We start from the raw sequence: 56,834 nt of genomic DNA, 5'->3' as shown, positions 1-56,834 counted from the left end.
GTGCATGTCCAGCATCGGGTACGGGATCCGCAGCTCCCAGAAGGCGAACACGCCGAGGACGAGTACGCCGACCGCTGCGGAGACCAGGACCTGAGCCGACGTCCAGCCGTGCTCGGGCCCGGAGATGATCGCGTAGACCACCGACGCCATGCCGATGGTGGAGAGCAGCGCGCCCAGGAGGTCGGGGCGTTCGCCCTCCGGGTTCTTGGACTCGGGCACCAGCTTGAGTACGGCGACCAGGCCGATCAGCGCCACGGGGATGTTGATCAGGAAGATCGAGCCCCACCAGAAGTGGTTGAGCATGAAGCCGCCGAGCAGCGGTCCCGCCGCGAAGCCCAGCGAGTTGATGGTCGCCCAGAGGCCGATCGCCCTCACGCGCTCGGTGTCGTCGAAGATCTGCACGACGACGGCGAGGGTCGTCGTCATCAGCAGCGCGCCGCCGATACCCATGCCCGCGCGGGCGGCGATGAGCTGGCCCGAGGACTGCGCGAGCCCCGCGCAGAGCGAACCTATGCCGAACAGGGCGAGGCCCGTCGCCAGCATCTTCTTGCGGCCCCAGCGGTCCGCGGAGCTGCCCGCGGTGAGCAGCAGTCCGGACTGGACGAGCGAGTACGCGTTGATCATCCACTGGATGTCCGACGTCGACGCGTCCAGTTCCCGGGTGAGGGAGGGGATCGCGACGCTCAGGACGGTGTTGTCGAGCAGCACGGTGAGCTGGGCGAGACAGATGACGCCGAGGATCAGCCAGCGCTGCGGGTGCCTGGGTGCGGCGGTCAGGGACTCGGCGGTCGGCGCCGTCATGCACGCTCCTTCTAACAGCTGAGATTGCTTCTACGGTGTACGAGGCGATTGCCCCGCACACCGTAGAGCAGCTCCCATACGGCGTACAAGACGGTTTCCGGCTGCCGCCCCCGCGCCCTACTCCTTCGGCTGCGTCAGGTCGTAGAAGGTCGCGCTGCCCACCGTCGCCTTCTCGAAGGTGTCCTCGACCCAGGACGTGATGCCGGACGAGCCGCCGGCGCCGCCCATCCCACCCGTGCCGCCCCCGATGAAGTAGTGGATCTCGCCGTCCGCCACGTACCGCTTGAACTGCGCGAGCGTCGGCGACGGATCGCTGCCGTTGAAGCCGCCGATGGCCATCACCGGGTCGCCGGTGGCCAGTTGGTAGCTCGCCGCGTTCTGCGAGCCGATGGCCGCGGCCGCCCAGGTGTAGTCCGCCGCGTCCGCCTCCAGGAGCTTCTTCGCCTTGGCGGAAACCTGCGCGCCGTCGAGCAGGCCGCCCATGCCACCGCCCCGCTTTCCGCCCGGTCCGCCCGGTCCGCCCGGTCCACCCGCGCCCGTCCCCTTGCCCGGTCCGGCGCCGTTTCCGGGGACCGTTCCCTTTCCAGGGACCGTTCCGTTTCCGGGACCCGCTCCGTTTCCGGTTCCGTTTCCGCCGGGGAACCCGCCCTGCTGGCCCGCGCCGCCCGGCGGCTGCCGCGTTCCGCCGTCGGCGCCGGGACGGCCGCCGCCGGGGAAGCCGCCCGGACCGCCCATCCGGCCCGCGGACGCGGGGCCCGCCGTCACGATCGAGCCCGTGTGCGCGCTGTCCACCGTCGACAGGGTGTACGCCACCGGGCCCGCCACGGACGCCGCGAGGCCGAGGCCCGCCGCCGTCAGGGCGAGGTGGCGGCCCGCGCGGCCCGCCAGCAGCAGGCCCACCGCCGCCGCGCCGCCCGCGACGAGCACGGCCCAGCGCAGCCACGGCAGGTAGTCCGGCGCCCGGCCCAGCAGGACGTACGACCAGACCGCGGTGCCCGCGACGGCCGCGCCGAGCACCCCGCGCGCCCGCCACTTGGCGCGCTCCTCCCACAGGACCGTGGCGCCCATGCCGACCAGCGCCGCGACGTAGGGGGCGAGCGCCACCGTGTAGTACTGGTGGAAGATCCCCGCCATGAAGCTGAAGACCGCCGCGGTCATCAGGAGCGAGCCGCCCCAGGCGACGAACGCCGCCCGCGCCGTGTCCGTCCTGCGGGCCCGCCAGGTGAGCGCGAGTCCGGCCGCGAGGAACAGCAGCGCGGCGGGCAGCAGCCAGGAGATCTGGCCGCCGATCTCGGAGTTGAACATCCGGCCGAGCCCGGTCTCGCCCCACTGACCGCCACCACCGCCGCCGGGTCCGCCGCCCCCGCCCACGCTGCCGGTCTCCTCGCCGTTGATGCGGCCGAGTCCGTTGTAGCCGAAGGTCAGTTCCAGGAAGGAGTTGTTCTGCGAGCCGCCGATGTAGGGGCGCGACGCCGCGGGCCACAGTTCCACGATCGCCACCCACCAGCCGCCCGCGACGGCCATCGCGCCCCCGGCGAGCGCGAGTTGACCGAAGCGCCTGCGCGGCCGCACCGGCGCGCACACCGCGTACAGGACCGCGAGCGGCGGCAGGATCAGGAACGCCTGGAGCGTCTTGGTGAGGAAGGCGAAGCCGACCGCGACGCCCGCCCACACCAGCCACTTGGTGCGGCCGTGCTCCAGGGCGCGAAGCACGCAGTACACGGTGACGGTCATCAGGAGCGCGAGCAGCGCGTCGGGGTTGTTGAAGCGGAACATCAGCGCGGCGACCGGGGTCAGCGCGAGCACCGCGCCCGCGATGAGTCCGGCCGCCGGGCTGAAGCGGCGGCGCACGGCCGCGTACAGCACGCCGACCGTCGCCACGCCCATCAGGACCTGGGGCACCAGGATCGCCCAGGAGTTGAGCCCGAAGAGGCGTACGGACAGGGCCATCGGCCAGAGCGACGCCGGCGGCTTGTCGACGGTGATCGCGTTGCCCGCGTCGAGCGAGCCGAAGAAGAGGGCCTGCCAGCTCCTGCTGCCCGCCTGGACGGCCGCCGAGTAGAAGGAGTTGGCGTAGCCGGACGCGCTGAGGTTCCACAGGTAGAGGGCCGCGGTGGCGAGCAGCAGGCCGAGCAGGGCGGGGCGCGCCCAGCGCGGGTCGTCGGCGCGGCCGCGCCACAGCCGGGCGAGCGGCGCCGACGCGCGCCCGCGGGCCCCCTCCGCCCGGGGCGTGTGAACTGCCGCCGGAGCGGCGGGTGTTGTCGTCATCGGGCGTTCCTCGGGTCGGGTGCGTGGGGGGCCATGTCGTACGAAGGCGGCACCGTCTCCGCCGCGCGGTCCGGGAACACCCAGGCCCGCAGGAGCAGGAAGCGCAGCACGGTCGCGGCGAGGTTCGCCGCGATCAGGACCGCGAGTTCGGTGGAGTGCGCGGGGTCGCCGGAGGCCGCGCCGAGTGCGGCGAGCGAGCCGCTGGTGAGGGCGAGGCCGATGCCGAAGACCACCAGGCCCTGCGCCTGGTGGCGCATCGCGCGGTCACGGCCGCGTACCCCGAAGGTGAGTCTCCGGTTGGCCGCGGTGTTGGCGACGGCGGAGACCAGGAGGGCGAGCGCGTTGGCCGCCTGGGAGCCGGTGAACGTACGGAAGCCGCTGTAGAGCAGCAGGTAGCAGAGGGTGGAGAGCGCGCCGACCACGCAGAAGCCGACCAGTTGGCGGGCCAGGCCGCCGGGGACGCCCGCGAGCTCCCTGTCGCGCGGGTCATCGCCGAAGGGGCGGGCGAGCCGGTCTAGGGGCAGCGCGCCGACCGCGAGCGCGCGGCCCACCCGCCAGACGCCCTTGAGGTCGTCCGTGGCCGTCCGCACCAGGTGCACGGTCGACTCGGGGTCGTCGACCCAGTCGACGGGCACCTCGTGGATGCGCAGCCCGGCCCGCTCGGCGAGGACGAGCAGCTCCGTGTCGAAGAACCACCCGGTGTCCTCGACCAGCGGCAGCAGCACGCGCGCCACATCGCCCCTGATCGCCTTGAAGCCGCACTGCGCGTCGGAGAAGCGGGCGTGCAGCGAGCCGCGCAGGACGAGGTTGTACGCCCGCGAGATGAACTCGCGCTTGGGCCCGCGCACCACCCGCGAACTGCGCGCGAGCCGCGAGCCGATGGCCAGGTCCGAGTGGCCCGAGATCAGCGGGGCGACAAGGGGGAGCAGCGCGTTGAGGTCGGTGGAGAGGTCGACGTCCATATACGCGAGGACCGGCGCGTCGGAGGCGGACCAGACGGCGCGGAGGGCCCGGCCCCGGCCCTTCTGGTCGAGCCTGACGTGCCGTACCTCCCGTACGGACGCGGCCAGTTCGGCGGCGATCTCGGGGGTGCGGTCCGTGGACGCGTTGTCGGCGACCGTGACGCGGAAGGGGTAGGGGAAGGTGCGGGCGAGGTGGTCGCGCAGCCGCTGGACGCACGGCCGCAGGTCCTTCTCCTCGTTGTATACCGGGATCACGACGTCCAGGACGGGCACTTCGCGCCATGCGGCGGGAAGGTGTTCCCGCAACGGGAGGACGCCCGGGGAAGTGTCGGTTCGCATGGGACCGACCGTCGCCGGGCGGACTGTCAGGGCTGTGTGGTGAGGCTGTGATCCGCCTGTGAGGGGGGCTTTCCGACGTCCTCGGGCCGTACGGGGGCGGCGGGCAGCGTCACCGTGAAGACCGTCCTGCCCGGCGCGCTCTCCACCGTCACCGCGCCTTCGTGCGCCGTCACGATGGCGCGCACGAGGGCGAGGCCCAGGCCCGTGGAGCCAGCGTGGCGCGAGCGGGAGGCGTCGCCGCGCGCGAAGCGTTCGAAGACGGCGGGCAGCAGGTCGGGCGGGATGCCGGGGCCGTCGTCCTGGACCTCCAGACGGGCCAGGTCACCTTCGCGCCGCACCCGGGCCGTGACGGTCGTGCCCGGCGGGGTGTGGCTGCGGGCGTTGGCGAGGAGGTTGACGACGACCTGGTGCAGGCGCGCGGGGTCGGCGCGGACGAGGGCCGGTGCCTCGGGCCCCGGGAGTTCGAGCCGCCACCGGTGGTCGCCGCCCGCGGCGCGCGCGTCGCCGACCGCGTCGACGACGAGCATGGCGAGATCACTGTTCTCGTACGAGAGCGGCTGTTCCGTGTCGAGCCGCGCGAGCAGCAGCAGATCCTCGACGAGCCCGGTCATCCGCTCGGCCTCGGACTCGATCCTGCCGAGCGCGTGCCGCGTGTCGGGGCCCGTGGACTCCCTTCCCCTGCGGGTCAGTTCGGCGTAGCCGCGGATCGAGGCGAGCGGGGTGCGCAGCTCGTGGCTGGCGTCCGCGACGAACTGCCGCACCCGCGTCTCGCTGCGCTGGCGCGCGTCGAGCGCCGAGTGGACGTGGTCGAGCATGCGGTTGAGCGCGGCGCCCACCTGCCCGACCTCGGTGCGCGGATCGGCGTCGGGGGCGCGCTCGTGCAGGGCCACCTCCCCGCTGTGCAGGGGGAGTTCGGAGACCCGGGTGGCGGTGGTGGCGATCCTGCGCAGCGGGCGCAGCGCGACGCCGACCATCGCGGCGCCGGCGAGCGAGGCGGCGACCAGACCCGCCGCGGTGACGCTGACCTCGACGACGATCAGCGTGTTGAGCGTGTTCTGGACCTTGGTGGTCGGGACGCCGACGAGGAAGTCGCCGGTCATGCCGGGCGTGTACGTCACGCGGTACTCGCCGAGCCCCGGGATGTCGACGTTGTGCGGGTCGCCGTCCCTCGGCACGGAGGCGAGCGCGGCGACCTGGCCGTCGTCCAGGCGGGTGGCGTCCGGCAGCGGACTGCCGCTGTCGCGGTCGGCCTCGGTGCTGACGAGCGCGCGCCCGACCGAGCCGTCCCGCACCTCGGCGCCGATCGTGCCGAGCTCCTGCGGACCCCGGGAGACGAACTCCAGCGGATCGCGCTCCCCGCCGGGCCCCGCGGGTCCCGCCGCGCGCTTGGCGATCCCGTCGAGCGCGCCGTCCAGCTGGTCGTACAGGTGCGACTTGAGCGCGATGGTGGTGACCGTCCCGATGACCGCGCAGACGACGGCGATCAGCGCGACGGCGGACAGGACGAGACGGGTGCGCAGGGTGCGGGGCGCACGAGGTTTGCGGGGCGTACGGGGTGCTCGGGGCGTGCGGGATGCACGGAGCGTGCGGAATGCGCGCGGCCCGGACCGGCGCGCCCCGGCCAGGCGTCTCACGAAGGCACGGGCACGGCGGCCTTGATCAGGTAACCCGCCCCGCGGCGCGTGTGGATCATCGGCTCGCGCCCCGCGTCGATCTTCCTGCGCAGATACGAGATGTAGAGCTCGACGACGTTGGCCTGGCCCCCGAAGTCGTAGTTCCAGACGCGGTCCAGGATCTGCGCCTTGCTGAGCACGCGGCGCGGATTGCGCATCAGATAGCGCAACAGCTCGAACTCGGTGGCGGTCAGGTGGATGCCGTCGCCGCCCCGCGTCACCTCGTGGCTGTCCTCGTCGAGGGTCAGATCGCCGACCACCAGGGTGGACTCGCTGCGCTTGCCCGCGGCGCCCGCCCGCCGGATCAGGCCGCGCAGGCGTGCCACGACCTCCTCCAGGCTGAACGGCTTGGTCACGTAGTCGTCGCCGCCCGCGGTGAGCCCGGCGATCCGGTCCTCCACCGCGTCCTTCGCGGTCAGGAACAGCACGGGCACGTCCGGCATCTCGCGGCGCAGCCTGCCGAGCAGCGAGAGGCCGTCCATGTCGGGCAGCATCATGTCGAGCACCACGGCGTCGGGCCGGAAGGCCCGCGCGGTGCGCACCGCGCCCGCGCCGTCGCCCGCGCTGCGGATCTCCAGGCCCTCGTAGCGCAGGGCCATCGAAAGGAGCTCGGTGAGCGACTCCTCGTCGTCCACCACGAGCACACGGACGGGGCTCCCGTCCGGCCTGAGCAGTTCGGTACGCGCCTGGGGCGAGGTCGTGGTCATGCTCGAAGACTGCTGGGCCGCTCTGAGAGCTCTCTTTTCTGAACCTGTGAATTCCCTGAGAAAGGGGAGCGCCGGGACCGTGCCCCGGGAATCACTCCAGCCCGAAGAGCCGCGCCCCGTTCCCGTACAGGACGCCCCGCAGCCAGTCGTCCCCCAGCCCGAGCCGCTCCAGCGACTCCAGCTGATGGGCGTACGGGTACGGGATGTTCGGGAAGTCCGAGCCGAGCAGCACCCGGTCGCCCAGGCCGGCGAGGCGCGCCGCCTCCTCGCGGGGGAACGGCATCAGCCGCTCGCTGAAGTCCGTGAACGCCATCGTCGTGTCGAGCCGCACCTCCTCGTACCGCTCGGCGAGCGCGAAGAACTCGGCGTACTCGGGCATGCCCATGTGCGCCACGACGAGCCGCAGCCGCGGATGGCGCGCGAGCAGCCGTGCCATCGGCTCGGGGCCGGTGTGCTTGCCGGGGTGGGGCCCGGTGCCGCAGTGGATGACGATCGGCACGCCGGCCTCGGCGAGCAGGCCCCAGACGCCGTCGATGAGCACGTCGTTCGGGTCGTAACCGCCCACCTGGATGTGCGACTTGAAGACGCGGGCCCCGGACTCGACGGCCTCCCGTACGTACGCCTCCACGCCAGGCTCCGGGTAGAACGTCGCGGTGTGCAGACAGTCGGGCGTGCGCCGCGCGAAGTCGTGGGACCAGCCGTTGAGCCACTGCGCCATGCCCGCCTTGTGCGGATAGAGCATCGAGGTGAACGCCAGCACCCCGAACTCCCGCAGCAGCGCGACCCTGCGCTCCTCCTCGTGCCGGTAGGTGATGTCCCAGTCGACGCCGTCGAAGAACGCCCACACCTTGTTGAGGACGCGTTCCGGCATGAAGTGCGTGTGCACGTCGATCAGTCCCGGGAGGCCGAGGCGCTCGGCGAAGCGCCGGACCTCCGCCGCCTCGGCCTCGGCGGCTTCGGCCCCGGCTTCGGGCTCGGCTTCGGCTGCCGCGAGCCCGGCCTCGGGTGCGGTACTGGACGCGGTCACCACCGATGGATCACACATGGCCACCACCCTCGGCCCCCGGAGACGATGTTGTCCACCCTTACGGCCCGCCCCCCTGGAGCTTGCCCTGAGGTGACGGGGCAGGCTTCGCCGGGGTGACGGGGCGGGCCTCCCGAGGTGACGGGGCAGGCCTCGCCGGGGTGACGGAGCGGGCCTCCCCGAGGCGACGAGGCAGGCCTCAGAACAGCCCCTCCTGTTCGGCCCCGGCCCCGCCACCGCTCCCGTCCCCGTCCGGCACCACCCGCACCGGCACCGTCACCCCCGCCCCCGCGTCGGCCCGCACCAGCTCCCACCCCACGAGCACCCGCGCGTCCACCACGAACACATCCCCGGCGCCCTCCGCACTCCCCGCACTCCCCGCGCTCCCCGAACCCTCCAGATACAGATCCGGCCCCGCCGCCGCGACGAGCCGCCCCGCCACCGTCCCGCCGTCCACCAGTTCCCGTACGACCCCGGTGGCGGCCCGCAGCCCCGGCAGGCCGAACGCCGCCGCGTGGTCGACCGCCTCGAACGCCACCCGTTCCAGCGTCTCCGCCCAGCCGTCGAGCGCGACCGCCCGGCCGTGCAGCTCCGCCAACTCCCGCGCCCGCTCGCCCCGTTCGGGCAGCGCCGTCCGTACCGAGCGCTTCTTGTCGTACGACACGCGGTCCGGCACGCCGAGCGCGGCCCGCAGCAGTTCCTCCGTGCGCCGCGCCGCCATCAGCGGCCCGCGCCCCAGCCAGCAGAACGCCACCGCCCCCTGCTCCAGGAGCCGCACGGCCCCCCGCTCCTCCGCCGTGATGCCCACCTTCAGCAGACCGGGACCGAACCACGCCAGGTACACCCGGTACGTACGCGGATCGTCGGGCACCCCGTCCGCCGCGACCGAGAACGCCCGGTCGAGCCGCGCGCACTCCGGGCAGCGCGCCTGCGTGGCACGCCCCGGCACCACGGCCCGGTGGGGGCACGGGTTGCCCCGCGCGCCCACGCAGCGCCGCTCACCGACGGCCCGGAAGCCGATCTCCTTGCCGTACGGCAGGTCGCTGCGCCTGCCCCCGGCCCACCGCAGCACGGGCCTGCCCTCCGGCCAGCCGAGCCCCGCGCAACGCCACTCCACCGTGCTGTTCCCCTCGTCCTCGTCCCGCCGTACTCCCGCGCCACCGGCGCAGCCCGTACGCCACGGTGACGGCCCCGAGGAGCGGTCCCCAGGCGAGCAGCGGCGCGTAGCAGAGCGTCATGACCCACCACAATGCTCCGTCGGGCGCATCGGGTGACCCCATGTTCTCCGAGTCCGTCCAGGTGGACGCGCCGAGGAACGTGACGAGGGTGACGGCGACCGCGCCCAGCGCGGCGGGCACGACGGCGGCCGCCGTGGGGATCCGCCGCCCGCCGAGCAGCGGCACCCGGCCGGGCAGCACCTCGCCCCACCGGTGCACGAGCCCCAGGGTGAGCAGCCCGAGCGCCTCGGCGAACAGGCTGAGGCCGATCAGATAGAGGGAACCGATGCCGGGGAAGTGGGCGGGGTCGAGGAACCCGCCGAACCCGGAGTCCCACCCGAAGGCGATGGCGATCCGCCACAGCCCGGACGGCAGGACGCTCAGCGCGGCACCGTGCGCCGCCCACCGGGCCCACCGCGGCACACCACCGACCGCCTCAGCCACGGCGCACCGCCCCGGGCCCCGGCAGCGGCGCGAGGTCCGCGTGCACGACCGTGAACCCGCCCTCGACGACCGGCGCGAACGGCGCGGGCGCCATGCAGGTGCCGACCTTCGACTCGACGGCCTTCCCCTTCTCGTCGGTCTCGCGCGGCTCGAAGTTCACGATGGCCCAGCCGAACCCGAGCCGGTCGGGCTCGCCGCCCCGCCCCTGCTGCACGCTGAGCCCGAACCGCTTGCCCACCTTCTCGACGTTCGACTTCGTGACGGTCGCGGTGAGCGTCGCCGTCCCGCCCCCGGTGACCATGCAGTCCACCCGCGCCCGCGACCAGCCGGTCTTCACGCCCTTCGAGGCGTGCGAGAACTTCACGGTGCCGCGGGCGTCGGTCGGCAGCCCCGGCAGCGGGAGCCCCGGCATGGGCCGGGTGAAGGGCACGGACTCGGCGTCGACGGTGAACTTGATCGTGTCGTCGGGGGAGTAGGCGTAGTGGATCCGCCCGGATCCCTGGACCCGGGCCTTCTCCGCGCCCACGTTCCCCGCGCTCGCCTTCTCCGCGCCCGCCTTCACCCCGTCCGTCCCCGCTCTCTTCCCCGCCGCGTACGAAGCGGTCGCGGCGGACGAGGAGTGCGCGGCCTCGTCCGCCGGGGCGGGCCCCGCCGCCACCACTCCGGCGAGCACGGCGACGGCCCCCGCCGCACCGATGACACGGACCCCGCGGGCACCCCGTACAGAACTGGTTCGCATGGTGAACTTCCCTTCCGTCACGGCTCCTTGCCGGACGAGAAGAAGCCTCACCCGTGACCCCCGCCCCGGCCCATCCGCCGATCAGCACAGAGATCCGCCCAGCTCCTCCGGCTCCTATGCCGTTCGGCAGAGGGCACCGGCCGATCTCCCCCTCGTACGCTGACCAGGCGCCCCACCAGGGCCACGGCGGGGGACACGGGGACGACGGGGGACGGCGATGACGGGGACGGCGACCGCGCAAGTGCTCGCGGAGGGCACAACATCCGTACAGGCATGGGTACTTGGGGGTGCCCCCACCCTCGCCGCGCTCTGCGTGCCGGCCGTGGCCCTGGCCCGTCGGCGCCTCGACCGGCTCGCGCCGCCCACCGCGGTCTGCGCGGTCCTCTCCCTGGTGGCCAGCTTCGGCTACCCGGCGGCGGGGCTGCGCACCGGATCGGCCTGGAAGCTCGCGGAGGCCGCGCTGCTGCTGCTCCTGCTGGCCGCCGTGGTCCGCTGGTCACCGTGGCGCGAGGTCAGGCTCGTCGCCCCGCTCACGGCGCTGGCGACCGCCGCGTGGCCGTTCCCGCTGGTCGACGGGTCGTTCCTGGAGCGGACGGGCGCAGCGGCGTTCTGGCTGCTGCCCGCCCTCGGCGCGGTCGCCGCGGGCGCCTACCCGCGCCGCGTGGAGCTGCGCCGCAGGGCCGACGTCACCGAGGCGCGGCGCGCCCAGCGGCTCCAACTCTCCCGGGATCTGCACGACTTCGTGGCGCACGACATCAGCGGCATCGTCGTCCAGGCGCAGGCGGCCAGGTTCGTCGCCGCCACCGATCCGGCGCAGGCGGTGCTCGCCCTGGAGCGCATCGAGAGGGCGGGCCTGAACGCCCTCGCGTCGATGGACCGCACGGTGGAGATGCTGCACGGCCCCGAACGCTCGCCCACCGTCGCACTGCCGGGAATCGACCATCTGCCGTCCCTGGTCGACGAGTTCACGGCGGCGGGGACGGTCGGGGCCGAGCTCCGGCTGCCCCCGGAGACCGCGGGCGTGCTCTCCCGCGAGGCGGGCGCGGCCGCGTACCGCATCGTCGTCGAGGCCCTGACGAACATCCGCAGGCACGCGCCTTCGGCCACGCTGGCCCGGATCACCCTGACCCCCACGCCCACGTCGGTGGAGCTCCAGGTGTCCAACGACGCCCCCGGCCCGCGCCGCGTACCGCTCCCCCGGCGACGCGCCACCCGCGGCGGCCTGGGCCTCCCCGCCCTGACGGAACACGCCGAGGCCCTCGGCGGCACGCTCACGGCGGGCCCGCACGGCCCGGCAGGCTGGCGCCTGACGGCGACACTCCCCCGCACCACCGACCCCACGCCCACCTCCGCTCCCACCTCCACACCCGGACCCGTCCCCGCACCCGCACCCACACCCGCCCAGGAGCCGCAGCAGTGACGACGACCGCCCCGGGGACCCGCATCGTCCTCGCCGACGACCAGGACGACGTCCGCAGCGGATTCCGCCTCATCCTCGACTCCCAGCCGGACATGACGGTGGTCGGCGAGGCCGCCGACGGACTCGCCGCGGTCGAGCTCGCCCGGCGCCTGCGCCCCGACCTGCTCATCGCGGACATCCGCATGCCGGGCCTCGACGGCCTGGAGGTCACCCGCCGCCTCGCGGGACCCGGCGTCGCGGAGCCGACCCGCGTCCTGGTCGTCACGACCTTCGACCACGACGACTACGTCCGCACGGCCCTGCGCGACGGCGCCTGCGGCTTCCTGCTCAAGCGCTCGGGCCCCGGGCTCCTCATCGAGGGCGTGCGCGCCGCGATGGCGGGCGACCTCCTGATCAGCCCGCAGATCACCCTGCGCCTGCTGCGTACGACCCCGGCCACCGGACCCGAACCGGACACCGCTCCTGCCCCGCTCTCCCCCCTCACCGCCCGCGAGGAGGAGATAGCCCGCCTGGTCGCGGACGGCCTCACGAACACCGAGATCGGCGCGGCGCTCTTCATCTCACCGGGCACGGCGAAGACCCATGTCGCCAACATCCAGGGCAAGTTGCGGGTCCGCAACCGGGTCGGCATCGCGGCCTGGGCCTGGGAGTCGGGCGTGGCGCGGCTCAACAGGTGAGGTGCCGCCCCGGCCGGACGCGCAGCACATCGGTGAACTCCCGGTACAGATCGACGCGGTGCCGCATCTGCCGGGGGTTGCCGCCGTCGCACTCGGCGGTCCCGTTCAGACTGCGGATGGTCTCGCCGAAGCCCGCGCCCTTCACCATCGCCGTGTGCCCGCTCATGGTCCCGGGGCCGCTCTGCGTGTTCCAGTACCAGAGCGCGGTCATCCAGGCGACCTTCGGATCGCGCTCGACCAGCCAGGGGTTGTTCAGCAGGTCGATGCCGAGGGCGTCGCCGGCCGCCTTGTAGTTGAAGTTCCAGCTCAGCATGATCGCGCCGCGCCCGTAGTAGGCGTCGTGCCCGGCCGGGCACCCGTAGGGCTGCGTCTCGTCGCAGAAGATCGGGTACGTGTCCGTGTTCTGCGCCACGACGTAGAAGAGCCCGCCGGTCTCGTGGCTGACGTTGGCCAGGAAGGCGGCGGCCTCGCGCTTGCGCAGGGCCTTGCTCCCGGTGCGCGCGAACTCCGGGTACGCGCGCGTGGCCTGCACCAGCCCTTCGTACGTGAAGAAGGAGTTCCGCTCCGGGAACATCCGCTCGAACTGCCGCTCGCTGACGACGAACCGCGGCGTGTGCGCCGCCCCGCCCTCGGCGGCGACCGCGACGGATCCCCCGCCGGGCCCCCCACCGGACACGAACCCGCCCCACACCAACAGCACGGCCAGCACGGCCGCCACACCTCTTGAGCCTCGCCTGAACACCGGCAACCACCCTTCGGGCACGCACACCAATTGGTCCGGACCATTGTGCTGCCCATGTCAAGAGCGCGTGGCGGGGTCCCCGGGCGAGGCCCCGTCAGGGGCACGGGGGACTGCGCGCGCACCCCCCGAGAACCCGCACCCGCCAGGGGACCTGCGGCGGGCAGACGCGAGCGCGCACCCCTCCCCCCAGCGGAGCTCTACGCCGAGAAGGCCAACACCGACCGCGACGCATCCACCCGAGGCGGCGACAACTGCGTGAACGCGATGAGCTCCTTCTCGTCCGCGAACCCGCCGAGCCGCTCGCGCACCGCGACCACCTCGGCGGCCTGCTCCGCCGACCACCCCAGGTGCCGCACAAGGACGTCGGCCGGCACCGTGTTCACGTCGACGAGCCCCCCGTCGTCGTACTCACGCGCCAGATCGGGCCGCCCGATCCCCATCTCCGCGGCCGCCACGGGATGCTCGGCCAGCACGCCGCGCGCCTTGCGCCGCAGCTCATCGCGCCGCATCGCGGCCTTCAGGACGTCCTGGTTGACCTGCTCCGGCCGCCGCTCCCGCTCGGCACTGGCCCCGCGCCGCAGCCCGCTCATCGCCGCGGCCGTGTGCGCCGTACCGACGAGCCACACGCAGGCGGCGAGCCCGACGGCCCAGTTCTCGGTGTCGTCCTCGGGGATGAAGACGAGGGCGACGACGGTGGCCGCGGCGTACAGCGCGGTGAAGACGGTGTTCCGCACCCGGTTCACCCGCCCCGAGAGCCACCCGAAGGGCACGGCCGTCAGCAGACCGACGGAGAACAACGGAACCAGGACCCACCACATCGCCCCGCGCGCCGGGGCAGCCTTCTTGTTCATGATGTCCCGATTTTACGACCTTGCGAAGGTAGCCCCGATTGCTCCCCCTGTCGCCCGAGCCCGACCCGCCGGCAACCCGAACCCGAGAACGACCGAAGGCCCTGACGATTTCTCGTCAGGGCCTTCGGTCTGCTGTGCACTCGGCAGGATTCGAACCTGCAACCTTCTGATCCGTAGTCAGATGCTCTATCCGTTAAGCTACGAGTGCTTGTTTTTTGTTTTCTGTCTTCGCTCCCCGGCCTTGCGGCCCGCTCGCGGCGACAGGAAGAACATTACATGACCGCCGCCGCCATGTGAAATCCGTTAGTCGCACCCGTTGTGAGCTGCGAAAACATCCCTGGCGCCGGGCACTGTCACCACCCCGGACGCACCGAAGCCCCGGTCCTCAGGGACCGGGGCTTCGGATCGTGAAGCGGAGGCGGAGGGATTTGAACCCTCGATGGGATTTAAGTCCCAAACCGCATTAGCAGTGCGGCGCCATAGACCGGACTAGGCGACGCCTCCAGCTTTTGCACTCCTGCGCGAGCGCGGGGGTGCGTGCAGATGATGACACAGCCTGGTGGCGTGTCACCAATCGCGGCCCCCACGGTACTAGGCACGCGGCCCCGAGAGCAAAGCGCTATCGGAGCCCGCATCGCGGCGCGGCGTACGGCGTTAGAGGAGGTGGCGGATCCCCTGTCCGCCGTACGTACGTCCGCGCACCGCCGCGTACTTCGTACCTCCCCACCCCACCCGTACCCAGTGGAGCCCCCATGCTGCGCCGTCTCGCCCTCACCGCCGCCGCCTCCGTCGCCGCGCTGTCCGCCCTGCCCGCCACCGCGCACGCCGACACGGACGTCGTCGCCCCCACCGACCGGCTCACGGTGACGGTCACGGACTCGGGAGGCGAGGGCGACGGGACGTACGTACTGAACTGTCACCCGACGGGCGGCTCGCACCCGGACGCGGGCGACGCGTGCAGGCGGCTCGACGAGGTCACCCGTTACGGGACCGACCCGTTCGCGCCCGTGCGCCCCGACGCCATGTGCACGATGCAGTACGGCGGACCCGCCACCGCGCACGTCACGGGGACCTGGCAGGGGCGACCTGTGGACGCGACGTACGACCGGCACGACGGCTGTGAGATCAGCCGCTGGGACGCGCTGGTGCCGGTGCTCCCCGCCGCCTCGGCGTAAGCGCTCGGCGGCGCCCCGGCCCGGCCTCCGGGACCACGCCGCCCCGCGTCTTGGTACGAGCCCGGCCACGGACCCTCTCAGGACCCCGGGAGAGCCGTCCGACCTGCGACGACCTCTACCTTCCCGTGACCGGGCGGTACCGAAAACTCACATCTTCTGCGTGCGACCTCCCTCTCATCCGGCGTCGCGCGCGCAACCACTCCCCGTAGACTCCCTCCCGTGACACGCCACGGGCCGAGCGGCAAGATGGCCTGAGCGAGTCGGCAAGCAGCGGTAACCAGGGAGGAAGCGTCGTCGTGAGCAGCAGGCCATCCCGAGGCGCTGCTCGCCTCGCAGCGATACTCGACGCGCTCCCGGACGCACTGGTCCTGGTGAACGCCAACGGCACCGTCGTGAACGCCAACGCGATCGCCCTTGAGGCGTTCGAGGCGCCCGGCACCGCGCTCGTGGGGCGCGGACTGCTCGATCTGCTGCCGGAGTTCGACTCCCGGCTCATCCCGGGCTCCATGCGGCGTCCCGACACCATCGACGAGCGCGGGCGCACCAAGCCGACGCGGATGACGGCGCGGCGCACCGACGGCGGCGAGTTCCCCGTCGAGGTCACGAGCTCCCCGCTGGAGGACGGCAGGGACGCGTACGACAGCCACGGCTACACCGGCGACGAACTCCTCATGCTGGTCGTCAGGGACCTTTCGGGCACCCTGGACACCGAGGCGGAGCTGGCCCGTTCGCAGCGGCAGACCGAGATGATCCTGCGCGCCGCGGCGGAGGGCGTCGTCGGCACGGACACCGAAGGACGGGTCGTCCTCGTCAATCCGGCCGCCGCCCAGATACTCGGCTTCCGCGCCAGCGACCTCGGCGGGCAGGAACTGCACTCCCTGGTCCTGCACTCGCGCGCCGACGGCGAGCCGTTCCCCTACGAGGAGTCCCCGCTCGCCGACACGCTGCGCTCCGGGCGCAAGCACCGGGTGCGCGGGCAGGTCCTGTGGTCCAAGAGCGGCGCCAAGGTGCCGGTCGACCTGACCACGTCGCCGGTGCGCGACGGGGACCAACTGGTCGGCGCGGTGATGACGTTCACCGACCGCAGGCCCTACGACGAGCTGGCCGGGAAGCACGAGGCCGCCCTCGCGCGGCACGCGGAGGAGCTCGCCGAGGCCGCCGAGCGGCGGGCCGCGGAGATCGCCGCCGCCGAGGAGCAGCGGGCCGAGGAGCTCGCCGCCGAACAGGAGCGGTACGCGGCGCTCGCCGAGCGCGAGAAGGACCGCTTCGAGGAGCTGGCCGAGCGCGAGACGACGCGGTACGAGGCGCTGGCGGCGCGGCACGAGCAGCTGCTCGCCGTCCTCGGCTCGTCCCTGCGCGGCCCCCTCGACGAGCTGCGCCGCGAACTCGCCGCGCTCGCCTCCGACGACGCGGGCCAGCTGTGGCCCGAGGCCAACCAGGTCCTGCACCACCTGTCGGCCGGCTACGCCCGGATGACGACGCTCGTCGACAACGTCCTCGGCTTCCAGCGGCTCGACGCGGGGGACGAGCAGCTCTCCCGTACGACGGTCATGCTCGACGCGGTCGTCGCGGCGGGCGTCGAGGGCGCGGTCGAGCTGATCGGTCCCGGCCGTGCGCAGTTCGCCGTGCACGCGCCGCCGATCGGGCTCGCGGTGGACGCCGAACGGCTCGCCACCGCCCTGGCGCACCTCGTCGCGGACGTCGCGGGCATCGACGCCACGGGCAACACCCGGCCGGGCATCGGCGCGGACGCCCCCGGCGGCTACGTCGACTCCACCATCGTGGTCGCCGCGGCCCAGCGCGGCGAGGTCGTCCGCATCGAGGTGCGCGGGCCCTACTCGGGCGGCGACCCGGTGCACGAGCCGATCGTCCGGGGCATCGTGCGGGCGCACGGCGGCGTGCTCCAGACGCACGAGGTGCCGGGCATGAGCGGCAGCGCGTACGTACTCGAAGTGCCGATCGGCGGGGCGGGGGGCGTGGCGCCCGGTGCTTCCGGTTCCGGTTCCAGTTCCGCTTCCGTTCCCGGCACGGGTCTGGCCGTTCCCGAGCAGGCGTCCGGTCCTGGCACGTCGGGCGGTGGGCGTCGGCGGGCCCGGCGGCCTTCCGTGGGCTCCTTCCTGGAGAGCGGTGCGGCGGGGGCCCCGGAGGCGGCGGGTGAGCCCGCGCCGACCGGGACGGACGGTCTCGGCACCCCAGGCAGCCCAGACGGTACGGACGGTGCAGGCGGTACGGGCGGTACGGGACGGCGCCGGGGACGGCGTGCGGCCGAGGCCGGCTCCCCGGAGACGCTCGGCGGTGCGCCGCACCCCGAGGCCGCGGGCGGTCCCGGCGGCCCGTCCGACGCCGCATCCGGTGACACCGCGGGAGGCGCCGGAGGTGCCTCGGGCGGTACGGGACGGCGGCGCGGGCGGCCCAGTCCCGCCGAGGGCGCCGTACTGACGGCCGCCGAACACGCCGCGGGCTCGGCCGCGTTGGGCGAGACGGTGCCGCCGCAGGGCGTGCCCGTACCCGCCGACGGTACGGGGCGTCGCGCGCGGCGGGCCGGCGAACAGCCCGCCCTGCCCGCACTGGCTTCCGGGCCCGCGCCTTCGGAGGCCGGGCAGTCCGGGGCCACGGGCGCCGCTTCCGGCTCTTCCGGCTCTTCCGGCACGGGTCGGCGCGCCCGGCGTGCGCTGGCCGCCGCCAAGGAGCGGGCCGCCGCGGAGGAGGCCAACAACGGCCGCGTCTTCGCGCTGCCGCCCGCCCCGGCCGACCGCGCCCCCGAGGAGCACCCGGCCGACCCGAACGACCCTCGCGACGCCACCGCGCACGCCTCGGCCCCGCACGGCCGTGCCGACGACCACACCCCGCCGCAGCCGCATCCGGCGCAGGCGCCGACCGGCCGTCGCCGCTCCCGCCAGCAGGCCGACGCCGACCCGGCGGACCAGAGCGCGCAGAACCCCTCGGTGCCGGGTGCGCGGACCTCGTCCGAGGGCGCGTCCGACGCCGATCCCGGACCGCTGCCCGCGCCGCAGCCGTGGCCCGAGAGCCCGACCCCGGCCGGTGGCGTCCCCTCCCAGGGCACCCCGCACTCCGCGGGCACCCCGGCCCCGGGCGTCCCGACGCCCGGCGGCGGCACGGCGCTGCCTCCCGAGCGCGGCGCGCAGGGCCAGCCACGGGCGGCCCAGCCGCTGCCCGCGGAGGCCGCGCCCGGTGACCCCAACTCGACGCAGGGGCGCGCGATCAGCGTGCGGACGCTCGGGCAGGGCGTGCCGTTCGGCCAGCAGATCTCGGAGCAGCAGCGTCGGCAGCAGGGCGGAGCGCAGGGCGGCCAGGCTCAGCAGGGCGCGGCCGCCGGGCCGCAGGGGCAGGCGGGTCAGCCGGGCCAGGCAGGCCAGCCGGGTCAGCAACAGCAGCCGCCTCGGAACCCGCGCATCCCGCAGTCGCCGCAGCCTCCGCTGCCGCCCAGGACCACGCAGCAGCCCGGCCAGCCCGGACAGCCCGAGCAGCCGGGTGCGCAGGACGAGTCCCCGGACAACACGGGCGCCTCGAACACCGCGGGCACCGCGGGCCCGATGCCGGGCGCCGTACCGCCTCCCGCCGCTTCCTCCTCGGGGACCCTCGGCGGGTCCGGGCGTCGGCGCAGGCTGGCCACGCCGCCCGAGCCCGCGGGTGACGAGCGTCCCGAGAGCGCGGCGCGGCCGCACCCGCAGTCGGCCGCGCCCGGACACCCCCAGTCGCGCATCGCGGCCGCCACCGAGGGCACCGGCAGGTCGTACGCGATCGGCGCCCCCGACGAGGACGCGGACGAGGGCCCCGAGCCGCTGGACGGCCCCGGCGGCGCCGTCGAGATCTCGAACCGGCCCCAGCCGCAGCCGATGGACGACGAGCTGCCGCCGGAGCCGCTGGACAACCCGCGCCGCCTCCTGGTGTGGCCCGCGCCCGACGCCACCACGCAGCAGGCGCTGAGCGACCGCGGCTACCGGCCGGTGATCGTGCACTCCCGCGAGGAGGTCGACGCGCAGATCGCGGCGTTCCCCGCGGCCCTCTTCGTGGACCCGCTGACCGGACCGATCACGCGGACGGCACTCCAGTCGCTGCGGCAGGCGGCCGTGGCCGCCGAGGTGCCCGTCCTGGTGACGGCGGGCCTGGGTCAGGCGACGCGCGAGGCGGCGTACGGCGCCGACCCCGCCGTGCTCCTGAAGGCCCTCGCGCCGCGCGACAGCGAGCAGCACCCGCCGCGCGTCCTGCTGATCGAGGAGCACGAGGAGATCGCGCTCGCGCTCACCGCCACGCTCGAACGGCGCGGCATGCAGGTCGCGCGGGCCGAGAGCGACGCGGACGCGGTGACCCTGGCGGCGCAGATGCGGCCGAACCTGGTGGTCATGGACCTGCTCCAGGTCCGTCGCCGCAGGGCGGGGATCATCGACTGGCTGCGCGCGAACGGGCAGTTGAACCGCACGCCGCTGGTCGTCTACACCGCCGCCGTCGACGAGAGCGAGCTGCCGCGCCTGGCGGCGGGGGAGACGGTCCTCTTCCTCGCGGAGCGCTCCACCAGCGGCGAGGTGCAGGGCCGGATCGTCGACCTGCTTGCGAAGATCGGCACGAACTGACGGACGGCCCGCGCGGGCGGGCCGTCCGAGCCGACGCCGTGACCGGCGCCGGAGCCGAAGCCGAAGCCGAAGCCGACGTCAGAGCTTCGTGACGTCCAGCTCCCCCTCGGCGTACTGCCTGCGCAGCACCTTCTTGTCGAACTTTCCGACGCTCGTCTTCGGTACGGCGGTGATGATCGCCCAGCGCTCGGGCAGCTGCCACTTGGCGACGCTGCCCGCGAGGAAGTCGCGCAGCGACGCGTAGTCGGCGGTGGCGTCCTCCCGCAGCACGACGGTGGCCAGCGGGCGTTCGCCCCACTTCTCGTCGGGTACGGCGACGACGGCCGCCTCGGCGACGTCCGGGTGGGACATCAGCGCGTTCTCCAGCTCGACCGAGGATATCCACTCACCGCCGGACTTGATGACGTCCTTCGCCCGGTCGGTGAGGGTCAGGAAGCCGTCGGCGGTGATCACGCCGACGTCGCCGGTCTTGAGCCAGCCGTCCTCGCTGAACTTGTCCTCCGGCTTGATGCTCTCGCCGCCCGCGCCGCCGTAGTAGGCGCCCGCGATCCAGGGGCCGCGCACCTCCAGCTCGCCCGCGGACTCGCCGTCCCAGGGCAGGATCTCGCCGCCGGGACCCACGAGGCGGCCCTCGACACCGGCGGGGAAACGGCCCTGCGTCAGCCGGTAGGCGAACTCCTCCTCGGTGCCGATGGCGTGGGCCGGCGGGCGCGAGACCGTGCCGAGCGGGGAGGTCTCCGTCATGCCCCAGGCGTGGCAGACGCGCATGCCGAGCTTGTCGAACGCGGCCATCAGGGCGGGCGGACAGGCCGAGCCGCCGATCGTGACCTGGCCCAGCGAGCTGACGTCACGCGGGTTCGCGGTGAGTTCGGCGAGCAGGCCCTGCCAGATGGTGGGCACGGCGGCCGCGTGCGTGGGCCGCTCCGCCTCGATCATCTCGGCGAGCGGCGCGGGCTGGAGGAAACGGTCCGGCATCAGCATGTTCACGCCGGTCATCAGCGTGGCGTGCGGCAGGCCCCAGGCGTTGACGTGGAACTGCGGTACGACGACGAGGCTCGTGTCCGCGTCCGTGAGACCCATCGACTGGGTCATGTTGACCTGCATGGAATGCAGGTAGATGGAGCGGTGGGAGTAGACGACGCCCTTGGGTTCTCCGGTGGTGCCCGAGGTGTAGCACATGGCGGCCGCGGTGCGTTCGTCGAGCTCGGGCCAGTCGTAGGCGGTGGGCTTCCCGGCGAGCAGCTCCTCGTACTCGTGCACCTGCGCGTGGCCGCCGGCCAGCGGCGAACGGTCACCGGCGCCCGAGACCACGATGTGCTCGACGCTCGTGAGCCGCGGGAGCAACGGCGCGATGAGCCCGATGAGGGAGCCGTTGACGATGATGACGCGGTCGGCGGCGTGCTGGACGATCCACGTCAGCTGGTCCGCGGGCAGCCGCAGATTGAGGGTGTGCAGAACGGCGCCCATGCACGGCACCGCGAAGTACGCCTCGACGTGCTCGGCGTTGTTCCACATGAAGGTGGCGACCCGCTCGTCGTCGGTGACGCCGAGGTCGTCGCGCAGGGCGTGGGCGAGCTGGGCCGTGCGTTCGCCCAGCTCACTGAAGGTGCGGCGCTGCGGGGTCGGTTCGCCGGTCCAGGTGATGACCTGTGAGGTCCCGTGCACGGTCGTCCCGTGCCGGAGGATCCGGGTGACGGTCAGCGGTACGTCCTGCATCGTGCTCAGCACGGCGTCCTCCTGGGGCGACATCGCCTGTGCGGCGGTCAAGGGTTGCGCTGATTCTGCGCGCATACCGCTTGGTATGTCACTACTCCAGGGGATGATCGATCATCGGCGGCGGATCTTTCGGGCGGGAACCGCTCAGCGGACCGGCGTGAGCTCCGGGTCCTCGCGGAGCTTGCCGAGCGCCCGCGACACCGCGCTCTTGACCGTGCCGACCGAGACCCCGAGCACCTCGGCCGTCTGGGCCTCGCTGAGGTCCTCGTAATACCTGAGGACGACCATCGCCCGCTGCCGCGTCGGCAACTTCATGATCGCGCGCCACATCGCGTCACGGAGCACCTGTTGGTCGGCCGGGTCCCCGGCCGGCACCACATCGGGCTCCGGCAGCTCGTCGCACGCGAACTCGTCGACCTTGCGCTTGCGCCACTGCGACGTACGCGTGTTCAACAACGCGCGGCGCACATAGCCGTCGAGGGCACGGTGGTCCTCGATCCGGTCCCACGCGACATACGTCTTCGTGAGCGCGGTCTGCAGCAGGTCCTCGGCATCGCTCGGGTTCGCGGTCAGCGAGCGGGCGGTGCGCAGCAGTACGGGCTGGCGGGCCCGGACGTAGGACGAGAACGACGGGTACGCCGAGGGCCCGGTGGCCCGCGCCGGACGCGTGCCCCGCGTCGCGGCCTTCGATGCGCTGGTGCACACGGACACCATGGATGCGGTCATGGCTCCACGCTAGAAGCGCCCCCTACTTCTCCGGATCGGCCGCAGGTCCCGAAGCGGTGTCCGCCTCAGGTTGTACGAACGGTGCTGGCTCCACCTCCTACAGGTGGAGGGGCGGAGCACATCCCTCAGGGGTCGCCCCCAGGACCCGCGCCGCCGTGGCGTCACCGGATGCGGGCCACCGGGGCGTGCACCAGGTTCCTGTCGATCACCAGGGTGCGCCCGCCGTGCCGCTCCTTCACGTTCCCCGCGTACTGGTGGATACGCCGGCCTGGGTGCCACGCCTGCCGTGCGAGCCCGCGCTCCGCGTACAGGTGGGGCCGGGTGTGCCAGCGCGCGAACCACATCACCGCCGGCAGGTCCCGCACGCCCGCCCGCCGCGCCAGCTCCATGTGCCGTACGCCGGAGTCGGCGCTGCTGTAGAACCCGGGGACGTACCCGTGCCTGCGCACTTCGCGGTCCCAGGCCCGGACGAAGGTGAGCGTGGTGTGCGCGCACGCCTTCTCACGGTAGGCGTACGCCTCCATGTCCAGGTAGAGCGGGCTGCGCCGCTTCATGCCGAGCGCCTTCGCCCTGCGTACCGCGTCATGCCCCTCCTGCCTCCCCTGCCTCCGGGGGTTCTTCCCGATGCGTACGTCCTTCTTGTTCTTCGCGACCACACACGGCGACTGCGACCCGACATACACCGGCAGCACCCGCCAGCCCAGCCGGTGCACCCCGCGCATCCAGGCCCGGTCCAGGTTCGGCTGCCGCTTGCAGGCCCGGCCGCGGCCCCCGTAATAGATCCCGACCGCCCGGTACTTGGAGTGCCGCCAGCGCTTCATGGTGCCGAGCGGCTGGGCCAGGCAGGTGTCGAAGGCCCAGCCGCGGAACGTCGACACCCGGGCGGCCGCCCCGGCCGCCCCGGGTGGTCCGGCTGGTCCGGCTGGTCCGGCTGGTCCGATCGCTCCCGCGGGTCCGGTCGCGGCGCGTGAGGGGGTCACGGCCGGGTCGAGGGTCAGGGTGGTCACCGCCGCGAGGGCGAGGGCCAATCCGATGATGATCTTTCGGAGACGCATAGGGCGAGTGAACGGGCCCGGGTCCGCGCCGGGCCCGGGACACGCGCCGCGTTCAGCCGTCCGACCCCAGAATCAGCCCCGATGTGGGGACGCCCGTGCCCGCGGTGACCAGCGCCCGGGAGGCGCCGGGTATCTGGTTCACCGAGGTCCCGCGCAGCTGCCGGACGGCCTCCGCCATGCCGTTCATCCCGTGCAGATACGCCTCCCCGAGCTGTCCGCCGTGCGTGTTCAGCGGCAGCCGCTCCTCGGCGACGAAGTCCGGTGCCTCACCGGGACCGCAGAACCCGAACTCCTCCAGCTGCATCAGCACGAACGGGGTGAAGTGGTCGTAGAGGATGCCCACGTCGATGTCCGCCGGGGCGAGCCCGGAGGTCCGCCACAGCTGCCGGGCCACCACGCTCATCTCGGGCAGCCCGCTGAGGTCGTCCCGGTAGAAGCTGGTCATCTGCTCCTGCGCCCGGCCCGCGCCCTGCGCCGCCGCCGTGATCACCGCGGGGGCGTGCGGGAGGTCGCGGGCCCGCTCGGCGCTGGTGACGACGATCGCCTGGCCGCCGTCCGTCTCCTGGCAGCAGTCCAGGAGCCGCAGCGGTTCGACGATCCAGCGCGATGCCGCGTGGTCCGCGAGCGTGATCGGCTTGCCGTGGAAGTAGGCCGCCGGGTTCGTCGCCGCGTACTTCCGGTCCGTGACCGCTACATGGCCGAAGGCATCGGGCGTCAGGCCGTACGCGTGGAGGTAGCGCTGGGCGGCCATCGCCACCCAGGAGGCGGGGGTGAGCAGCCCGAACGGCAGGTTCCAGCCGAGCGCGGCGCCCTCCACGGACGGCTCGCGCCGCTGCACTCCCGAGCCGAATCTGCGCCCGGAGCGCTCGTTGAACGCGCGGTAGCAGACGACGACTTCGGCGACTCCGGACGCCACGGCGAGCGCCGCCTGCTGGACGGTGGCGCAGGCCGCGCCGCCCCCGTAGTGGACCCGGGAGAAGAAGGACAGCTCGCCCATGCCGGCCGCCTGCGCGACCGTGATCTCCGGGTTGGTGTCCATGGTGAAGGTGACCATGCCGTCGACGTCGGCGGGGGTGAGCCCGGCGTCGTCGAGCGCGGTGTGCACGGCCTCCACGGCGAGCTTGAGCTCGCTGCGGCCCGAGTCCTTGGAGAACTCCGTCGCCCCGATGCCGACGATCGCTGCGCGCCCGCCCAGGCTGTCGCGCGTCCGGACACTCATGCGGCGCCTCCCTCGGGGACGGTCACCGTCACGGTGCCGGTGACGTGCTTGCCGATGCCGTTGGCCCCGACGATCGCGACCGTGGCCGTGGCCGTCCGCCCGTCGGGAGCGGCGTCGACCTGCTCGACGGCACCGGTCAGCACCATGGTGTCCCCCGGGTAGTTGGGCGCCCCGAGGCGGATGGCCACCTTGCGCAGGACGGCGGTGGGGCCGAAGTGGTCGGTCACGTACCGGCCGACCAGGCCGTTCGTGGTGAGGATGTTCATGAAGATGTCGGGGGAGCCCTTGGACTTGGCCAGCTCCACGTCGTGGTGCACGTCCTGGTAGTCACGGGACGCGACGGCCCCCGAGACGATCAGGGTGCGGGTGATCGGAATCTCCAGCGGCGGCAGCGCGTCACCGGCCCTCATACCGTCCCCTCCTTCTCGTTCAGCTCTTCCTGTGAGTCCAGCTCTGCCTGCGGATTCATCCCTTCCTGCGGATTCAGCCCTTCCCGCGGGTTCAGCTCTCCGCGCGGCTCCTCCCCCTTCGCGGCGTCCCCGGCGAGCAACGCACCCAGCTCCTCCAGGACTTCGCTCCCGCACCCCAGATATGCGTCCAGCTGGCGCCCCCACAGGAAGTGCCGGTGCACCGGGTGGTCGAGGTCGGCTCCCATGCCGCCGTGCAGATGCTGGCCCGCGTGCACGACGCGCTTGCCCGCCTCCGACGCCCACCAGGCGGCGGTCAGCGCGTGTGTCGCGTACGCCAGGCCCGCGTCGCGGCGCCAGGCCGCCTCGTAGGCCGTGACCCGTATCGCCTCGGTGTCCATGTACGCGTCGGCGGCGCGGAGTTGGACCCCTTGCTTGGCGGCCAGGGGGCGGCCGAACTGCTCCCGCTCGTTGGTGTGGGCCACGGCTCGGGCCACCGATCCCGCGCATACCCCGGCCTGTAGCCCGGCGAAGGCGGTGCGCGCCGTCGCCCGTACGTCCTCGTACGCCGTCGCTCCACCGATCCGCTCCCCCTCGGCCCCGTCGAGGACGAGCCGCCCTGCCGACCAGGGCGCGGTCAGCTCGACCGGCGCCACGCCCGCGTCGGCCGTCCGCACCAGCCAGAGACTCTCGTCGGCCACCGCCACCAGGACGTGCGTGGCGTCCCGCAGCCAGGGCACCCACGCCACCGTGCCGCTCAGCGCCCCCGACGCGTCCACGGTCACCGAACTCCGGGCGGGCAGGGCCCCGGTGGCGACCGATGTGCCGTCGCGCAGCGCGGGCAGCAGCCGGGCGCGCTGCTCGTCCGTGCCGTGCGCGGCGACCGCGAGCAAGCCGAAGACGCAGCTCGCCGCGAACGGCACCTGCGCCGTCACCCTGCCCTGTTCCTCCAGGAGCAGCACGAGCCCGAGCAGTCCGACGTCCGCCACCGCGCCGGGCAGCCCCGCCGCGCACAGCGCCTTCCACAGCTCGGCGTCCGACCCGGTGCCCGCCGCCGCGAGCCGCTCGGGCGTGGCCAGGTCGCCGAAGATCTCCGCGGCCAGGTCGCGCGCGGCCGCCTGCTCCTCCGTGGGCGTGAAGTCCATGTCAGTCCTCGCCCTCTGCCGCGCCGTCCAGGGGACGGAACATCGGCAGCTCCAACTCCGGGTCCACGCGCTGGAATTCGAGCCGCACCGGCATCCCGATGCGTACCTTGTCGTACGGCACCCCGATCACGTTGCTCACGATGCGCACGCCCTCCGCCAGCTCGATGAGCCCGACGGCGTAGGGCGGGTCGAAGGCGGGGAAGGGCGGGTGGTGCATCACGACGTACGAGTAGACGGTGCCCTCGCCGCTCGCCTCGACCGTGTCCCATGCGGCGGAGCCGCAGGCGTTGCACCCCGGGAGCCAGGGGAAGCGCAGCGTGGCGCAGTCGCCGCAGCGCTGGATCAGGAGGCGGTGGTCGGCGACGCCGTCCCAGAATCCCGCGTTGTCCCTGTTCACGACGGGGCGGGGGCGCTTGCCCGCGGGTTTCCGCCGCGCGGGCGCGTACTTGAGGATCCGGAAGCGGTGGGTCCCCGCGAGCTCGCCGCCGGCCCTGACGTCCATCCGCGTGGTGATGAAGTGGCCCGTGCCGAGCTTGGTCGTCTTGCGCTCGGAGACCGATTCGATCACCGCGTCGAAGGTGATCTCGTCGCCAGGACGCAGCGGCAGCAGATACTCCTGCTCGCAGTCGGTGGCCACCACCGAGGTGTACCCCCCGCCGTCGAGCAGCGCGAACAGCTCGTCGTGGGCCACGAACCGCCCGCCGTTCGCCGAAAGGCCGCCCATCGTCCAGGCCTGGAGCATCGTCGGCGGCGCCACCGCGTCGGCGCCCGTGTACGCGGGATGGGTGTCGCCCATCGCCTCGCACCAGTGCCTGATCATCGGGCGGTTGACCGGGTCCTTGCCGTGCCCCGTCTCCTCCGCGGCCCTGCCCTCGAAGGCCTTCAACTCCTCGTACGCGATGTCCTTCACCGACGCCCCCTCCGCATGCCGAGCCGCATCGTCGCGACGATCTCGCGCTGCACCTCGCTCACCCCGCCCCCGAACGTGTTGATCTGCGCGGCCCTGTTCATCCGCTCCAGATCCCCGCCCCCGAGATCACCCGGCGAACCGGCCCTGACGAGCCCCGGCTCCCCCGCGATCTCCTGACATATTCGGTACACCTCCACCGCCGATTCGGTTCCCACGAACTTCACGCCGCTGGCATCGCCAGGCGCCAGTCGACCGGCCCCCACATCGCCCACCAGACGCCAGTTGAGCAGGCGCGTCGCCGCCAGGAGGGCATGTGCCTCGGCCAGCCTGGAGCGCACCCACGGGGCGTCAATCCGGCGCTCGCCCGTCACCGGATCGGGGGTACGGGCCGAGGCCAGTGCCGCCGCGTAGAAGTCCTCGGCCTGCATGCCGATCGCGGCCAGCGCCACCCGCTCGTGGTTGAGCTGGTTGGTGATGAGGCCCCAGCCGCCGTTCTCCTCGCCGACGAGGTTGCCGGCCGGGACCCGGATCCCGTCGTAGTACGTCGCCGTCGTCGTCAGGCCGCCGACGGTCTCGATCGGGGTCCAGGAGAAACCGGGGGCGCCGGTGGGGACGAGGATGATCGAGATGCCCCGGTGCTTGGGGGCGTCGGGGTCGGTGCGGCAGGCCAGCCAGATCCAGTCGGCGTTCTGCGCGTTGGAGGTGAAGATCTTCTGCCCGTCGATCAGCCAGTCGTCGCCGTCGCGGACCGCGCGGGTCCGCAGCGAGGCCAGGTCGGTGCCCGCCGACGGCTCGCTGTAGCCGATCGCGAAGACGGTGTCCCCGCTGAGGATGCGCGGCAGGAAGGCGGCCTTCTGCTCCTCGGTGCCGTACTTCATGAGGGTCGGCCCGACGGTGTTCAGGGTGACCATCGACACGGGCGCGCCCGCGCGGTACGCCTCGTCGAAGAAGACGAACTGCTCGTCGGCGCCGCGCCCTTGGCCGCCGTACTCGACGGGCCAGCCGATCCCGAGCATGCCGTCGGCGCCGATCCTCCGCAGCAGCCTGCGCTGCCCTGTCACGTCGGCGCTGTCGGGCGGGCCCGCGGGCATCACGTCCCGGAAGTACGCGCGCAGTCGGGCGCGCAGGCGCTGTTGGCTTTCGGTGGGGGCGAGGTGCACGGGGCGGCCTCTCCGTCTCGTACCGACAGGTTTTTCTGACTGTCCGTCAGAAACCTTGCTGGTGTCAAGAGATCACCCCACGCCACGGAGCCGCCCTTCAGACACCGAACCCCGCCAGGTCACGGACGGCCCGTACGGCGGTCCGAACCCCCACAGCACGCGAACAAGCCTGCGCGGCGGCACCGAAGTACCGCCGCACAGGCCTGTCACACCCCACAGAGTCAGCCCCGGGGAGCCGTCCCAAGCTCCCGGAGGCCGCGTCGGCTCACCAGAGCTCGGTGAAGTTCACCGCGATGTTCTCGTTCGACTGGTCGATCGCGGTGAAGCCGGAGCCGTTCACCTGGGCGTTGTTGTTCTGGTTCGAGGCGCCGTTGCCGACGGCCTGCTGCTGCGTGGTGTTCGAGTTGCCGTGGTTGTTGCCGCCGACACCGCTGCCGTTGACCGTCGCCACACCCGCGTTCGATCCGTTGTCCGCGAAAGAGCCGTTGTCGGCCATCGCGACGCCCGAGAAGAGCGCGGCGGCCAGGGGCAGGGCCGCGGCAGCGGCGATGACGCGGGCGGTACGGATGCTTGCCATGTCAATTCCTCCAGAACAGGAGGTACGCACCGGCGGACCGGGAGTACCCAGAAGTACGGCTTTTCCCAAGGCAGTTGGCCGACGGCCTTGGTGTGCTGCACGACGTCGCGAATCCAGAGTTGCCCACCGAATCCCCGGCGAACCACCCCGGATGGACCAATTCCCCCTCAAGCGTGAGGACAAGTCGATAAACATGCTTCGCGCCCCCAAAGGACCAGATCAGCCCCGTTCGTCCCGGGCCAAACCCGGCGGAACCCGGGCGCCCCAAGAGGCGAAGCGTTCCGGCAGTGCGGCGTGGCGCGGCCCGCACGGACCCGGAAACCGGACCCGCAGCGTCCACCCCGGGCGCGCCCCTCTTCCTTTCTTCGAACATCTGTACGAAACTGAAGTCATGGCCACCATCGACCGCCATGTCACCGCCCTCGCACTCGCCCACGCCCTGTCCGCCGCCGAGCGCGGCCTCGCGGTGATCCCGCTGTCCCGCGCCAAGCTCCCCGCCCTGCGCTCCCCCCACCACGAAGATTCGCCGCCCGCCCCCTGCCACGGCGAATGCGGCCGGCTCGGCCACGGCGTGTACGACGCGTCGACCGACCCCCGGCGCATCCGCGCACTCTTCGCCGCGGCCCCCTGGGCCACCGGGTACGGCATCGCCTGCGGCCTGCCACCGCACCACTTGATCGGCATCGACCTGGACACCAAGTCGGGCGCCGACGCCTCCGCCGCCCTGCGGGAACTGGCGCTGCGGCACCTCTTCACGATCCCCGACACCGTCGTCGTGACCACGCCGAGCGGCGGGCGGCACATCTGGCTGGCGGGGCCGCCCCATGCCGTGATCCCCAACTCGGCGGGCCGTCTCGCCCCCGGCATCGACATCCGGGGCGCGGGCGGCTATCTCGTCGGCCCCGGCTCCCGCACCGAGTACGGCGTCTACGGCACCGTCCCCGGCACGGCCCAACTGCCGCCCGCCCCCTGCCCGCCGGCCCTCCTCCGCCTGCTCACACCGGCACCACGCGCCCAGCACGTCACACCCGTGCCTGCCGACCGGCCGCCGGTCCAACAGGGCCACGGACTCGTCCAGTTCGTGCTCGCGGCGCACGAGGGGCAGCGCAACACCCGCCTCTTCTGGGCCGCTTGCCGCGCCTACGAGAACGGCATCGGGGAAACCCTGGCGCCCCAGCTCACGGACGCCGCCGTGCACGTCGGCCTCACCGACCGCGAGGCCCGCTCGACGATCGCCTCGGCGGCGCGGCTGACCGGGCACGCGTGACGCGCGCGCGTGGCGGGCGGGTATCGGGGGGCGGGTGCAGAGGGGAGCGGGCGAAGCGGGGTGGGCCCGCGCCGAATCGCTCAGTCGCCCGGCGTCGGCGTAGGAGTCGGCGCAGGTGTCGGCGTCGGCGCGGGGGAACCGGAAGAACGCGGTCAGCGCGCTGCCCGCCCCTGCCATGCGCAGGGCCACGTCCGCCGCCCCGACCTGACGGGCCCTCACCTCGGCGGTCACGACGGGGTCAAGACCTTCGACGTTGGCCCCGCTCGGGCCGCTCGGGCCCTTCGGGACGGCTGACATGGCGAAGCCGTCCGCCTGGATCCCCCGTGGCGGACGGCTCGCGTCGAGTTGTTCAGAGGTCAAGACCGGCGGCGGCGACGTAAGCGTCCTGGGCCGCTGGACGACACCGACCAGAAGTCGGCGACGGGATTCGAACCCGCGTTGCTCTCTTGACAGGAGAAGTAGCCGCAGCCTGCGCACCTGAACGAGATCCACCGTAGGGGTGGGGCTCCCGGTGGTGCACGCGAATTTCCCGCGCACACGTAGCGGGCTGTGAGCCTGGTGGTCCACACCAGCGCCGCTGGAGCAAGATGCGCCCCCTGCTCATCGGTGACGACCGCACAGGCCGCGACTGCCGAGCCGCTGTCCGCCGCGCAGGGCACGGCATCGCTGTCCCCTTCCGGAAGAAGACTGGCCCCGCTCCGGAACAGTCACCGCCACTGGCCCGAACTCGCTTGGCGAAGAGCCGTGTTCGGTGGGTGCCGGGCCGGTGCTCGGTGAGGCATGCTGGGAGTGCGCATCCGGAGCGGTGCGGAGGGAGGCCCGGTGATAGGCCGTGGAATTCTCCTGGGCAGTCACGCTGCCGCGTGAACAGATCAGTGTGCTGCCGGCCGGGCGGCTGGCCGGTGCCGTAGTCCTCGCCCTGGGCGTCGGCCCCTCGGCCGCGGAGACCATGCGGGAGAACGTGCTGGCCGGGGGCGGCTATCTGGTCATGCACAGCGACGCCCCTGGTCTTCACCGCACCCCAGAGGGCTCACCACCATGGGTGGGGCAAGCACCGTCATCCCCCGGCCGCCACACCGGGAACGCATCCCAGTGCGCCACACGGGCGGAGCACCCCATGCCTGACCAACCGGACACCCACGCCCACGAGGACAGCGGCAGCTTCCCGGCCGACCTCTTGGCCCAACGCCTGAACATGATCTCCGACTTCGTCGACCAGGCGTGCACCGACTTCCAGCTCCATCCCGAGCAGTCCCGGCGGATGCTGCTGGTGTTCACCGCCGTACTCGGCGGTCTCACCCAGGACTTGCAGTCCATCCTCACTCCGGAACTCGACGAGAGGGCCCGGCAGCAGATCGAGGCCGCCGCGCAGGCCGAGAGCATCGACCTCGGCGAACACGACCGGGACAGCTCGGTCCGTCTCCTCGCCGGCATCTGGGGCACCGGCGCCACCGAAGGCGTCACCGCGCAGAACTGGCAGGCCATCTCCCCCGGCCTGGCCGCGGCGTGCCTCCAGGTCGCCCGCCTCACCGGCAGGTACGCCCAGTGGAACCACACCGCGCGCTGACACCGTCCCGCTCGCGTCCAAGTCGGCCGCGGTTGCCCACCGCCTGGCACCGTCAGCAGTCCTCCTCGTCAATCGCCCGCTCCGCGGCACGAAGTGCGGCCGCCATCTCGCGGATCAGCTCGGCTCGGCGCCGGTACTCCGAAGCCTGCTGCGAGCACTCCGGGGCGTGCCACTCGTACTCATCGGCCAATGCATCCTGCGTCGAGGCCAGAACGCGCGCCAGCTGCAGGAACTGTTGCCGCAGACGGAGTTCCCTACCTTCCAACACCTCTTGCCGGTCCGGCCCCCCGAAGGCCTGCCGCGCTGCGGAGATGCGCATCTCCCGCTCGATGGTGCTCTGTTCCCGTTCATCACGGGCGTCCGCGCGCCACAACGCCGCCTCGCTGCGTTTCAGCCGTTGTTCGCTGGACTTGACCAATCCGCGGGCCCTGATCAGGGTCTCGTGCGCGCGCTGTTGAAGAGTCTCCCTACTCGCACTCGGTTCCGGGCCGTCCAACCGGGCTTCCCGCATCTCAAGCTTCTCTTCCCGCTCGTCGGCGGCCTTCTCCCGCTCGTCGGCGGCGCCTTCCCGCACGTCAGCGATACGATCCCGCTCGTCTGCGGCGTGGTCGCGCCGGTCGGCGGCCTCGGCCCCTTCTCGAAGCCGCTGCCCAGCCCGGCGAATTCCCTCGGTGGAGTCGCGCGCTTCGTCCGAGCGGTCATTCCCCATACCGCCAGTATGGAGAGGCGAGCACCGCGTCGTACTCGTTCACTCAGCCGCTCCGGTCCGGCCTCAAGGGGTCTGGCTCGCCGCTGCCCCGGGCCGCACGCCCCAGTCGCGCCGAACCTGAGGGTGATCGCGCTCCCCGACGCACGAAAAAGGGTGCCCCTCAACGAGAGACACCCTTCTGACCAGCGCTCAAGCTGATCTGCACGCGGTGGGTGTGGGATTTGAACCCACGGTGACTCGCGCCACGACGGTTTTCAAGACCGTTCCCTTAGGCCGCTCGGGCAACCCACCCCACGCCGTCCGCCGGAGATCCGGGGCGGCGCGGGGACAAGACTAGCGGGTCGGTCGGCCGGTCAGCTGTCGCCCTTGCGCTGGCCCAGGGTGACGTCGACGGTGTGCTCCTTGCCGTCGCGCTCGTAGGTGAGCTTGACCTTGTCGCCGGGCTTGTGGGTCCAGATCTGGCCGATCAGGGTCGGGCCGCTGTCGACCACCGTGTCGTCCAGCTTGGTGATGACGTCGCCGGGCTTGAGGCCCGCCTTGTCCGCGGGGCCGTTCGGCGTGATCGCGGCCGCGCCGTTCGTACCGTCCTGGGGGATCGTCGCGCCGTTCGTGCCGTCCTGCTGGAGGGCGACCGAGGCGCCGATCACCGGGTAGACCGGCTTGCCCGTCTTGATCAGCTGCTGCGCGACGTTCTTCGCCTGGTTCACCGGGATCGCGAAGCCGAGGCCGATGGAGCCCGACTGGCCGGAGCCGCCGAGTCCGCCGCCGCTGTCGGCGGGCTTGATCGCGGAGTTGATGCCGATGACCGCGCCGCGCCCGTCCAGGAGCGGTCCTCCGGAGTTGCCCGGGTTGATGGACGCGTCGGTCTGCAGGGCGCTCATGTACGAGCTCTTGCCGCTCTGCCCGCCGTCGCTCGACGTCACCGGGCGGTTCTTGGCGCTGACGATGCCCGTGGTCACGGTGTTCGACAGGCCGAAGGGGGCGCCGATCGCGATCGTCGAGTCGCCGACGGCCACCCGGTCGGAGTTGCCCAGCTGCAACGGCTTGAGGCCGCTGGGGGCGTTCTTGAGCTTGATGACCGCCACGTCGTAGCCCTCGGCCCTGCCGACGACCTCCGCCGCGTACTTCTTGCCGTTCGAGAACGTCGCCTGGAGCTTGCCGCCCTCGGCCGCCGATGCCACCACGTGGTTGTTGGTGAGGATGTGGCCCTGGGTGTCGTAGACGAAGCCGGTGCCCGTGCCGCCCTCGCCGCCGCCGCTCTGCGCCTCGATGGTGACGACGCTGGGCAGCGCCTTGTTCGCGATGCCCGCGACCGAACCGGGCTCGCGCTTGAGGTCGGAGGGCGTGTCCGACGCGGAGACCGTGGTCGAACCCGTGTCGTTGTCGTTGCGCTCCGCCGCCCAGTAGCCGATGCCACCGCCGACGCCGCCCGCGATCAGCGCGGCCGCGAGCACCGCGGCGACGAGTCCGCCGCGCCGGCCGCCCGGCTTCGGCTCCTCGGGGTGGTACGTGGCGCCCCAGCCTGAGCCGGATCCGCCCCCCGTCGCGTACGACGGCATGGCGGGCGGCTGCGGGGGCGGCCAGCTCCCCGCACCGGCGGCGGGCGCGGCGTGCGCCGGAGCGCCCTCGTGGTGTGCGGCGGCGGCCGGCGGGGCGGGGTGCGCCCCCGTGGCCGGGGGCGCCGCGGGAGCCGCGGGCACCTCCCTGGCCGCGTCCCCCGCCGGTGCCGCGTACGGATCCCGCGCGGGGGCGGCGTACGGGTCGCCCGGGGGAGCGGACTCGGCGGAAGCAGCAGCGGGAGTGTCCACCGGCACGGGAGGCGCGGACGGGGCCGGAGGTACCGCGTTGCCCTCGTTGCCCTCGTTCTCGGTGCTCACAGCTCTTCTCCTCGGTCCATGCTGTCGTTGCTGTCGTTCTCGGTCACGGCCTGGCTGTGCCAACGGTGCATCTGTCTGCAGTCAGCTTTTCCCATGGGCTGTCAGGGCACCATAAGCCGATCCTGTGTGTCCGGCGTCCCGGGACGCCCCCCTCGGGCGAGCCCCCGGGCACCGCGTGATGGCACGATGACGCGGTGACCCTCGCACGACAGCACCAGATCCAGGTCGTCGCCCACCGCGGAGCCTCCGAGGACGCTCCCGAACACACGCTGGCCGCGTACAAGAAGGCCGTCGAGGACGGCGCCGACGCGCTCGAATGCGATGTCCGGCTCACCGCGGACGGCCATCTCGTCTGCGTCCACGACCGGCGCGTCAACCGTACGTCGAACGGCCGTGGAGCCGTCTCGGCCCTCGAACTCGCCGAGCTCGCCGCGCTGGACTTCGGCTCCTGGAAGAAGGACCACGACGAGGCCGCGGAGGGGGAGGGGCCGGACTGGGACGGTTCGGCGGGTGACGAGGTGACGTCCGTCCTCACTCTGGAGCGGCTCCTTGAGCTGGTGGCCGAAAGTAATGCGTCGGGCCGCCGCGTCCAGCTCGCCATCGAGACCAAACACCCCACCCGCTGGGCGGGCCAGGTGGAGGAGCGCCTGCTGCTGCTCCTCAAGCGCTTCGGCCTGGACACGCCGCCCGCCGAAGGGCCCTCGCCGGTACGTGTCATGAGCTTCTCGGCGCGTTCCCTGCACCGCGTGCGGGCCGCCTCGCCGACCCTGCCGACCGTCTTCCTCATGCAGTTCGTGCTGCCCCGCCACCGGGACGGGCGGCTGCCGGAGGGCGTGGGAATCGCGGGTCCCGGCATGCGGATCCTGCGCAGCCACCCCGCCTACGTGGCCAAGCTGAAGCGCGCGGGCCACCAGGTGCACGTCTGGACCGTGAACGAGCCCGAGGACGTCGAGCTCTGCGCCGAACTGGGTGTCGACGCGATCATCACCAACCGCCCCAAGCAGGTCCTGTCCCAGCTGTCCCGGCTAGGCCACCGCTAACTTCCGTTACAGGGAGTGCACCGGCGCGTTCGGTCCGTATTCGATCGTTGCGAGTGCGTCACCGCACGTGGGTTGGCCGGTTTCCGGTCCAGTCCAATGGGGCATTCACACCGTGGCGTGGGGCGAAGGAGGTCTCGGGGGTGGCGTTGGTGGTGGCACGGGAGGTGCCCACGTCGTCGAGCATGGCCGTACCCCATGGCCCTGCGGGCGTGGGGGAAGCAAGACACCGGATGCGTGATCAATTGCGCGTACGCGGGGTCTCGGAGACGGTCATCGACGATGCCGTACTGATTCTGTCGGAGCTGCTCAGCAATGCCTGCCGGCACGGCAGGCCGCTGGGCCGGGGAATGGTGGGCGACGGCGACGTGCGCGCGGCCTGGCACGTCGACACGACGGGCCGGCTCACGGTCGAGGTGACGGACGGCGGCGGCCCGACCCGCCCGGTCCCGGCGACCCCGTCCGTGACCGCGCACGGCGGCCGCGGGCTCAACATCATCACGGCGCTGGCCGAGGCCTGGGGCGTGCGCGACGACGTGCACGGCGAGGTCACGGTGTGGGTGGTCGTGCACGCGGGGCACCGCCACGAGGACTTCGCTACGCGCGTCGCGGCCCCCTCGGCCGCCGCGCTGCCCGAGCTCGCCTTCGCGGACCCCTTCGACGACTTGGACTGAATCCCGGCGGCTCCGTCACCAGCGGCTAGGCTCGCGGCCGTACGCATGAGACACGCAAGAGAGCCGTAGCCGGGAGACACCCAAGATGGCCAAGAAGCGCCCCCAGCCCAAGGGCAAGCAGCAGTCGCAGGTCAAGGGCGGTGCCCGTGCAGCGGGTAGCGACGAGAACTACCCCGTGGTCGGCGCCCGCGAGCCCTGCCCGTGCGGTTCGGGCCGCCGCTACAAGGCCTGTCACGGCCGGGCCGCCGCGCACGCGGTGACCGAGCTGGTGCAGCGCCCCTTCGAGAACCTGCCCGGCGAGTGCGACTGGGTCGCGCTGCGCGAGCTGGTGCCCGCGGCCACGGTCGAGCTGCACCTCAAGGACGGGCTCCCGGAGGGCGTGCCCTCGGTGTCCCTGGCGACGGTCCTGCCGATGGCCTGGCCCGCGCTGCGCCGTGACGACGGCTCGGTGCTGCTCGGCCTCCAGAACGACACCTCGTCCGGCGACATCAGCCGCGACCTGGCCGACACCCTGCAGCGCGCCCTGGAGGCCGCACCGGGCTCGCCGGTGCAGGCCCGCCGCGCGCCGGCCGAAGGACCGCGACTCCAGGACGTGCTGGACCCCGAGGGCGCCTTCGAGCCCGTCGTGCACCCGGGCTTCGAGTTCTGGGTGCCGGACTCGGAGAACGCGTCGGCGGAGGTCTCCGCCTCCCTGGAGCGGGCGAACGCCGCGGCCATCCCGACCGTGAAGCTCACCGGCGTGGACGCCGCCTACTGGTGCGAGACGCCGGAGAAGAACCACCTGCGCTGGGTCATGCCGCACCCCGAGGAGCAGCTCCTCGACGCCCTCGCGCGGCTGCACGCGGCGGGCACCTCCAGCCTGGGCGAGGGGACCCGCCTGGTCGGCTCCTTCCGCGCGCACGGCCTGACCGTGCCGGTGTGGGACCTGCCGAGCGGAGTCGGCGCCGACGACATCGAGAAGCCCGCCGCGGAGTTCGCCGAGCGGCTCGCCGCGGCACTCGCCGCCGACGCCCCGCTGACGCCCGAGGAGCGCCGCGCGCGCGGCGGCCTCACCAACCGCCAGGTGACACTCAGCTGACCCGTGGGGCGCCGGGGACGCCCGCCCGCTGCTGACCCACCAGTCAGTCGGTGTGGAACGCGTGACTCCTGTCACAACTCCCCGTAGCAGCAGGTGAATCCCTGTCCGGATAACTGAGATCGAATTTGCCAGGAGCCGATCTCTTGTTACCGTTCAGGTAGCCCGGTTGCTGGTGCATCCCCCGTCGCCAGCAACCGGGTCCTTCCATGTCCGGGACCGGTTCAGGGCTCAACTGCTCTGTGGAGCCGCCGAGTTGCTGCCCGCGCGCAGCAGCAGCGAGCCCTCGTCCCCCGCCGCGTACTCCGCCACCGCCGAGTACTCCGCGGCCGCTCCCGCCGACCGCTCGCGCGGTGTCTCGCACGCTCCCGGTTCGTCCTCGGAACCCACCGCACAGTGCATCTGTACGGTGCGTCCCGCCGGACCCATCACCGTGAGAACCGCCGCCAACCGCTCTCCGGTGGCGTTGCGGTAATAGGTACGCGCCCAGGTGTCGCGGCCCTGTCTGAGGACACACGTCTGGGCCTCCACGCCGTCCGGCGAGGAGAGTTCGGGGCCGCAGCGGGCGGCCGTGGCGACGCCGAGTCCGGCGAGCAGCGAGCGTTCGGGGCGAGCCGAGGGCGAGGGTTCCGCGGGCGCCGAGGGGGCGGGTGAGGGGGAGGAAGGGGGCGACTTCGCGTCACCGTCGCCCACCGGCCCCGCGGCGGCACCGGCGAGCGGCAGGATCACCGTGGCGGCCACGACGCCCAGGAGCACCATGAGGCGGGGTTGCATGGCCCGAAGATAACGACAGTTGGCGCGCGGCCCGTCCGCCGCGCGCCCATTTCCCCTACATCTCGGGCGCGCTCACACCCGTACGAGTGAGGACGTCGACGACGGCGTCGACCACCGCTTCGACGTCGGGGACCCAGGGGGCCGCCGATCCTGGCAGCGGGGCGCGCTCCCAGTGGACCTGTCCCTGACCGGTGCCGGAGGGGGGCAGCGCGAGATAGCCGCCCTCGCCGTGAAAGCGCAAGGAGCCCGGCACCCAGTCCTTGGCGTACAGCAGTTCGCCCAACTGGGCCATGGAGTAGGGGGCCACGAGGAGGTGGACGCGGGATTCGGTGGCGACCACGGGGCCGAGCCTGATGCCCGCGTCGTCGAGTGCGGCGAGGGCGCGCAGGCCGGCGTCGGCGGGCAGGCTGACGGCGCAGGGCGCGCTGCCGCCGGTGGCGAGCACGACGGGGGCGCCGGGCCGGTTGGTCCACCACCAGCGCACCATCCGCTCGTCGGTGGTGGCGGCGAGGAGGCCGGGGTCGAGGGGGTGCGCGCCGGGCACCACGCAGTCCGGGTCGGGGCAGGCGCACCGCGTGCCGTCGCGTCGGTCGAGTCCGACGCCCGGCAGTACGGGCCACCGCCATGCGGTCGCGAAGGTCAGGGCCGCGCCGAGTTGTCCGGCGCTACGGCCGGGCTTCCTTCCCGTTCGCCAGGACAGGAGCCTGCGTCGCCTTCCGAGGATCTCGCGCATGAGCGCTCGTTCCTTTCCGTTGCACGCCGGCGTTTACGCCGGGGAGGACTGCGGGCCACATCACACCATGTGTGGATCACTTCGCTGTACGTACGAACTGGCACATCCGATCCCAGCCTGCGGCATGGGGAACCACTCTGAACCGAGCGTTGACGTGGCGTGGGGTGGCGGCGCCTGGCGTTTGCCGTCCCGCGATATTTCTGCCGCCTCCGCCACGGGAGGATGGGGCACGGTCGTCGTGAGTTAAGACGCCCCGGTCCTTCGCCAGGTTCCGGAAGGATCCCAACTGCCCCTGGCCATCACCGAGTACGTACCCATCACGACCGCTGTAACGCTCTGCCGAACAACCTCAGTCGACCGCAATATGCCCTTCCCTGGCACACTTTTCGGCCAAGTTCTCAAGATCGCAAAGAGTTCACTGAATTACCACGGACACCAGGAATCCCGGCAGGACAATGCTGGACATCCCCTCATCAGTGCGTGTACATCTGGAGACATTGCTAGCGGCGCAGAATGACATGGGGGTTTGCGATGCTATCGAGCATTACGCACCGGCCGGAAAGCCGTCAGCCATGAACGCCCCGCACCTTCCGAAAGTGGCCGGAATCGATTCCACAGTTCCGTCACCCGCACACACTGTCGCGCCCAGCGCACCCGTCGCACCGGCCGCGGAGGCCCCTTCCGTCCCCGGCCCACCCGGCGCGGTGATCCAGGACCGGCTCGCCGGCTGGGTCTCCGACCTCACCACGCTGCACGAACTCACCGAGCGCCTGACCCGCACGGCGGGGCTCGACGACGCCCTGCGCGAGCTGCTGCGCGCCGGTGCCGCGCTGGTCGGCGCCCGGCGCGGCCTCGCCGTGCTCGAACCGGCCGACGGGCTCGGCCCCGACACCACGGTCGGCCTCGGCCTCGCGCGCGCCGACCTCGGGCACATCGAGACGGTGCCGCGCGGCGCCACGTCGTACGGCAGGATCCTGGACGCCGTCGACGCCGCGAACCCGCCCGCCGAGATCGCGCAGCCCGATCTGCTCGCCGACGACGCGCTCGACCCGCGCCACCGCGAGGTCGCGGCCCGCCTCGGCTACGCGGCGAGCTACGCGCTGCCGCTCGCCACCGAGGAGGCGGGCCGGATCGGCGCCGTCGTCTGGCTGTACGACGAGCCCGCCGAGCCCCTGGAGCGCCAGCGCCACCTCGTCGGTCTCTACGCGCGCCACGCCACCGAGCACCTGGCGCGCCTCATCGACCTCGACCGGGCCCGCACCACCGTCGACACCCTGCGCGAGGAGCTCATGCCCTCGCGGCTGCCCCGGGTCTCCGGGGTGCAGCTCGCCGCGCGGCACCGCACCGGACCGCGCGGCGGCGGCGACTGGCACGACGCGCTGCCGCTGCCGGACGCCGCGCTCGGACTCGCGGTCGGCTCCGTGACCGGTTCGGGGCCCAGCGCCGTGGCCGCGATGGGACGGCTGCGGGCGAGCCTTCGGGCGTACGCGGTGATGGAGGGCGAGGACCCCGTCGCCGTCCTCTCCGATCTGGAGCTGCTGCTCCGCCTCACCGAGCCCGCCAGATCGGCGACGGCGCTCTTCGCGTACTGCGAGCCCGCCCTGCGCAAGATCGTGCTCGCCGGGGCAGGGCACAGCCCGCCGCTGATCGTCGGCGAGCGGCGCACGGAGTTCGTGGAGACCTCGCTCTCGGCGCCGCTCGGGATGCTCGCCTGCTGGGAGGCGCCCAGCGTGGAGATCAGCCCGGCGCCGGGAGAAACGGTGCTTCTCTACACCGACGGTCTGCTGCACCGCACCGGCGACCCGATGGACCGGGCCTTCGCGCGGCTGCACGCGGCGGCCGCGAGCGTGCCCAAGGGCAGCAGGGACGACCCCGGGGCGATCGCCGACCACGTGCTGCACACGGTGCTGCCCGAGGGGCTGGACGCGGTGGACAGCGACGAGGACGTGGTGATCCTGGCGGCCCGCTTCGAGTAGTCGGAGTGAGGCGCCGGGCACGCGCTGTAAGTGGTCTTCCGCCCCTGGGCCCCCTGCCGTACGGCCGTACGATGGAGGGTGGCCCAGTGTCGTACATAGGAGGCAGACCGTGTCGGACGCTCTCAACCCGGAGACCCCGGAAGAGACCGAAGAAGAGCCGATCAAGCAGCGCAAGAACGGCCTGTACCCGGGCGTTTCCGACGAGCTCGCCGAGAGCATGAAGTCCGGCTGGGCCGACACCGAGCTGCACGACCTGCGGCCGATCGCGCAGGCCGAGAACACCGCCGCCCGCCGCGCCGCGCTCTCCGCGCGCTTCCCCGGCGAGCGCCTGGTGATCCCCGCGGGCAACCTCAAGACCCGCTCGAACGACACCGAGTACGCCTTCCGCGCCTCGGTCGAGTACGCCTACCTGACCGGCAACCAGACCGAGGACGGCGTCCTCGTCATGGAGCCGAAGGACGGCGGGCACGAGGCCACCATCTACCTGCTGCCGCGCTCCGACCGCGAGAACGGCGAGTTCTGGCTGGACGGCCAGGGCGAGCTCTGGGTCGGCCGCCGTCACTCCCTCACCGAGGCCGGGCAGCTCTACGGCATCCCGGCGTCCGACGTGCGCGAGCTGGCCGACGGCCTGCGCGAGGCGACCGGCTCCGTCCGTGTCGTACGCGGGTTCGACGCGGGCATCGAGGCCGCGCTGACCGACAAGGTCACCGCCGAGCGCGACGAGGAGCTGCGCGTCTTCCTCTCCGAGGCCCGTCTGGTCAAGGACGAGTTCGAGATCGGCGAGCTGCAGAAGGCGTGCGACTCGACCGCCCGCGGCTTCGAGGACGTCGTGAAGATCCTCGACAAGGCCGAGGCGACGAGCGAGCGCTACATCGAGGGCACGTTCTTCCTGCGCGCCCGCGTCGAGGGCAACGACATCGGCTACGGCTCGATCTGCGCCGCAGGACCGCACGCCACCACCCTGCACTGGGTGCGCAACGACGGCGCGGTGCGCTCCGGCGAGCTGCTGCTGCTCGACGCCGGTGTGGAGACCCACACGTACTACACCGCGGACGTCACGCGCACGCTGCCGATCAACGGCCGCTTCAGCGAGCTCCAGAAGAAGATCTACGACGCGGTGTACGAGGCCCAGGAGGCCGGGATCGCGGCCGTCAAGCCGGGTGCCAAGTACCGCGACTTCCACGACGCGGCGCAGCGCGTGCTCGCCGAGAAGCTGGTCGAGTGGGGGCTCGTCGAGGGGCCCGTCGAGCGCGTGCTCGAACTCGGTCTGCAGCGCCGCTGGACCCTGCACGGCACCGGCCACATGCTCGGCATGGACGTCCACGACTGCGCCGCCGCGCGCCGTGAGTCGTACGTGGACGGCACCCTTGAGCCCGGCATGTGCCTGACCGTCGAGCCCGGCCTGTACTTCCAGGCGGACGACCTGACGGTGCCCGAGGAGTACCGGGGCATCGGCGTCCGGATCGAGGACGACATCCTCGTCACCGCCGACGGCAACCGGAACCTCTCGGACTCGCTGCCGCGGACGTCGGACGACGTCGAGGCGTGGATGGCGCGCGTCAAGGGCTGAGCCGTTTCTTTACGGCGAAGGGCCGGTCCCGAGGGGACCGGCCCTTCCGCGTTCCCGCCTTCCCTCACCGCTGCGCGCGGCGGGGAAAGCCCAGTGCCACCAGCGCGGTCAGCGCGATGCCCGCCGTCGCGACGAACAGGGCGGTGCGGGCGGCGTCCGCCGTGGCCGCCGCGGAGGCGTGCTCGCCGAGGCCCGCGACGCCGACCAGGACCGCGAGGCCCACCGCGCCGCCGACCTGCTGGGCGGTGGACGCCATGATGAGCAGGAAGGCCCCGAGCAGGGCCGCGCCGGCCGCCGCGGAGAGTACGACGGTCGCCGAGAGCCAGCCCGACTCCGGGCCCTGGACCAGGGCGAAGACCAGGCCGGTGACGCCGAGCGTGGAGGTCAGCGCGCCGGGCAGGTCGATCCTGCGGCCCGCGCGTTCGGCGGTGTCAGGGGCGATCAGGCGGACGGCGGCCACCACCGCGATCAGGGCGAGGGGCACGTTGACGTACAGGACCGAGCGCCACCCGAGGAGCTGGGGCAGCACGCCGCCGAGCAGCGCGCCCACGATGAGGCCGCTGCCGCCCGCGGCGCCCCACACCGAGTAGGCGCGGTTGCGTTCGCGGCCCTCGGCGAAGAGCGTGCCGACGAGGGTGAGGGTGGCGGGGAAGAGGAAGGCGCCGCCGACGCCCTGCACGGCGCGGGCGGCGATCAGCAGGCCGGGCCCGGTGGCGAGGCCGCCGGCCAGCGAGGAGACGCCGTACAGGCTCAGGCCGAGGACGAACGTCCTGCGTGGTCCGAAGAGGTCGCAGGCGCGGCCGCCGAGGAGCAGGAAGCCGCCGAAGGCGACGGCGTAGGCGCTGATCACCCACTGGAGGTGCTGCGCGGAGAAGCCGAGTCCGCCGCCGATCTCGGGGAGCGCGACGTACACGATGTTGTAGTCGACGGAGATGATCAGCTGGGCGAAGGCGAGCAGGGCGAGGGTCGCGGCGCTCGCGGCGGCGCGCCGGGCGGGCGCGGGGGCCGGGGCCGGGACGGCGGCCGGGCCGGTGCCGGCCGCCGTCTCCAGGGTCGTGGTCATCAGTGGGCCGCCCGCTCGTCCTCGCCGGCGACCTTCGCGGTGCTCAGGGCGATGCGGTTCCAGGTGTTGATGGTGAAGATCAGCGCGAGGACGCGGGCCAGCTCCGCCTCGTCGAAGTGCCGGGCGGCCTCGGCGTAGACGTCGTCGGGGACGCCGCCCTGGGCGACCAGGGTGACCGACTCGGTCAGGGCGAGCGCGGCCTGCTCCTTCTCGGTGAAGAAGTGCCGGGCCTCGCGCCACACCCCGATCATGTGCAGGCGCAGCTCGTCCTCGCCGGCCTTGCGGGCGTCGGAGACGTGCATGTGCACGCAGTACGCGCAGCCGTTGACGACCGAGGCGCGGATCTGGATCAGCTCGACGAGGGCCGGGTCGAGGCCGTCGCGGGCGGCGGCGTCGAAGCCGATGAGGGCCTTGAACGCCTTGGGGGCGGCCTGGGCGAAGTTGAGGCGGGGAACGGTGGGCGTCGGGGTGGCGGCGGCGTGGGTGTGGGTGGTGGAGGTGGGGGCGGTCCGAGCGGCGGTCGGGGCGGTCCGAGCGGCGGTCGGGGCGGTCTGAGCGGTCGCGGCGGTCTGCGTGCTGTTCGTCATGAGCATGAACCTATGGCCGCGAAAGACCTCGGGTAGGGTGCGTTGCCATGCCGGATTCCTGGGTCAATTCAGCGGAGCGCATCGGCACCGACCTGCACCTGGACCTGTCGGGGACCGGCAGTCGCAGGGCCGTTCTCATCCGCGCGCTCCGCGACGCCGTACGCGAGGGGCGCCTCGCTCCCGGCACCCGCCTGCCGCCCTACCGCTCGCTCGCCGCGGACCTGGGCCTGGCCCGCAACACCGTCGCCGACGCCTATGCCGAACTCGTCGCCGAGGGCTGGCTGACGGCACGGCAGGGCTCGGGCACCCGGGTCGCCGAGCGGGTCGCGCCGCCCAAGCGCCCACGGCTGCCGAAGCCCGCGCCCGCGCGGCCCGCCGCCCCCGCGTACAACCTGCTCCAGGGCACCCCCGACGCCGCGTCCTTCCCCCGCACGGCCTGGCTCGCGGCCGCCAGGCGCGCGCTCGCCGCCGCGCCCAACGAGGCCTTCGGGCCCGGTGATCCGCGCGGCAGGATCGAGCTGCGCAGGGCGCTCGCCGACTATCTGACACGGGCCCGCGGGGTGCGCGTCGACGCCGAACGGATCGTGGTCTGCTCCGGGTTCGCGCACGCGCTGCGGCTGCTCTTCGGCGGCTCGCGCGGCGCGGGCGGCGGGGTGCTGCGCGGGCCGTTCGCCGTCGAGTCGTACGGCCTCGGCTTCCACCGCGAGATCCTGGAGTCGTCGGGGGTGCGCACGGTGCCGCTGGGCCTCGACGAACAGGGCGCCCGCATCGAGGAGTTGGCCGACGGGGCCCGGGTGCGCGGGGAGGGGCCACGGGTGCGCGGGGTGCTGCTCACGCCCGCACACCAGTTCCCGACCGGCGGCCCGCTGCACGCCTCCCGGCGCGCCGCGGCCGTCGACTGGGCCCGCGCGCACGGCGGGCTGATCCTGGAGGACGACTACGACGGGGAGTTCCGCTACGACCGCGAGCCGGTCGGCGCCGTGCAGGGCCTCGACCCCGAACACGTCGTCTACCTCGGCTCGGTCAGCAAGAGCCTGTCCCCCGCCGTACGCATCGGCTGGCTGGTGCTGCCCGAACAGCTCGTGCCCGCGGTGCTCGCCGCCAAGGGGGAGCGCGAGGCGTGGGCGAGCGTCCTCGACCAGCTCACGCTCGCCGAGTTCATCGCGTCCGGCCAGTACGACCGGCACATCCGCCGGATGCGCCAGCGCTACCGGAGCCGCCGCGACCGGCTCGTCGCCGCGCTCTCCGAGCACGCCCCGCACATCACGGCCACCGGCATCGCGGCCGGACTGCACGCGGTGCTGCGGCTGCCGCCGGGCACCGAGGCGTCCGCCGTCAAGGCCGCCGCCTGGCAGGGGATCGCGCTCGAAGGGCTCGCCCAGTTCCGTCATCCGGCGGCCACGATGCCGACCGCCGACGGCCTCGTCGTCGGCTACTCGACGCCCGCGGAACACGCCTACGGAGCGGCGGTCGACGCCCTGTGCCGGGCGCTGCCGCCGGACGAGCGGTACGAGGGCGGCGCTCCCTGACCGTCGGGGACCACACACGGCGACGCCGACGGACGGTCGCGCGCCCGCGCACGGACCCGGCTCAGGCCGTCATCAGCGGAGCGTCCTCACGCCACTTGAGGGTCTTGTCGAAGCTGATCACCGCGCCGCCCCTGCCCGGCCTGTTGCCGAGGTGGACGTGGTCGGCGAGTTCGCCGATCAGCCACAGGCCCCTGCCGTGCTCGTCCGTGTCGGACGCGGGCGGCCTGGGCGCGGGACGGCCCCGTGTCGCCGACACGGCCGCGGGGACGGCCGCCGCGGGGCTCTGGGCGCCCGGGAAGCCGGGGCCCGAATCGGCCACTTCGATACGGCACTTCTCGCCGTCCAGATACGCGGTGACGCGGTACGCCCCGCTCGTACCCCCGTGCGTGGTGGCGCCGCCGTGCTCCACGGCGTTGGCGCACGCCTCGCTGAGGGCTACCGACAAATCGTAGGAAACGTCCGGATCCACACCCGCCGTGTCCATCGCGCCGATGAGCAGACGACGGGCGAGCGGGACGCTCGCGGCTTCGCGCCGCAAATGGAGAGACCACCAGATGCTCATGCTCCAGCCTCCTGGCCGCGGCTCGACATACCGATACGTATTGCCGCGAGCGCCCGTGGATAAGCGCCCACTTGACGTGATGCCGCCCATACGGCGGACGCGCGCTCCGATCGGCCCGGTGTAGGGAAGCGGAGCGCCCGGCACGCGGCAGAGGGGGCACGGACCCCCGTCCGGTCCCGCCCAAGGACGGCCACAGGGGCACTCATCAGCCGGAACCGGACCTACCGGACCTGCCGTATGCGGCGGGTAAGTCCAGTGCGATGATGGCCCGGCCATGACTGCCCCCCACCAGCGTCAGCCGCGCGCCGGAGCCGATCTCCGGCTGCTCAGGGCCGCGATGTTCGCCGCGGTCTGCGTCGTGCTGTCCGCCGGGGGCCATGTACTCGCTTCCTGCGTCGCCGTCCCGCTGTGGACGCTGGGCGTCGCGTTCGTCGCCGTGCTCGCCGTCACGCTGCCGCTCGCCGGGCGCGAGCGCTCGCTGCCCGGCATCGCCGCGCTGCTCGCGGCGGGCCAGCTCGGTCTGCACGCCCTGTTCGGCCTCGGCCAGCACGGCTCCGCCGCGGCGCTGCCGAACGGCGACGCGTCCCTGGTGGCACGGGCCGCGCGCCTGGTCTGCGGAGCGGGCGCCGCGACGATCAGCCCGGCGCAGGCCCAGCGGATCCTCACCACGGCGGGGCTCCAGCCGGGCGGTACGGGGGCCGCGGCCGGTGTGGACCACACCGCCATGCACCACCACGGGCAGTCGGCCGCGGGAACGGCCGGCACCGCGATGGACCCGATGAGCGGGATGCACGGCATGGGCGGCATGTCACTGCTGCCCTCGCTGCCCATGCTCCTCGCGCACGTCCTCGCCGCCCTCGCCGCGGGCTGGCTGCTGCGCCGCGGCGACGCCGCCCTGTTCCGGCTCGTCCGGCTCTCGGCCGACAGCGCGACCGGGCTCGCCGAAGGGGCGCTCGTCCGTTCGCTGCGCTCCGCCCTCGCGCTCGTACGCGCCCTGCGGGCCGGACTGCCCGGCGCGGAACCGACCGCCGGGCCGCGGGCCGCGCGCACCGCGCCGCGCACACCGGCCGGGCCCCGGACGGTCGCCCTGGAGGACACGGTGATCAGGCGCGGCCCGCCGGCCGCCGCCCAGGACGTCGAACTCGCTGCCTGACGCACCGCACTCCGCACACAGCCCGGAGGGTGCCGTCGGCACGCACGCGCGCGTGCCCGTTCCGGCCGCGCGCACACCTCCTCGCTGTTCACCACCACGGAAAGTGGAGTGCCTCCATGAACGCCAAGTCCCGCATCGCCGCCGCGGCCACCGTCGCCGCCTCCGCCGTGCTCGTCCTCTCCGCGCCCGCCTTCGCGCACGTCAGCGTCTCGCCGGAGGGCGAGGCCGCCAAGGGCGGTTACGCGACGGTCAACTTCAAGGTCCCGAACGAGCAGGACGACGCCTCGACCACCAAGGTCGAGGTCGCCTTCCCCACCGACCACCCGCTGGCCTCCGTGATGACGGAGCCCGTCCCGGGCTGGAACGTGAAGGTCACCAAGAGCAAGCTCGACAAGCCCCTCGAAATCCACGGCGAGAAGATCGACGAGGCCGTCTCCAAGGTCACCTGGACCGCCGACGGCAAGGGCATCCAGCCCGGCACCTTCCAGAAGTTCCCCGTCTCCATGGGCCAGCTGCCCGAGAACGCCGACGAACTGGTCTTCAAGGCCATCCAGACGTACGACAACAAGGACGTCGTCCGCTGGATCGAGCCGCAGCAGAAGGGCCAGGAGGAGCCGGAGCACCCGGCGCCCACCCTCCAGCTGACCGCCGCGTCCGACGAGCACGGCGGCGCGGCCGCCAAGGACGACGCCAAGGCCGGTACCGAGAAGGCCGCGTCCGACGACTCCGACAGCAGCGACACCACGGCCCGGGTGCTCGGCATCGTGGGCATCGTGGTGGGCGCCGCGGGCGTCGCCTTCGGCGTGCTGGCAGGACGTCGCCGCACCACCGCCTGAGCCGTCGGCAGAGCCACCCTTCGGGGTGCACCGGCCCGGCACACGCCTGCCCCGGTGCACCCCGGCCCCCTCACATCTGGGACATTTTCGTATGCGCACGAAGAGCTCGAAGAGCACGAGAAGCACCGCGGGCAACAGCCTCCGCACGGGCCGTGGCAGGACCCTCGCCGCGGCCGCCGTACTGACCGCGGCAGCGCTCACGCTGGCCGCATGCGGCAGCGAAGACAAGCCGACCGCCGACGTCTCGGTGGAGTCCGACTCGGGCAAGGCCGCGACGGTGCTCGACAACCCGTACAAGAAGCCGAACCTCGTCCTGAAGGACGTGAACGGCAAGAAGTACGACCTGCGTAAGGAGACCGAGGGCAAGGCGACCCTGCTCTACTTCGGGTACACGCACTGCCCCGACGCCTGCCCCCTGACGATGGGCAACATCGCGGTCGCCAAGAAGGAACTGGAGAAGTCCGGCCTCTCCAAGGCCGAGCGGGACAAGCTCCGGGTCGTCTTCGTCACCACCGACCCCGACCGCGACACCGCTCCCCGCCTCAAGGAGTGGCTGAACGGTGTGGACAAGGACTTCGTCGGCCTGACCGGCGACTTCGCGACCATCCAGGCCGGGGCCAGCCAGGTCGCCATCAGCGTCGAGCCGACCAAGAAGGACAAGAAGGGCAAGCTCGTCTCGATGCACGGCAAGCAGGTCATCGCGTACTCGCCGAAGACCGACAAGGGATACGTCCTGTACAGCGACGAAGCCACCGCGGCCGACTACACCAGGGATCTCCCCAAGATCATCAAGGGAGAGAACCCGTGAACCACCGCACCACCACCCACCGCCGCGCCCTCGCCGGCGGCGCCATAGCCCTGGTCGCGGCGCTGGCCCTGGCGGGCTGCGGCGACGGCTCCGACTCCAAGGACTCGGCCGACAAGCCCGAGCTCGAGGTCAGCGGGGCCTTCATCCCCGAGCCCACCATGGACGACATGGCGGCGGGCTTCCTGAGGATCGACAACAAGGGCGCGGCCGACAAGCTGACCTCCGCCACCAGTGACATCGCCGGTGACATCACGCTGCACAGCTCCAAGGGCGGCGTGATGAAGGAGCAGGACTCCTTCGACGTGCCCGCCGACGGCGAGCTGGACTTCACCCGCGGCGGCAACCACCTGATGCTCGAAAAGCTGAAGCGCAAGCCGAAGCAGGGCGAGAAGGTGGCCGTCACGCTGCACTTCCAGAAGTCGGACCCCGTCAAGATCGAGGTGCCGGTCAAGGAAGCGACGTACAACCCCGAGCAGCAGGGCGAGTCGGCACACGGCTCGCACAAGTCGCACTGAGGGACGGACCGTTGATGCAGACCATCGCTCCCCGCTCCAGGAATGCTCCCGGCTCCAGGAACGCTCCCGGCTCCGGGACCGCTCGCCGCGCCAGGACCGGGAACACCTTCCGCACCGGAGGCGTGCCGCGTCTCCTGCGGCTCCTCCTGGTGATCGTCGCCGCGACCGGCGCCTTCCTCGCCGGCGCCGCGCCCGCGTCCGCGCACGCCGCGCTGACGGGCAGTGACCCGAAGCAGGGAGCGGTGGTCCCCAAGGCGCCCGACGAGGTGAAGCTGACCTTCTCCGAGAAGGTCGCCATGTCGGACGGCTCGGTGCGGGTGCTCGACCCCTCGGGCAAGCGCGCCGACACCAAGAAGACCACCGACCTGGGTTCCAACACCTACGGCGTGAAGCTCCGTCCCGGCCTGCCCGACGGCACCTTCACCGTCGCCTACCAAGTGGTGTCCGCCGACAGCCATCCGGTCGCGGGCGCCTTCACCTTCTCCATCGGCGCGCCCTCCGACACCAAGGTCGCGCTGCCCGACCAGGAGGCCGGCGGCGGCCTGGTCGGCGTGCTCTACGACATCGCGCGCTACTTCTCGTACGCCGGGTTCATCCTGGTCGTCGGCGGCGCCGCCTTCGTGCTCGGCTGCTGGCCGCGCGGCGCGGGCGTACGCCCCTTGCAGCGCCTGGTGACGTACGGCTGGGTCACGCTGACCGGCGCCACCCTCGTGCTGCTCCTGCTGCGCGCCCCCTACACGGGTTCGGGCAAGCTCGCCGACGCCTTCGACATGGGCAAGCTCGGCGACGTCCTCAACACCAAGACCGGCGCGGCCCTGGTCTCCCGTCTCCTTCTGCTCGCCGCCGCCGCGCTGTTCATCGCGGTGCTCTTCGGCGCGTACGAGAAGCGGACCGACCCCAAGGAGAAGAAGGACCTCACCTTCGGCCTGGCCATCGGCGGCACCGTCGTCGCCATCGGGATCGCGGCGACCTGGGCGATGGCCGAGCACGCCTCGACCGGCATCCAGGCGGGGCTCGCGATGCCCGTCGACGTGCTGCACCTGCTGGCCGTCGCCGCCTGGCTCGGCGGGCTCGCGGCGCTCGTCGTCGCGCTGTACCGCACGCCGTCGGTGGAGGGCGCGGCCGTGCGGCGGTTCTCCCGGGTCGCGTTCACCAGCGTCGTCGTGCTCGCCGCGACCGGGCTCTACCAGTCGTGGCGGCAGGTCGGCTCGTGGTCGGCGCTGACCGGTACGTCGTACGGGCAGTTGCTCCTGGTCAAGGTCGGCCTGGTCGTCGTCCTGGTGGGCGTCGCCTACATCTCGCGGCGGTGGACCGGGCGCATCGCCGCCGAGGCGGGCGGGCTCGCCCCGGAGGCGGCGGCCGCCGTGGTCGTCGAACAGCGCGCCGCGGTCAAACAGGGCACCGCGGTCGAACAGGGCACCGCGGTCGAGCAGCGCGCCGTCGTCGAGCAGCGCGCGGAGAAGCCCGTCACGGTGCCGTCCGGCGGCGCCGACGCACGGCGCTCCGCGCAGCTCGCCCGGCAGCAGGCCGCCATGGCCAGCGCCCGCGAGAAGCGCATCCGCGACGCCGACCCGCACCGCTCGGGGCTGCGCCGCTCGGTGCTCACCGAGGCGGGCATCGCCGTCGTGCTGCTCGCCGTCACCACGATCCTGACGACCACCGAGCCGGGCCGCACGGAGGAGGAGGCCGCCAAGGCCACCTCGGCCGCGGCGGCGCAGCGTTCGGGCCCGCTCAGCGTCAAGGTGCCCTTCGACACGGGCGGCCAGGACGGCAAGGGCACGGTGCAGCTCGACCTCGACCCGGGCCGCACCGGCAGCAACGACCTGCACATCTATGTGAAGCGGCCCAACGGCAGCGCCTTCGACATCCCCGAGGTGAAGGTCTCGTTCACCCTGGCGTCCAAGGACGTCGGACCGCTGCCCGTCGCTCCCGACCACATCGCCACCGGACACTGGAGTGCGAGCGGGGTGCAGATCCCGATGGCGGGCGACTGGAAGATCGCGGTGACCGTACGGACGTCGGACATCGACCAGGTCACCGTGAAGAAGAACGCGCAGATCGGCTGAACGGAACCACCATGGCGGACAACGGGATCTCGCGGCGTCGGCTGCTCGGCACCGCGGGCGCGACCGGCCTCGCGCTCGGCGCGGGGGGCGGCGCGGTCGGCTACGCCGCCGCCTCCTCCGGACCGGGCTCGTCCTCGGACGACGTGTCGAAGGCGGCGCTCGCGTCGCTGGGCACGGACGAGGTCATGTTTCACGGGAAACATCAGCCCGGCATCACCACGCCCACCCAGTCCCGCGGCCATCTCGCCGCCTTCGACCTGGCGGCGGGCGCGGGCCGCAAGGAGGCGGCGGCCCTGCTGCGCCGCTGGTCGGCGACCGCCGCGCGGCTGATGGCGGGCGAGCCCGTGGGCGACGACGACACCGCGGTCGCCCGGGACGCGGGCCCCTCGTCCCTGAGCGTCACGTTCGGTTTCGGCGCCGGCTTCTTCGGGCGTACGGGACTGGAGAAGCAGCGTCCCGACGCCCTCGATCCGCTGCCGAACTTCTCGTCCGACCGGCTGGACAAGGCGCGCAGCAACGGCGACCTGTGGGTGCAGATCGGAGCGAACGACCCGCTCGTCGCCTTCCACGCGCTGCGCGCGATCCAGCGGGACGCGGCCGGGGCGGCGCGCGTGCGCTGGCAGATGAACGGCTTCAACCGCTCGCCCGGCGCCACCGCGCACCCCATGACGACCCGCAATCTGATGGGCCAGGTCGACGGCACCAACAACCCGAAGCCGTCGGACAAGGACTTCGACGAGCGGATCTTCGTGCCCGCCGACGGCGACCCCGCGTGGATGGCGGGCGGCTCCTACGTGGTCGTACGCCGGATCCGGATGCTCCTCGACGACTGGGAGAAGCTCGGCGTCAAGGACCAGGAGGCGGTGATCGGGCGGCACAAGTCGGACGGGTCGCCGCTGACCGGCGGCACCGAGACCACCGAGCCGAAGCTGGAGAAGACGGGCCCCGACGGCACGGTCGTCATCCCCGTCAACGCCCACGCCCGGATCACGCGGCCCGACCAGAACGGCGGAGCCGCGATGCTGCGCCGCCCGTTCTCGTACCACGACGGCTTCGACGACAAGGGCGAGCCGGACGCGGGCCTGCTCTTCGTCTGCTGGCAGGCCGACCCGGTCCGCGGCTTCGTCCCCGTCCAGCGCAAGCTCGACCGGGGCGATGCCTTGTCGGACTTCATCCGGCACGAGGCGAGCGGCCTCTTCGCGGTGCCGGGCGGGGCGGCGAAGGGCGGGTACGTGGGGCAGGAGTTGCTGGAGGGGTGAGCGGCTCCCCTCGGCGGGGCGGGGGCGCGCGTTCCGCCGTGGGGCGCGCGCGTTCCACCGTGGGGCGGGGGTCGCCCTGTGAGACGCATGAGCCAGGCCCCCCACGGGCCATTAGGGTGACGGTATGTCGGCGACGCGCTACACCTATCTCGGCCCCGAAGGCACCTTCACCGAGGCCGCCCTCCGCACGCTGCCCGAAGCGGCCGCCCGGGAACTGGTCCCGATGGTGTCCGTGCCGGCCACGCTCGACGCGGTGCGCAACGGCGAGGCGGCGGCCGCGCTCGTGCCCATCGAGAACTCGGTCGAGGGCGGCGTCACCACCACCGTCGACGAACTCGCCAAGGGCGAGCCGCTGATGATCTACCGCGAGGTGGTCCTGCCGATCGCCTTCGCGCTGCTCGTGCGCCCCGGCACCGCGCTCGCGGACGTCAAGACCGTGACCGGCCACCCGGTGGCCCAGCCCCAGGTGCGCAACTGGCTCGCCGCACACCTGCCCGACGCCCTGTGGGAGTCGGCCGCCTCGAACGCGGACGGCGCGCGGCTCGTCCAGGAGGGCCGCTTCGACGCCGCCTTCGCGGGCGAGTTCGCCGCGGCGACGTACGGCCTGGTGCCGCTGGTCAGCGAGATCCACGACGCGGCGAACGCCGAGACCCGCTTCGTGCTCGTCGGCCGCCCGGCCAGGCCCGCCGCGCCGACGGGCGCCGACAAGACCTCCGTCGTCATCTGGCTCGGCGACGACCACCCCGGTGCGCTGCTCGAACTGCTCCAGGAGTTCGCCGTACGCGGCGTCAACCTGATGCGGATCGAATCGCGGCCCACGGGCCGGGGCATCGGCAACTACTGCTTCTCGGTGGACGCCGAAGGACACATCACGGACCGCAGGGTCGGCGAGGCGCTGATGGGCCTCAAGCGGATCTGCCCCCAGGTGCGCTTCCTCGGCTCGTATCCGCAGGCGGGGGCGGCCCCCGCCGATGTGCGGACGCCGCGGCCCGGCACCACGGACGAGGCGTTCATCGCCGCGTCCGACTGGCTGGCGCGCAGCCAGGACGGCCGTTTCTAGCCAGCCGAGTCCTGTCCTACCTGCACATTTACGCTATCCACAGAAGTTATCCACAGGTGCGCGTCTCGACCTGGGGACAAGTCGACAACGAAGCGCTACATGGTCGACAAATCGGCCCACGGGAGCCAAGTCCGTCCACAGCCCCGCACGTCACCCCTCGTCCACCCTTTTCCATTGATCAACTCTTTGGAGCGAACCATTTCCACTCGAAAGTGGGGGTGGGGCTGGCTTGGGAAGGGATTCCTTCGTCCGGCATGCGGCTTTCGGAACACCCCCTTCCGAAATCCACAGATCTTTCGCACACCCTGTGGATAACTCTTCGGAAGGTCCCATTCCTGTGGACAACCGAAGTGGACAACGCCCCCAAGTCCCGCCTCCCACAAGGGGTTCCGGTCAAGACGGTACGCGCGCTCTGCCCCATTTCGGGGAATGGCGTCCCCTTTATTGACCCGCCGTGAGAGCGGGTCGCACAGAGGTTTTCCAGCCGAATCGATCTTGATCCGGTGCCCCGTGAGCCAGAAATTCCCTTTCCGGCAAACCGGGCATAACGTACACAATGGAATATCGAGTCGTGGGCCGGAACCGCTCGACGGTAGCCTTGAGGGGTGATTGACCTTCGCCTGCTCCGTGAGGACCCCGACCGTGTTCGCGCCTCCCAGCGCGCCCGTGGAGAGGACGTCGCGCTCGTCGACGCCCTGCTCTCCGCCGACGAGCTGCGCAGGTCGTCCGGCGTCCGCTTCGACGAGCTCCGCTCCGAGCAGAAGGCGCTCGGCAAGCTGATCCCCAAGGCCGCGCCCGAGGAGAAGCAGGAGCTCCTGAAGAAGGCCGGTGAGCTCTCCGCCGCGGTCAAGGCCGCCGACGCCGCGCAGGGCGAGGCCGACGAGGAGGCCAAGCGCCTCCTCCTCCAGCTGGGGAACGTCGTCCACGAGGACGTCCCGGTCGGCGGCGAGGAGGACTTCGTCGTCCTCGACACGATCGGCACCCCGCGCGACTTCGCCGCCGAGGGCTTCGAGCCCAAGGACCACCTGGAGCTCGGCGAGGCGCTCGGCGCCATCGACGTCGAGCGCGGCGCGAAGGTCTCCGGATCGCGCTTCTACTACCTCACCGGCGTCGGCGCGCTCCTGGAGCTCGCCCTGGTGAACGCGGCGATCGCGCAGGCGACGGAGGCCGGGTTCATCCCGATGCTGACGCCCGCCCTGGTCCGCCCGCGCGCCATGGAGGGCACCGGCTTCCTGGGCCAGGCCTCGGAGAACGTGTACCACCTGGAGAAGGACGACTACTACCTGGTCGGCACCTCCGAAGTGGCCCTCGCCGGCTACCACATGGACGAGATCATCGAGGCCGACAAGCTGCCCCTGCGGTACGCCGGCTTCTCGCCCTGCTTCCGCCGCGAGGCGGGCACGTACGGCAAGGACACCCGCGGCATCTTCCGCGTGCACCAGTTCGACAAGGTCGAGATGTTCTCGTACGTCGACCCGGCCGACGCGGAGAACGAGCACCAGCGGCTCCTGGAGTGGGAGAAGCAGTGGCTCACCGGCCTCGGCCTGCCCTTCCAGGTGATCGACGTCGCCACCGGTGACCTCGGCGCCTCCGCCTCGCGCAAGTTCGACTGCGAGGCGTGGATCCCCACCCAGGGCAAGTACCGCGAGCTGACCTCGGCCTCGAACTGCGACGGCTTCCAGGCCCGCCGCCTCTCGGTGCGCATGCGCGAGGGCAAGAAGGTCCAGCCCCTCGCCACGCTGAACGGCACGCTGTGCGCCGTCCCGCGCACCATCGTGGCCATCCTGGAGAATCACCAGCAGGCCGACGGCTCCGTGGTGGTGCCCGAGGTGCTGCGCCCGTACCTGGGCGGACGAGAGATTTTGGAGCCCATCGCCAAGTGAGCCACCCAGCTCCGGTCACGCCCTCCTTCCCGTACAAGCTGGTCGCGACCGACCTCGACGGAACGCTGCTGCGCTCCGACGACACGGTTTCGGAACGGACGCGCGAGGCGCTCACCGCGGTCACCGCGGCGGGCGCCGCGCACATCATCGTCACCGGCCGTGCGGTGCCCTGGACCCGCCACATCCTCGACGACCTCGGCTACGAGGGCATCGCGGTGTGCGGACAGGGCGCGCAGGTCTACCACGCGGGGGAGCACCGCCTGCTCACCTCGGTGACGCTCGACCGGCAGCTGGCCGGGCTGGCCCTGGCCAAGATAGAGGCGGAGATCGGCCCGCTGGCGCTCGCCGCGAGCCGTGACGGCCTCGACGGCGAGGTCCTGGTCGGCCCCGGGTACGCGGTCCAGGAGGGCCCGCTCCCGGTGATCCCCTTCACGGACGTCGCCGACCTCTGGGCAGCCCCGCTGAACAAGGTGTACGTCCAGCACCCCGGCCTCAGCGACGACGCGCTCTCCGACGTGGCCCGTCGGGTGGCGGGCGACCTGGTCGGCGTGACGATGGCGGGCGAGGGCATCGTCGAACTCCTCCCCCTCGGCCTCTCCAAGGCCACCGGCCTCTCCCTCGCGGCCCGCCGCCTGGGCGCGAAGGCGGCGGACACGATCGCCTTCGGCGACATGCCCAACGACATCCCCATGTTCGGCTGGTCAGCCCACGGCGTAGCCATGGCCAACGCCCACGAGGAACTCAAGTCGGTGGCGGACGAGGTAACGACGTCGAACGAGACGGACGGCATCGCGGTGGTGCTGGAGCGGTTGCTGGGCTGAGGGGTTTCGGCGGGGCGGGGCCGGGCGGGTGGGTCTGGCCGGTGCGGGGCGGACGGGTTTCCAGCCCGTGCAGGGCGAATGCTTCGCTGCCCACCCGGGGCGGCGGTTCCCACCCCGTCCGAGGCGGGTGGTTTTCAGCCCGTGCAGGATGGGCCGTCCTTGCCGGTCCGGTGCGGATGGTTTCAGCCCGTCCGGCGTTTGAGGACGAACAGGGTGGGCGGCCCGCGCAGAGTGGGATCTGCGCGCTCGAAGCGGCCGCCCCGGGCAGCTCCCCCGTGCGCGGGGCTCTGACGAAGTGAGAACTACTCCGGAGCCGGCCGCAGGCTGCCCTGTCGGGAACTCGACGTACTCGTCCTGCCGGACGCGTCGGTCCCTCTCCCCGTCAACAAGCACCGGATGACCGGTGCGGTGACATCAACTACTGTGCCCGCAACGCGAGTTCACCGCCACCGAATAAAACCGCCCCAGCGCCGCCGCAACGCTGGCGCCGCCGCAACGCTAGCGCCGCCGCCACCTCCGCCGCCGCGACCGGCTGAAGAACCACCCCGCGGGCGGCTCGTCGGAGCGCCACGGCTGCGGCTCCGGCGCCCCCCGCTCCCGCCACCGCGCGCTCAGCATGCGGGCCCGCGCCGACGGCTCCGACACCTCGGCGGACCGTATGAAGTCCTCGTCCAGGACGATCTCGTCCCGGTCCTCCTCCGATGCCATCGCGGCACCTCCTCGGAAACGGCACGCCCGACGGCGCACCCTCCCACCAGTGTGCTGATGGGAGGGTGAAGGCACGGTCAGGACGGTGCGGGGTCGTGGCGGGCCCGAGCCGACGCGCGGGCCGCTCCTGCCGGGTCTACTCCTCCCCGGCCAGCTTCAGCGTCCGCAGCTTCTGCCCC

At 72.7% G+C, this 56,834-nt stretch carries 50 protein-coding genes and 3 tRNA genes (2 of these 53 only partly in view); 21 read left to right on the top strand and 32 right to left on the bottom strand.

Annotation, left to right across the window (positions count from 1 at the left end; translation table 11 throughout):
- From ACIO9J_RS27695 to ACIO9J_RS27655, 9 genes are all read right to left on the bottom strand, one after another.
- Positions 1-801, bottom strand: the 5' portion of a protein-coding gene (locus tag ACIO9J_RS27695; RefSeq protein WP_402005059.1) for an MFS transporter. 702 nt of this gene lie to the left of the window's left edge; 801 of the gene's 1,503 nt are visible here — the first part of the coding sequence; its start codon is at positions 799-801; its stop codon lies beyond the left edge, outside the window.
- Between the two features lie 117 nt (positions 802-918).
- A complete protein-coding gene (locus tag ACIO9J_RS27690) occupies positions 919-3,069 on the bottom strand; it encodes a glycosyltransferase family 39 protein (RefSeq protein ID WP_402005056.1) in 2,151 nt (716 codons plus the stop codon).
- Entirely contained in the window at positions 3,066-4,370 is a 1,305-nt protein-coding gene (locus ACIO9J_RS27685; protein ID WP_402005053.1) for a glycosyltransferase, read from the bottom strand. Before ACIO9J_RS27685 ends, ACIO9J_RS27690 begins: the two co-directional genes overlap by 4 nt.
- A 26-nt stretch (positions 4,371-4,396) precedes the next feature.
- Positions 4,397-5,890 (bottom strand): sensor histidine kinase, encoded by a 1,494-nt coding sequence (locus tag ACIO9J_RS27680; RefSeq protein ID WP_402005436.1) that lies wholly within the window; start codon positions 5,888-5,890, stop codon positions 4,397-4,399.
- Between the two features lie 110 nt (positions 5,891-6,000).
- Positions 6,001-6,750, bottom strand: a complete 750-nt coding sequence (locus ACIO9J_RS27675; protein ID WP_402005050.1) for a response regulator transcription factor — start codon at positions 6,748-6,750, stop codon at positions 6,001-6,003.
- A gap of 91 nt (positions 6,751-6,841) precedes the next feature.
- Positions 6,842-7,795 (bottom strand): amidohydrolase family protein, encoded by a 954-nt coding sequence (locus ACIO9J_RS27670; RefSeq protein ID WP_402005047.1) that lies wholly within the window; start codon positions 7,793-7,795, stop codon positions 6,842-6,844.
- A gap of 178 nt (positions 7,796-7,973) precedes the next feature.
- The gene (locus ACIO9J_RS27665; protein ID WP_402005044.1) at positions 7,974-8,891 is read right to left on the bottom strand and encodes a DUF2797 domain-containing protein; all 918 of its coding nucleotides are present in this window, start codon (positions 8,889-8,891) and stop codon (positions 7,974-7,976) included.
- A complete protein-coding gene (locus ACIO9J_RS27660; protein WP_402005041.1) occupies positions 8,773-9,435 on the bottom strand; it encodes a hypothetical protein in 663 nt (220 codons plus the stop codon). The genes ACIO9J_RS27665 and ACIO9J_RS27660 overlap by 119 nt, the downstream gene beginning before the upstream one ends.
- Complete coding sequence (locus ACIO9J_RS27655; RefSeq protein ID WP_402005038.1) at positions 9,428-10,174, bottom strand: hypothetical protein; 747 nt, start codon at positions 10,172-10,174, stop codon at positions 9,428-9,430. The genes ACIO9J_RS27660 and ACIO9J_RS27655 overlap by 8 nt, the downstream gene beginning before the upstream one ends.
- A gap of 217 nt (positions 10,175-10,391) precedes the next feature.
- Here ACIO9J_RS27655 and ACIO9J_RS27650 point away from each other — a divergent pair, with 217 nt between their 5' ends.
- Complete coding sequence (locus ACIO9J_RS27650; protein ID WP_402005035.1) at positions 10,392-11,594, top strand: sensor histidine kinase; 1,203 nt, start codon at positions 10,392-10,394, stop codon at positions 11,592-11,594.
- A complete protein-coding gene (locus ACIO9J_RS27645; protein ID WP_402005032.1) occupies positions 11,591-12,271 on the top strand; it encodes a response regulator in 681 nt (226 codons plus the stop codon). Before ACIO9J_RS27650 ends, ACIO9J_RS27645 begins: the two co-directional genes overlap by 4 nt.
- On the opposite strand, the gene ACIO9J_RS27640 is transcribed toward ACIO9J_RS27645, so the two are convergent.
- The 4 genes from ACIO9J_RS27640 to ACIO9J_RS27625 form a co-directional block, all read right to left on the bottom strand.
- On the bottom strand, positions 12,261-12,980 hold the full coding sequence (locus ACIO9J_RS27640) for a chitinase (protein WP_402005433.1): 720 nt from the start codon (positions 12,978-12,980) through the stop codon (positions 12,261-12,263). The genes ACIO9J_RS27645 and ACIO9J_RS27640 overlap by 11 nt on opposite strands.
- Positions 12,981-13,210: 230 nt before the next feature.
- Entirely contained in the window at positions 13,211-13,864 is a 654-nt protein-coding gene (locus ACIO9J_RS27635) for a hypothetical protein (protein WP_402005029.1), read from the bottom strand.
- A 135-nt stretch (positions 13,865-13,999) separates the two neighbouring features.
- Positions 14,000-14,072, bottom strand: a tRNA-Arg gene (locus tag ACIO9J_RS27630).
- A gap of 205 nt (positions 14,073-14,277) precedes the next feature.
- Positions 14,278-14,368, bottom strand: a tRNA-Ser gene (locus ACIO9J_RS27625).
- Between the two features lie 248 nt (positions 14,369-14,616).
- Here ACIO9J_RS27625 and ACIO9J_RS27620 point away from each other — a divergent pair.
- Entirely contained in the window at positions 14,617-15,039 is a 423-nt protein-coding gene (locus ACIO9J_RS27620) for an SSI family serine proteinase inhibitor (protein WP_402005026.1), read from the top strand.
- A gap of 296 nt (positions 15,040-15,335) precedes the next feature.
- Entirely contained in the window at positions 15,336-19,631 is a 4,296-nt protein-coding gene (locus tag ACIO9J_RS27615; RefSeq protein WP_402005023.1) for a PAS domain-containing protein, read from the top strand.
- Positions 19,632-19,709: 78 nt separating this feature from the next.
- Here ACIO9J_RS27615 and ACIO9J_RS27610 read toward each other — a convergent pair whose 3' ends face one another.
- The 9 genes from ACIO9J_RS27610 to ACIO9J_RS27570 all read right to left on the bottom strand — a co-directional run bounded on the left by ACIO9J_RS27610 (position 19,710) and on the right by ACIO9J_RS27570 (position 28,546).
- Positions 19,710-21,359 (bottom strand): long-chain fatty acid--CoA ligase, encoded by a 1,650-nt coding sequence (locus ACIO9J_RS27610; RefSeq protein ID WP_402005430.1) that lies wholly within the window; start codon positions 21,357-21,359, stop codon positions 19,710-19,712.
- Positions 21,360-21,491: 132 nt separating this feature from the next.
- Complete coding sequence (locus ACIO9J_RS27605; protein WP_402005020.1) at positions 21,492-22,073, bottom strand: SigE family RNA polymerase sigma factor; 582 nt, start codon at positions 22,071-22,073, stop codon at positions 21,492-21,494.
- Positions 22,074-22,234: 161 nt separating this feature from the next.
- Complete coding sequence (locus ACIO9J_RS27600) at positions 22,235-23,128, bottom strand: DUF1906 domain-containing protein (RefSeq protein ID WP_402005017.1); 894 nt, start codon at positions 23,126-23,128, stop codon at positions 22,235-22,237.
- A gap of 52 nt (positions 23,129-23,180) precedes the next feature.
- Positions 23,181-24,347, bottom strand: coding sequence for a lipid-transfer protein (locus ACIO9J_RS27595; RefSeq protein ID WP_402005014.1), 1,167 nt, complete (start codon positions 24,345-24,347; stop codon positions 23,181-23,183).
- Positions 24,344-24,757 (bottom strand): MaoC family dehydratase, encoded by a 414-nt coding sequence (locus tag ACIO9J_RS27590; protein ID WP_402005011.1) that lies wholly within the window; start codon positions 24,755-24,757, stop codon positions 24,344-24,346. Before ACIO9J_RS27590 ends, ACIO9J_RS27595 begins: the two co-directional genes overlap by 4 nt.
- Positions 24,754-25,899, bottom strand: coding sequence for an acyl-CoA dehydrogenase family protein (locus ACIO9J_RS27585; RefSeq protein WP_402005008.1), 1,146 nt, complete (start codon positions 25,897-25,899; stop codon positions 24,754-24,756). Before ACIO9J_RS27585 ends, ACIO9J_RS27590 begins: the two co-directional genes overlap by 4 nt.
- Position 25,900: 1 nt before the next feature.
- A complete protein-coding gene (locus ACIO9J_RS27580; RefSeq protein ID WP_402005005.1) occupies positions 25,901-26,809 on the bottom strand; it encodes a bifunctional MaoC family dehydratase N-terminal/OB-fold nucleic acid binding domain-containing protein in 909 nt (302 codons plus the stop codon).
- Positions 26,806-27,969, bottom strand: coding sequence for an acyl-CoA dehydrogenase family protein (locus ACIO9J_RS27575; RefSeq protein WP_402005002.1), 1,164 nt, complete (start codon positions 27,967-27,969; stop codon positions 26,806-26,808). The genes ACIO9J_RS27580 and ACIO9J_RS27575 overlap by 4 nt, the downstream gene beginning before the upstream one ends.
- Positions 27,970-28,234: 265 nt before the next feature.
- Positions 28,235-28,546 (bottom strand): hypothetical protein, encoded by a 312-nt coding sequence (locus tag ACIO9J_RS27570; RefSeq protein WP_098243546.1) that lies wholly within the window; start codon positions 28,544-28,546, stop codon positions 28,235-28,237.
- Positions 28,547-28,937: 391 nt separating this feature from the next.
- On the opposite strand from ACIO9J_RS27570, the gene ACIO9J_RS27565 reads away from it, so the two are divergent.
- The gene (locus ACIO9J_RS27565; RefSeq protein ID WP_402004998.1) at positions 28,938-29,813 is read left to right on the top strand and encodes a bifunctional DNA primase/polymerase; all 876 of its coding nucleotides are present in this window, start codon (positions 28,938-28,940) and stop codon (positions 29,811-29,813) included.
- Between the two features lie 1,117 nt (positions 29,814-30,930).
- Positions 30,931-31,380 carry a hypothetical protein gene (locus ACIO9J_RS27560; RefSeq protein ID WP_402004995.1) on the top strand — a complete coding sequence of 150 codons (450 nt, stop codon included), beginning with the start codon at positions 30,931-30,933 and terminating at the stop codon, positions 31,378-31,380.
- Between the two features lie 52 nt (positions 31,381-31,432).
- On the opposite strand, the gene ACIO9J_RS27555 is transcribed toward ACIO9J_RS27560, so the two are convergent.
- The 3 genes from ACIO9J_RS27555 to ACIO9J_RS27545 all read right to left on the bottom strand — a co-directional run bounded on the left by ACIO9J_RS27555 (position 31,433) and on the right by ACIO9J_RS27545 (position 33,966).
- Complete coding sequence (locus ACIO9J_RS27555) at positions 31,433-32,089, bottom strand: hypothetical protein (protein WP_402004992.1); 657 nt, start codon at positions 32,087-32,089, stop codon at positions 31,433-31,435.
- 206 nt (positions 32,090-32,295) lie between these two features.
- Positions 32,296-32,380 (bottom strand) — tRNA-Ser (locus ACIO9J_RS27550).
- 62 nt (positions 32,381-32,442) lie between these two features.
- Complete coding sequence (locus ACIO9J_RS27545) at positions 32,443-33,966, bottom strand: S1C family serine protease (protein ID WP_402004989.1); 1,524 nt, start codon at positions 33,964-33,966, stop codon at positions 32,443-32,445.
- Between the two features lie 194 nt (positions 33,967-34,160).
- On the opposite strand from ACIO9J_RS27545, the gene ACIO9J_RS27540 reads away from it, so the two are divergent.
- The 3 genes from ACIO9J_RS27540 to ACIO9J_RS27530 all read left to right on the top strand — a co-directional run bounded on the left by ACIO9J_RS27540 (position 34,161) and on the right by ACIO9J_RS27530 (position 36,755).
- Positions 34,161-35,006 carry a glycerophosphodiester phosphodiesterase gene (locus tag ACIO9J_RS27540; protein ID WP_402004986.1) on the top strand — a complete coding sequence of 282 codons (846 nt, stop codon included), beginning with the start codon at positions 34,161-34,163 and terminating at the stop codon, positions 35,004-35,006.
- 53 nt (positions 35,007-35,059) lie between these two features.
- A complete protein-coding gene (locus tag ACIO9J_RS27535; RefSeq protein ID WP_402004983.1) occupies positions 35,060-35,677 on the top strand; it encodes an ATP-binding protein in 618 nt (205 codons plus the stop codon).
- 85 nt (positions 35,678-35,762) lie between these two features.
- The gene (locus ACIO9J_RS27530) at positions 35,763-36,755 is read left to right on the top strand and encodes a DUF5926 family protein (RefSeq protein WP_402004980.1); all 993 of its coding nucleotides are present in this window, start codon (positions 35,763-35,765) and stop codon (positions 36,753-36,755) included.
- 228 nt (positions 36,756-36,983) lie between these two features.
- Here ACIO9J_RS27530 and ACIO9J_RS27525 read toward each other — a convergent pair whose 3' ends face one another.
- Together ACIO9J_RS27525 and ACIO9J_RS27520 are read right to left on the bottom strand one after the other, a co-directional pair.
- Positions 36,984-37,526, bottom strand: coding sequence for a hypothetical protein (locus tag ACIO9J_RS27525; RefSeq protein ID WP_402004977.1), 543 nt, complete (start codon positions 37,524-37,526; stop codon positions 36,984-36,986).
- A 55-nt stretch (positions 37,527-37,581) separates the two neighbouring features.
- Entirely contained in the window at positions 37,582-38,259 is a 678-nt protein-coding gene (locus ACIO9J_RS27520; protein WP_402004974.1) for a bifunctional DNA primase/polymerase, read from the bottom strand.
- 455 nt (positions 38,260-38,714) lie between these two features.
- On the opposite strand from ACIO9J_RS27520, the gene ACIO9J_RS27515 reads away from it, so the two are divergent.
- Positions 38,715-40,235: a PP2C family protein-serine/threonine phosphatase gene (locus ACIO9J_RS27515; protein ID WP_402004971.1), complete on the top strand. Its 1,521-nt coding sequence runs from the start codon at positions 38,715-38,717 to the stop codon at positions 40,233-40,235.
- A 109-nt stretch (positions 40,236-40,344) separates the two neighbouring features.
- On the top strand, positions 40,345-41,805 hold the full coding sequence (locus tag ACIO9J_RS27510; protein ID WP_402004968.1) for an aminopeptidase P family protein: 1,461 nt from the start codon (positions 40,345-40,347) through the stop codon (positions 41,803-41,805).
- Positions 41,806-41,869: 64 nt separating this feature from the next.
- Here the strand turns inward: ACIO9J_RS27510 and ACIO9J_RS27505 are convergent, their stop codons facing one another.
- Entirely contained in the window at positions 41,870-42,868 is a 999-nt protein-coding gene (locus tag ACIO9J_RS27505; protein ID WP_402004965.1) for an MFS transporter, read from the bottom strand.
- Entirely contained in the window at positions 42,868-43,455 is a 588-nt protein-coding gene (locus tag ACIO9J_RS27500; protein WP_402004962.1) for a carboxymuconolactone decarboxylase family protein, read from the bottom strand. Before ACIO9J_RS27500 ends, ACIO9J_RS27505 begins: the two co-directional genes overlap by 1 nt.
- Positions 43,456-43,502: 47 nt before the next feature.
- Between ACIO9J_RS27500 and ACIO9J_RS27495 the strand changes: the two genes are divergently transcribed.
- Positions 43,503-44,984, top strand: a complete 1,482-nt coding sequence (locus ACIO9J_RS27495) for a PLP-dependent aminotransferase family protein (protein WP_402004959.1) — start codon at positions 43,503-43,505, stop codon at positions 44,982-44,984.
- A 61-nt stretch (positions 44,985-45,045) separates the two neighbouring features.
- Here the strand turns inward: ACIO9J_RS27495 and ACIO9J_RS27490 are convergent, their stop codons facing one another.
- Positions 45,046-45,546 (bottom strand): ATP-binding protein, encoded by a 501-nt coding sequence (locus ACIO9J_RS27490; protein ID WP_402004956.1) that lies wholly within the window; start codon positions 45,544-45,546, stop codon positions 45,046-45,048.
- Between the two features lie 274 nt (positions 45,547-45,820).
- On the opposite strand from ACIO9J_RS27490, the gene ACIO9J_RS27485 reads away from it, so the two are divergent.
- From ACIO9J_RS27485 to ACIO9J_RS27445, 9 genes are all read left to right on the top strand, one after another.
- Complete coding sequence (locus tag ACIO9J_RS27485; RefSeq protein ID WP_402004954.1) at positions 45,821-46,699, top strand: hypothetical protein; 879 nt, start codon at positions 45,821-45,823, stop codon at positions 46,697-46,699.
- A gap of 116 nt (positions 46,700-46,815) precedes the next feature.
- Entirely contained in the window at positions 46,816-47,535 is a 720-nt protein-coding gene (locus ACIO9J_RS27480) for a YcnI family protein (RefSeq protein WP_402004951.1), read from the top strand.
- 91 nt (positions 47,536-47,626) lie between these two features.
- On the top strand, positions 47,627-48,343 hold the full coding sequence (locus ACIO9J_RS27475) for an SCO family protein (protein ID WP_402004946.1): 717 nt from the start codon (positions 47,627-47,629) through the stop codon (positions 48,341-48,343).
- On the top strand, positions 48,340-48,858 hold the full coding sequence (locus ACIO9J_RS27470) for a copper chaperone PCu(A)C (RefSeq protein WP_402004943.1): 519 nt from the start codon (positions 48,340-48,342) through the stop codon (positions 48,856-48,858). The genes ACIO9J_RS27475 and ACIO9J_RS27470 overlap by 4 nt, the downstream gene beginning before the upstream one ends.
- A 14-nt stretch (positions 48,859-48,872) precedes the next feature.
- The gene (locus ACIO9J_RS27465; RefSeq protein WP_402004940.1) at positions 48,873-50,924 is read left to right on the top strand and encodes a copper resistance CopC/CopD family protein; all 2,052 of its coding nucleotides are present in this window, start codon (positions 48,873-48,875) and stop codon (positions 50,922-50,924) included.
- Positions 50,925-50,935: 11 nt separating this feature from the next.
- Entirely contained in the window at positions 50,936-52,183 is a 1,248-nt protein-coding gene (efeB, locus tag ACIO9J_RS27460; RefSeq protein ID WP_402004937.1) for an iron uptake transporter deferrochelatase/peroxidase subunit, read from the top strand.
- Between the two features lie 124 nt (positions 52,184-52,307).
- Positions 52,308-53,243: a prephenate dehydratase gene (pheA, locus tag ACIO9J_RS27455; protein WP_402004934.1), complete on the top strand. Its 936-nt coding sequence runs from the start codon at positions 52,308-52,310 to the stop codon at positions 53,241-53,243.
- A gap of 605 nt (positions 53,244-53,848) precedes the next feature.
- Positions 53,849-55,126 carry a serine--tRNA ligase gene (gene serS / locus ACIO9J_RS27450; RefSeq protein WP_402004931.1) on the top strand — a complete coding sequence of 426 codons (1,278 nt, stop codon included), beginning with the start codon at positions 53,849-53,851 and terminating at the stop codon, positions 55,124-55,126.
- Entirely contained in the window at positions 55,123-55,947 is an 825-nt protein-coding gene (locus ACIO9J_RS27445) for an HAD family hydrolase (RefSeq protein WP_402004928.1), read from the top strand. Before serS ends, ACIO9J_RS27445 begins: the two co-directional genes overlap by 4 nt.
- 498 nt (positions 55,948-56,445) lie before the next feature.
- Here ACIO9J_RS27445 and ACIO9J_RS27440 read toward each other — a convergent pair whose 3' ends face one another.
- Positions 56,446-56,655, bottom strand: coding sequence for a hypothetical protein (locus ACIO9J_RS27440; RefSeq protein WP_402004925.1), 210 nt, complete (start codon positions 56,653-56,655; stop codon positions 56,446-56,448).
- A gap of 136 nt (positions 56,656-56,791) precedes the next feature.
- Positions 56,792-56,834 carry the end of an ABC transporter permease subunit gene (locus ACIO9J_RS27435; RefSeq protein ID WP_402004922.1) on the bottom strand. The gene runs 677 nt beyond the window's last position, so the window shows 43 of its 720 coding nt (coding positions 678-720); its start codon lies off the right edge, out of view; the stop codon is at positions 56,792-56,794.

The organism is Streptomyces sp. NPDC087300 (assembly GCF_044744425.1).
Taxonomy (GTDB): domain Bacteria; phylum Actinomycetota; class Actinomycetes; order Streptomycetales; family Streptomycetaceae; genus Streptomyces.
This window is presented reverse-complemented; position numbering and strand designations above follow the sequence as displayed.

What these genes read in the sequence shown, in the direction of transcription:
- ACIO9J_RS27690 (WP_402005056.1), bottom strand. Translation starts at nt 3,069, where the DNA reads ATGACGACAACACCCGCCGCTCCGGCGGCAGTTCACACGCCCCGGGCG.
- ACIO9J_RS27685 (WP_402005053.1), bottom strand. Translation starts at nt 4,370, where the DNA reads ATGCGAACCGACACTTCCCCGGGCGTCCTCCCGTTGCGGGAACACCTT.
- ACIO9J_RS27675 (WP_402005050.1), bottom strand. Translation starts at nt 6,750, where the DNA reads ATGACCACGACCTCGCCCCAGGCGCGTACCGAACTGCTCAGGCCGGAC.
- ACIO9J_RS27670 (WP_402005047.1), bottom strand. Translation starts at nt 7,795, where the DNA reads ATGTGTGATCCATCGGTGGTGACCGCGTCCAGTACCGCACCCGAGGCC.
- ACIO9J_RS27655 (WP_402005038.1), bottom strand. Translation starts at nt 10,174, where the DNA reads ATGCGAACCAGTTCTGTACGGGGTGCCCGCGGGGTCCGTGTCATCGGT.
- ACIO9J_RS27650 (WP_402005035.1), top strand. Translation starts at nt 10,392, where the DNA reads ATGACGGGGACGGCGACCGCGCAAGTGCTCGCGGAGGGCACAACATCC.
- ACIO9J_RS27635 (WP_402005029.1), bottom strand. Translation starts at nt 13,864, where the DNA reads ATGAACAAGAAGGCTGCCCCGGCGCGCGGGGCGATGTGGTGGGTCCTG.
- ACIO9J_RS27620 (WP_402005026.1), top strand. Translation starts at nt 14,617, where the DNA reads ATGCTGCGCCGTCTCGCCCTCACCGCCGCCGCCTCCGTCGCCGCGCTG.
- ACIO9J_RS27605 (WP_402005020.1), bottom strand. Translation starts at nt 22,073, where the DNA reads ATGACCGCATCCATGGTGTCCGTGTGCACCAGCGCATCGAAGGCCGCG.
- ACIO9J_RS27600 (WP_402005017.1), bottom strand. Translation starts at nt 23,128, where the DNA reads ATGCGTCTCCGAAAGATCATCATCGGATTGGCCCTCGCCCTCGCGGCG.
- ACIO9J_RS27595 (WP_402005014.1), bottom strand. Translation starts at nt 24,347, where the DNA reads ATGAGTGTCCGGACGCGCGACAGCCTGGGCGGGCGCGCAGCGATCGTC.
- ACIO9J_RS27590 (WP_402005011.1), bottom strand. Translation starts at nt 24,757, where the DNA reads ATGAGGGCCGGTGACGCGCTGCCGCCGCTGGAGATTCCGATCACCCGC.
- ACIO9J_RS27585 (WP_402005008.1), bottom strand. Translation starts at nt 25,899, where the DNA reads ATGGACTTCACGCCCACGGAGGAGCAGGCGGCCGCGCGCGACCTGGCC.
- ACIO9J_RS27570 (WP_098243546.1), bottom strand. Translation starts at nt 28,546, where the DNA reads ATGGCAAGCATCCGTACCGCCCGCGTCATCGCCGCTGCCGCGGCCCTG.
- ACIO9J_RS27565 (WP_402004998.1), top strand. Translation starts at nt 28,938, where the DNA reads ATGGCCACCATCGACCGCCATGTCACCGCCCTCGCACTCGCCCACGCC.
- ACIO9J_RS27560 (WP_402004995.1), top strand. Translation starts at nt 30,931, where the DNA reads ATGCCTGACCAACCGGACACCCACGCCCACGAGGACAGCGGCAGCTTC.
- ACIO9J_RS27555 (WP_402004992.1), bottom strand. Translation starts at nt 32,089, where the DNA reads ATGGGGAATGACCGCTCGGACGAAGCGCGCGACTCCACCGAGGGAATT.
- ACIO9J_RS27530 (WP_402004980.1), top strand. Translation starts at nt 35,763, where the DNA reads ATGGCCAAGAAGCGCCCCCAGCCCAAGGGCAAGCAGCAGTCGCAGGTC.
- ACIO9J_RS27525 (WP_402004977.1), bottom strand. Translation starts at nt 37,526, where the DNA reads ATGCAACCCCGCCTCATGGTGCTCCTGGGCGTCGTGGCCGCCACGGTG.
- ACIO9J_RS27520 (WP_402004974.1), bottom strand. Translation starts at nt 38,259, where the DNA reads ATGCGCGAGATCCTCGGAAGGCGACGCAGGCTCCTGTCCTGGCGAACG.
- ACIO9J_RS27515 (WP_402004971.1), top strand. Translation starts at nt 38,715, where the DNA reads ATGCTGGACATCCCCTCATCAGTGCGTGTACATCTGGAGACATTGCTA.
- ACIO9J_RS27505 (WP_402004965.1), bottom strand. Translation starts at nt 42,868, where the DNA reads ATGACCACGACCCTGGAGACGGCGGCCGGCACCGGCCCGGCCGCCGTC.
- ACIO9J_RS27500 (WP_402004962.1), bottom strand. Translation starts at nt 43,455, where the DNA reads ATGACGAACAGCACGCAGACCGCCGCGACCGCTCAGACCGCCCCGACC.
- ACIO9J_RS27495 (WP_402004959.1), top strand. Translation starts at nt 43,503, where the DNA reads ATGCCGGATTCCTGGGTCAATTCAGCGGAGCGCATCGGCACCGACCTG.
- ACIO9J_RS27490 (WP_402004956.1), bottom strand. Translation starts at nt 45,546, where the DNA reads ATGAGCATCTGGTGGTCTCTCCATTTGCGGCGCGAAGCCGCGAGCGTC.
- ACIO9J_RS27485 (WP_402004954.1), top strand. Translation starts at nt 45,821, where the DNA reads ATGACTGCCCCCCACCAGCGTCAGCCGCGCGCCGGAGCCGATCTCCGG.
- ACIO9J_RS27480 (WP_402004951.1), top strand. Translation starts at nt 46,816, where the DNA reads ATGAACGCCAAGTCCCGCATCGCCGCCGCGGCCACCGTCGCCGCCTCC.
- ACIO9J_RS27475 (WP_402004946.1), top strand. Translation starts at nt 47,627, where the DNA reads ATGCGCACGAAGAGCTCGAAGAGCACGAGAAGCACCGCGGGCAACAGC.
- ACIO9J_RS27465 (WP_402004940.1), top strand. Translation starts at nt 48,873, where the DNA reads ATGCAGACCATCGCTCCCCGCTCCAGGAATGCTCCCGGCTCCAGGAAC.
- efeB (WP_402004937.1), top strand. Translation starts at nt 50,936, where the DNA reads ATGGCGGACAACGGGATCTCGCGGCGTCGGCTGCTCGGCACCGCGGGC.
- pheA (WP_402004934.1), top strand. Translation starts at nt 52,308, where the DNA reads ATGTCGGCGACGCGCTACACCTATCTCGGCCCCGAAGGCACCTTCACC.
- ACIO9J_RS27440 (WP_402004925.1), bottom strand. Translation starts at nt 56,655, where the DNA reads ATGGCATCGGAGGAGGACCGGGACGAGATCGTCCTGGACGAGGACTTC.